Annotated in this window: 45 protein-coding genes and 1 pseudogene (1 of these 46 running past the window's edge); 18 read left to right on the top strand and 28 right to left on the bottom strand. The window is 56.7% G+C overall.

Translation table 11 applies throughout. The features are described 5' to 3' along the window. On the top strand, nt 1–606 hold the 3' portion of the coding sequence (gene acpT, locus B3B59_RS16215; RefSeq protein WP_006177964.1) for a 4'-phosphopantetheinyl transferase AcpT. Its footprint begins 15 nt before the window's first position; 606 of the gene's 621 nt are visible here — the last part of the coding sequence; the start codon falls outside the window, past its left edge; it ends in the stop codon at nt 604–606. Here acpT and arnF read toward each other — a convergent pair. The 8 genes from arnF to B3B59_RS16175 all read right to left on the bottom strand — a co-directional run bounded on the left by arnF (nt 563) and on the right by B3B59_RS16175 (nt 8760). After that, on the bottom strand, nt 563–943 hold the full coding sequence (gene arnF / locus B3B59_RS16210) for a 4-amino-4-deoxy-L-arabinose-phosphoundecaprenol flippase subunit ArnF (protein WP_046886802.1): 381 nt from the start codon (nt 941–943) through the stop codon (nt 563–565). The genes acpT and arnF overlap by 44 nt on opposite strands. After that, nucleotides 940–1278 (bottom strand): 4-amino-4-deoxy-L-arabinose-phosphoundecaprenol flippase subunit ArnE, encoded by a 339-nt coding sequence (gene arnE, locus B3B59_RS16205; protein ID WP_046886803.1) that lies wholly within the window; start codon nt 1276–1278, stop codon nt 940–942. The genes arnF and arnE overlap by 4 nt, the downstream gene beginning before the upstream one ends. Next, nucleotides 1275–2930: a lipid IV(A) 4-amino-4-deoxy-L-arabinosyltransferase gene (gene arnT, locus B3B59_RS16200; RefSeq protein WP_286809547.1), complete on the bottom strand. Its 1656-nt coding sequence runs from the start codon at nt 2928–2930 to the stop codon at nt 1275–1277. Before arnT ends, arnE begins: the two co-directional genes overlap by 4 nt. Further along, complete coding sequence (arnD, locus tag B3B59_RS16195) at nt 2927–3829, bottom strand: 4-deoxy-4-formamido-L-arabinose-phosphoundecaprenol deformylase (RefSeq protein ID WP_046886805.1); 903 nt, start codon at nt 3827–3829, stop codon at nt 2927–2929. Before arnD ends, arnT begins: the two co-directional genes overlap by 4 nt. Continuing rightward, the gene (gene arnA / locus B3B59_RS16190; protein ID WP_046886806.1) at nt 3826–5808 is read right to left on the bottom strand and encodes a bifunctional UDP-4-amino-4-deoxy-L-arabinose formyltransferase/UDP-glucuronic acid oxidase ArnA; all 1983 of its coding nucleotides are present in this window, start codon (nt 5806–5808) and stop codon (nt 3826–3828) included. The genes arnD and arnA overlap by 4 nt, the downstream gene beginning before the upstream one ends. Beyond that, on the bottom strand, nt 5805–6788 hold the full coding sequence (gene arnC / locus B3B59_RS16185; RefSeq protein ID WP_046886807.1) for an undecaprenyl-phosphate 4-deoxy-4-formamido-L-arabinose transferase: 984 nt from the start codon (nt 6786–6788) through the stop codon (nt 5805–5807). The genes arnA and arnC overlap by 4 nt, the downstream gene beginning before the upstream one ends. A 1-nt stretch (nt 6789) precedes the next feature. Beyond that, nucleotides 6790–7929 carry a UDP-4-amino-4-deoxy-L-arabinose aminotransferase gene (arnB, locus tag B3B59_RS16180; RefSeq protein WP_046886808.1) on the bottom strand — a complete coding sequence of 380 codons (1140 nt, stop codon included), beginning with the start codon at nt 7927–7929 and terminating at the stop codon, nt 6790–6792. A 324-nt stretch (nt 7930–8253) separates the two neighbouring features. After that, a complete protein-coding gene (locus B3B59_RS16175; RefSeq protein ID WP_286809546.1) occupies nt 8254–8760 on the bottom strand; it encodes a phenolic acid decarboxylase in 507 nt (168 codons plus the stop codon). A 99-nt stretch (nt 8761–8859) separates the two neighbouring features. On the opposite strand from B3B59_RS16175, the gene B3B59_RS16170 reads away from it, so the two are divergent. From B3B59_RS16170 to B3B59_RS16160, 3 genes are all read left to right on the top strand, one after another. Further along, nucleotides 8860–9720 (top strand): LysR family transcriptional regulator, encoded by an 861-nt coding sequence (locus B3B59_RS16170; protein WP_046886809.1) that lies wholly within the window; start codon nt 8860–8862, stop codon nt 9718–9720. A 54-nt stretch (nt 9721–9774) separates the two neighbouring features. After that, nucleotides 9775–10569 (top strand): SDR family NAD(P)-dependent oxidoreductase, encoded by a 795-nt coding sequence (locus B3B59_RS16165; protein ID WP_046886837.1) that lies wholly within the window; start codon nt 9775–9777, stop codon nt 10567–10569. A gap of 105 nt (nt 10570–10674) precedes the next feature. Next, nucleotides 10675–11337: an HAD family hydrolase gene (locus B3B59_RS16160; protein ID WP_080346650.1), complete on the top strand. Its 663-nt coding sequence runs from the start codon at nt 10675–10677 to the stop codon at nt 11335–11337. A 52-nt stretch (nt 11338–11389) separates the two neighbouring features. On the opposite strand, the gene B3B59_RS16155 is transcribed toward B3B59_RS16160, so the two are convergent. Both B3B59_RS16155 and B3B59_RS16150 read right to left on the bottom strand, forming a co-directional pair. After that, a complete protein-coding gene (locus B3B59_RS16155) occupies nt 11390–12418 on the bottom strand; it encodes a TerC/Alx family metal homeostasis membrane protein (protein WP_040078198.1) in 1029 nt (342 codons plus the stop codon). Between the two features lie 262 nt (nt 12419–12680). After that, complete coding sequence (locus B3B59_RS16150) at nt 12681–13874, bottom strand: NAD(P)/FAD-dependent oxidoreductase (protein WP_286809544.1); 1194 nt, start codon at nt 13872–13874, stop codon at nt 12681–12683. Nucleotides 13875–14104: 230 nt separating this feature from the next. On the opposite strand from B3B59_RS16150, the gene pitA reads away from it, so the two are divergent. Then, entirely contained in the window at nt 14105–15604 is a 1500-nt protein-coding gene (gene pitA / locus B3B59_RS16145; protein WP_040078196.1) for an inorganic phosphate transporter PitA, read from the top strand. A gap of 53 nt (nt 15605–15657) precedes the next feature. Here the strand turns inward: pitA and uspB are convergent, their stop codons facing one another. Continuing rightward, on the bottom strand, nt 15658–15993 hold the full coding sequence (gene uspB, locus B3B59_RS16140) for a universal stress protein UspB (protein WP_003861224.1): 336 nt from the start codon (nt 15991–15993) through the stop codon (nt 15658–15660). Nucleotides 15994–16278: 285 nt separating this feature from the next. Between uspB and uspA the strand changes: the two genes are divergently transcribed. After that, nucleotides 16279–16716, top strand: coding sequence for a universal stress protein UspA (gene uspA / locus B3B59_RS16135; protein WP_003861223.1), 438 nt, complete (start codon nt 16279–16281; stop codon nt 16714–16716). Between the two features lie 102 nt (nt 16717–16818). On the opposite strand, the gene rsmJ is transcribed toward uspA, so the two are convergent. Continuing rightward, nucleotides 16819–17574, bottom strand: a complete 756-nt coding sequence (gene rsmJ / locus B3B59_RS16130; RefSeq protein ID WP_046886811.1) for a 16S rRNA (guanine(1516)-N(2))-methyltransferase RsmJ — start codon at nt 17572–17574, stop codon at nt 16819–16821. An 8-nt stretch (nt 17575–17582) separates the two neighbouring features. Further along, entirely contained in the window at nt 17583–19625 is a 2043-nt protein-coding gene (gene prlC, locus B3B59_RS16125; protein ID WP_040078192.1) for an oligopeptidase A, read from the bottom strand. Nucleotides 19626–19803: 178 nt separating this feature from the next. Here prlC and B3B59_RS16120 point away from each other — a divergent pair, with 178 nt between their 5' ends. The 4 genes and pseudogenes from B3B59_RS16120 (at nt 19804) to B3B59_RS16105 (ending at nt 24556) form a co-directional block, all read left to right on the top strand. Continuing rightward, nucleotides 19804–20646, top strand: coding sequence for a 23S rRNA (adenine(2030)-N(6))-methyltransferase RlmJ (locus B3B59_RS16120; RefSeq protein ID WP_040078190.1), 843 nt, complete (start codon nt 19804–19806; stop codon nt 20644–20646). A gap of 71 nt (nt 20647–20717) precedes the next feature. Then, nucleotides 20718–22070: a glutathione-disulfide reductase gene (gene gorA, locus B3B59_RS16115; protein WP_046886813.1), complete on the top strand. Its 1353-nt coding sequence runs from the start codon at nt 20718–20720 to the stop codon at nt 22068–22070. A 350-nt stretch (nt 22071–22420) separates the two neighbouring features. Further along, a pseudogene (locus B3B59_RS16110) lies at nt 22421–22615 on the top strand (monooxygenase); the annotation flags it as partial. Nucleotides 22616–22906: 291 nt separating this feature from the next. Next, the gene (locus tag B3B59_RS16105; protein ID WP_040078186.1) at nt 22907–24556 is read left to right on the top strand and encodes an alpha,alpha-trehalase; all 1650 of its coding nucleotides are present in this window, start codon (nt 22907–22909) and stop codon (nt 24554–24556) included. 14 nt (nt 24557–24570) lie between these two features. Here the strand turns inward: B3B59_RS16105 and B3B59_RS16100 are convergent, their stop codons facing one another. Continuing rightward, nucleotides 24571–26160 (bottom strand): STY4199 family HEPN domain-containing protein, encoded by a 1590-nt coding sequence (locus B3B59_RS16100; protein WP_046886814.1) that lies wholly within the window; start codon nt 26158–26160, stop codon nt 24571–24573. 149 nt (nt 26161–26309) lie between these two features. Here B3B59_RS16100 and B3B59_RS16095 point away from each other — a divergent pair, with 149 nt between their 5' ends. Then, nucleotides 26310–26843 (top strand): GNAT family N-acetyltransferase, encoded by a 534-nt coding sequence (locus B3B59_RS16095; protein ID WP_046886815.1) that lies wholly within the window; start codon nt 26310–26312, stop codon nt 26841–26843. 5 nt (nt 26844–26848) lie between these two features. Here B3B59_RS16095 and B3B59_RS16090 read toward each other — a convergent pair whose 3' ends face one another. After that, a complete protein-coding gene (locus B3B59_RS16090) occupies nt 26849–27607 on the bottom strand; it encodes an SDR family NAD(P)-dependent oxidoreductase (RefSeq protein WP_286809543.1) in 759 nt (252 codons plus the stop codon). 119 nt (nt 27608–27726) lie between these two features. Between B3B59_RS16090 and B3B59_RS16085 the strand changes: the two genes are divergently transcribed. The 3 genes from B3B59_RS16085 (at nt 27727) to B3B59_RS16075 (ending at nt 31427) form a co-directional block, all read left to right on the top strand. Continuing rightward, a complete protein-coding gene (locus B3B59_RS16085; protein WP_040078179.1) occupies nt 27727–28626 on the top strand; it encodes a LysR family transcriptional regulator in 900 nt (299 codons plus the stop codon). A 156-nt stretch (nt 28627–28782) separates the two neighbouring features. Further along, nucleotides 28783–29832: an inner membrane protein YhjD gene (gene yhjD / locus B3B59_RS16080; RefSeq protein ID WP_046886817.1), complete on the top strand. Its 1050-nt coding sequence runs from the start codon at nt 28783–28785 to the stop codon at nt 29830–29832. 272 nt (nt 29833–30104) lie between these two features. Then, entirely contained in the window at nt 30105–31427 is a 1323-nt protein-coding gene (locus B3B59_RS16075) for an MFS transporter (RefSeq protein WP_286809542.1), read from the top strand. Nucleotides 31428–31475: 48 nt separating this feature from the next. Here the strand turns inward: B3B59_RS16075 and B3B59_RS16070 are convergent, their stop codons facing one another. Beyond that, entirely contained in the window at nt 31476–33533 is a 2058-nt protein-coding gene (locus B3B59_RS16070; RefSeq protein ID WP_046886819.1) for an AsmA family protein, read from the bottom strand. Between the two features lie 115 nt (nt 33534–33648). Next, nucleotides 33649–34419 carry a cyclic-guanylate-specific phosphodiesterase gene (gene pdeH / locus B3B59_RS16065; protein WP_046886820.1) on the bottom strand — a complete coding sequence of 257 codons (771 nt, stop codon included), beginning with the start codon at nt 34417–34419 and terminating at the stop codon, nt 33649–33651. A 231-nt stretch (nt 34420–34650) separates the two neighbouring features. Here pdeH and B3B59_RS16060 point away from each other — a divergent pair, with 231 nt between their 5' ends. Further along, entirely contained in the window at nt 34651–35580 is a 930-nt protein-coding gene (locus B3B59_RS16060) for a sugar kinase (protein WP_212478368.1), read from the top strand. 455 nt (nt 35581–36035) lie between these two features. On the opposite strand, the gene B3B59_RS16055 is transcribed toward B3B59_RS16060, so the two are convergent. The 9 genes from B3B59_RS16055 to bcsR form a co-directional block, all read right to left on the bottom strand. After that, on the bottom strand, nt 36036–37523 hold the full coding sequence (locus tag B3B59_RS16055; protein WP_286809541.1) for a M16 family metallopeptidase: 1488 nt from the start codon (nt 37521–37523) through the stop codon (nt 36036–36038). A gap of 225 nt (nt 37524–37748) precedes the next feature. Next, nucleotides 37749–39035, bottom strand: coding sequence for a C4-dicarboxylate transporter DctC (gene dctA / locus B3B59_RS16050; RefSeq protein ID WP_046886823.1), 1287 nt, complete (start codon nt 39033–39035; stop codon nt 37749–37751). A 158-nt stretch (nt 39036–39193) separates the two neighbouring features. After that, nucleotides 39194–41200 carry a biofilm formation regulator HmsP gene (hmsP, locus tag B3B59_RS16045; RefSeq protein ID WP_212478367.1) on the bottom strand — a complete coding sequence of 669 codons (2007 nt, stop codon included), beginning with the start codon at nt 41198–41200 and terminating at the stop codon, nt 39194–39196. Nucleotides 41201–41318: 118 nt separating this feature from the next. Then, a complete protein-coding gene (gene bcsC / locus B3B59_RS16040) occupies nt 41319–44801 on the bottom strand; it encodes a cellulose synthase complex outer membrane protein BcsC (RefSeq protein WP_286809540.1) in 3483 nt (1160 codons plus the stop codon). Then, nucleotides 44783–45889 carry a cellulose synthase complex periplasmic endoglucanase BcsZ gene (gene bcsZ / locus B3B59_RS16035; RefSeq protein ID WP_046886826.1) on the bottom strand — a complete coding sequence of 369 codons (1107 nt, stop codon included), beginning with the start codon at nt 45887–45889 and terminating at the stop codon, nt 44783–44785. The genes bcsC and bcsZ overlap by 19 nt, the downstream gene beginning before the upstream one ends. Nucleotides 45890–45895: 6 nt before the next feature. After that, a complete protein-coding gene (bcsB, locus tag B3B59_RS16030) occupies nt 45896–48310 on the bottom strand; it encodes a cellulose biosynthesis cyclic di-GMP-binding regulatory protein BcsB (protein ID WP_212478365.1) in 2415 nt (804 codons plus the stop codon). Nucleotides 48311–48320: 10 nt separating this feature from the next. Then, nucleotides 48321–50939: a UDP-forming cellulose synthase catalytic subunit gene (gene bcsA / locus B3B59_RS16025; protein ID WP_233802656.1), complete on the bottom strand. Its 2619-nt coding sequence runs from the start codon at nt 50937–50939 to the stop codon at nt 48321–48323. Continuing rightward, a complete protein-coding gene (gene bcsQ / locus B3B59_RS16020) occupies nt 50936–51688 on the bottom strand; it encodes a cellulose biosynthesis protein BcsQ (protein WP_046886828.1) in 753 nt (250 codons plus the stop codon). The genes bcsA and bcsQ overlap by 4 nt, the downstream gene beginning before the upstream one ends. An 11-nt stretch (nt 51689–51699) precedes the next feature. After that, nucleotides 51700–51891: a cellulose biosynthesis protein BcsR gene (bcsR, locus tag B3B59_RS16015; RefSeq protein WP_040078162.1), complete on the bottom strand. Its 192-nt coding sequence runs from the start codon at nt 51889–51891 to the stop codon at nt 51700–51702. Nucleotides 51892–52063: 172 nt separating this feature from the next. Between bcsR and bcsE the strand changes: the two genes are divergently transcribed. The 3 genes from bcsE to bcsG are packed head-to-tail and all read left to right on the top strand — an operon-like array spanning nt 52064 to nt 55487. Next, the gene (gene bcsE, locus B3B59_RS16010; protein ID WP_286809539.1) at nt 52064–53623 is read left to right on the top strand and encodes a cellulose biosynthesis c-di-GMP-binding protein BcsE; all 1560 of its coding nucleotides are present in this window, start codon (nt 52064–52066) and stop codon (nt 53621–53623) included. After that, nucleotides 53620–53811 carry a cellulose biosynthesis protein BcsF gene (bcsF, locus tag B3B59_RS16005; protein ID WP_040078159.1) on the top strand — a complete coding sequence of 64 codons (192 nt, stop codon included), beginning with the start codon at nt 53620–53622 and terminating at the stop codon, nt 53809–53811. The genes bcsE and bcsF overlap by 4 nt, the downstream gene beginning before the upstream one ends. Beyond that, nucleotides 53808–55487 (top strand): cellulose biosynthesis protein BcsG, encoded by a 1680-nt coding sequence (bcsG, locus tag B3B59_RS16000; protein WP_046886830.1) that lies wholly within the window; start codon nt 53808–53810, stop codon nt 55485–55487. The genes bcsF and bcsG overlap by 4 nt, the downstream gene beginning before the upstream one ends. A 44-nt stretch (nt 55488–55531) precedes the next feature. Here the strand turns inward: bcsG and birA are convergent, their stop codons facing one another. Beyond that, entirely contained in the window at nt 55532–56497 is a 966-nt protein-coding gene (gene birA / locus B3B59_RS15995) for a bifunctional biotin--[acetyl-CoA-carboxylase] ligase/biotin operon repressor BirA (RefSeq protein WP_286809538.1), read from the bottom strand. Then, a complete protein-coding gene (gene murB, locus B3B59_RS15990; RefSeq protein WP_286809537.1) occupies nt 56494–57522 on the bottom strand; it encodes a UDP-N-acetylmuramate dehydrogenase in 1029 nt (342 codons plus the stop codon). The genes birA and murB overlap by 4 nt, the downstream gene beginning before the upstream one ends. Between the last annotated feature and the right edge of the window lie 149 nt (nt 57523–57671).

Here is a 57671-nt window from a genome sequence, read left to right as displayed (position 1 = left end):
CTGGGAAAAATCTCCTCGCTCAGTACCGATAACTGGGCCGAAGCCCTTACCCGTTATGCCCCTGAGGGCGCACAGCGCGCCCGCTGGCTGGCGGGCCGCGGGCTGCTCTCGCGCCTGTTTGCGCCAGAGCCGTTGCCGGAGATTATTTACAGTGAACAGGGAAAACCGGGCTTTGCCGACCACTACCCGCTGTGGTTCAGCGTCAGCCACTGTGAGGATGATATTGCCCTGATCGTCAGCGATGAAGGTGACGTGGGCTGCTCGCTGGAACATATTCGTGCGCAGGATAACTGGCGGACGCTCGCCAACGCCGTGTTCAGCAGTGCCGAACATGCCGAACTGGAAAATGAAGCGCCGGATAACCAGCTTGCGGCGTTCTGGCGCATCTGGACGCGAAAAGGTGCCATCGTTAAACAGCGCGGCGCGCACTCGTGGCAAATTGTCAGCATCGACAGCGCGGCCCACGCGCTGCATTCGGTCAGTCAGTGTCAGATTGCGTCGCTGAGCCTTGCCGTCTGCACCGCCACCCCTTTTGCGCTTACCGCGGCGGCGGTCCATTCTGTTAACGACGCGTCGGGCGAAAAATTGTCAGCACACCCGCAATAATCAACCCGACGCCAGCCAGCCCGTGCCAGGAAAATGGTTCGTCCCAGCCGGGGAGCACAATGGCTGCGCCCCACACCAGCACATAGCTGAGGCTCAGCAGGGCATAAGCTTTGCTGAGCGCCAGACGGTGCAGCGCCAGATACCAGCAGCCCATTGATACCACATAGCCCATCAGGCCCAGCACCAGCGAACCGGTTCCCGGCGCACGGTACCAGAGCGCCAGCATAAATACCGCGAGATCGCTGACGGGGGGCAAGGCCACCATCGCCGCGCGCAGCAACAGCTGCGCCGCGCTGACCAGAATCACGCTGCATAATGCCCATAACACGCCCTTCACAGGCTTCCTCCCAGCACAATAATCCCGACGATAATCAAGCCCACGCCCAGCCAGTGGCGCGGCGAAATGTGCTCACGCCAGAGGGTTTTTGCCGCCAGCGTCACCCAGACAAAATTGAGGCTCAGCATTGGGTAGGCAATCCCGACCGGCAGATGCTGTAACACCACCAGCCAGACCAGCATCCCGCTGCCCAGCGCCAGCAGCGCAAGGCCAAGCCAGAGCGCACGGTGCGCGCCGCGCCGCCCGGTTGTTGCCGGACGGGTCGCCTGTTTCTGGCAAAGCTGGCCTGCGCAGCTCAGCAGGCTCGCCAATATCAGCCCGATCCAGGTCATCATTGCGGGAAATACTGCAAATAAGCCAGGCGGCCCTGAACGTACAGGCTGTCCGGTTCAGGCAGCTTCGCGCGAACAAGATCGTCATTTTTAGACAGCAGAAGCACCAGCGACACCGGACCCTGCTGGCGATGCTCCTCCAGCCACTGGGCGATCGCCTCTTTGCTCACGAAGCGCCCCTGTGCGTCGGGGTAGTTCAGACCGTAGCGGAGTTCCCCTGCCTGACCGTAAAGAATGATGTCGTTACGCTTAAGCTCCCAGGCCAGTCCGGACGCCACACCCACGTTGTTTGCAAGCACGAACCGGCTCTCCTGCAGCGGCACGCGCACGGTCTCGATTAGCAACTGAGGCTGCTTTGAATCCTCCACCTTGCTGGGGATGGCGAACCCAACCAGCAGCGCCAGCCCGGCCGGACAGAGCGCCGCCAGCCACCAGCGCCGCGGGCTGTCGCGCAGGGTGTACTTGCCCACCGCCGCCCAGACGAGGAACGCCATGACCGCACAGAAAATTTTATACAGCTCAACGGGAGCCCAGACGGGATGCGCTGTCGGCCCCCACGGTGACACTACCAGCGCGGCCACCACGCCAAGCGCGCCGAATGCCAGGTTAATGCCCGCGTTGACGCGCAGCACCCGGACGCTTTTTTCCGCCACGGTGCAGGCATAGCGTGCCATCAGGATCGCCAGAGGCGCAAAGCACGGCAGAATGTAGGTCGGCAGCTTGCCTTTGGCGATGCTGAAGAACAGCAGCGGCATCACTACCCAGCCCAGTAAATACCACCCCTGCCCCGCCTCTTGCCTGTCGCGCCAGCCCAGACGCAGCGCCCCGGGCATCAGCGCCAGCCACGGCAGGCTACCGGCAATCAGGAACGGCAGGTAATACCAGAACGGCGCTTTATGCTGGGCATCGCTCTGTGCAAAGCGCTGGATATGTTCCACCCAGAAGAAGTAGCGCCAGAAGTCAGGTTCACGGTGCGCAATCGCCAGTCCCCAGGGCAGGACAATCAGCACGCAGCTCAGGACAGCGAGCCAGCCAAACAGCAGCACCTCTTTCCAGCGTTTTTGCACAATCACCCACGGCAGCACGCCGATGACCGGTACCGCCAGGGCGAGAAAGCCCTTGGTCATCACGCCCATGCCGCAGGCCAGCCCCAGCAGCAGATAGCCCGCCGCTTTCCCGCCAGGGCTTTTTGCCTGCGCGGCCAGCCAGAAGCTACACATCGCGGCCACCAGCCAGAGGGTAATCATCGGGTCCAGCACGGCATAGGTCCCGATACCGTAGACCAGCAGCAGGGTTAAAAAAATCACGCCGGATAACAAGGCGACGCGCTTATCGCGCCAGAGATGCCAGGCCAGCCACATCACCAGCAGCGACGTCAGCCCGGTGGAGAAAATCGATCCGGCGCGAACGGCAAAGTTGCCGTCGCCAAACAGCCACTGCCCGATGCTGTTGATCCAGTATCCGGCAATCGGTTTTTCGAAGTAGCGAAGCCCCAGAAAATGCGGCACCACCCAGTCGCCCGAGGCCAGCATTTCGCGGCTGATTTCCGCGTAGCGCGTTTCGTCTGGTTGCCACAGCAGGCGCAGATCGACCGGAATGAGGTAGTAAACGATAAACAGAGCGAGAAGCGCTGCGCCATAACGGGCTGTTTTCATAGTCCCGAACTCACGGTTTGTTGATAGCCAAGCCAGCCTTCCCGGCCAGCCATTTCACGACGAACGATTTTGCCGGGCGGCAGGCTCTGGAGGTCGTCCGGTAACAGCGCGCTCAGCGGGCAAAACTGAATGCCCTCCCGCGCCGCCATCGTCAGGAGCGCATCGAAATCCTGCTGATACGCAATGCCTTCGACCTCGGCGTGGATGGTGTAGACCGGCGTCCCGGCATCGCGATGCATGGCGTCCAGAATGAAGCGATTAAAGCCGTCGGCACTGACCTCGCACCCGACCACCTCGTCCCAGGTGGGAAGCGTGACCGGGATTTGCACGGTGCCGAAGCGGTTCTCGCCTAACAGCGGCAAAAACGGACCGGTACCCCGGCAGTCGCTGTTGTAGTGAAAGGCGAACGGCTCTTTGGCTTTCACCACCCGCTGATCGGCCCGCCACCCGGCCACCGCCGAGCAGCGAACAGGCTGGCCGGTAATCGCTTCCAGCTCCAGCATGCCGCGATCCACCTCGCGCGTCAGACGCGGTATGTCCCAGACCCCGGCCCATGCCTGCCAGGCGTGGTGATCCCAGGCGTGAAGCCCCACCTCATGATCGCGCGCGGCGTCGCGGATAACCGCTTCATTGCCTGCCCCGATACGTCTGCCGGGCCAGGCGGTGCCAGCCAGTAAAATATCCCAGCCGTAGAGAGAGGCCGCGCGCGAACGCAGCATTTTGAACAGAAAGGCCGGTTTAACCAGGCGCCACAGGTGACGCCCCATGTTGTCTGGCCCGACGCTGAAGAAAAAGCTGGCCTGCACGCCGTGCTTGCTCAACAGCGCCAGCAGCCGTGGCACGCCGTCACGCGTGCCGCGAAAGGTGTCGACATCAATGCGTAAACCGACTTTTTTCATGAGGCCTGTTCCGATAGCTCCACGGTGCGCAGGAAGAAATCGAGCGTTTCATCAATGGTTTGTTCCATCTGAATGGTCGGCGTCCAGTTCAGACAACGCTTCGCATTGCGGATGCTGGGCTTGCGGTGCTCAACGTCCTGATAGCCTTTGCCGTAATAGCTGCTGCTTTCCACTTCGCGGAAGCCCGCAAACGGCGGGAAGCGATCGCGCAGCGGGTGGCGCTCAAAGCTCGCCAGCAGCATCTCGGCCAGCTCACGAACGCTCGCTTCGTTATCCGGATTACCGATGTTGATGATCTCGCCGTTGCAACGGTTATCTTTGTTTTCAATGATGCGGAACAGCGCCTCGATGCCGTCGCTGATATCGGTGAAGCAGCGCTTCTGCCTACCGCCTTCAATCAGCTTGATAGGCGACCCTTCCACCAGGTTAAGGATCAGCTGGGTGATGGCGCGCGAGCTGCCGATGCGCGCCGCGTTGAGGTTGTCCAGCCGCGGCCCCATCCAGTTAAACGGACGGAACAGGGTAAAGCGCAGCCCCGCTTTTTCGCCGTAGGCCCAGATCACGCGGTCCAGCAGCTGTTTGGACACGGAGTAGATCCAGCGCTGCTTGTTGATCGGCCCGACCACGAGGTTCGAGGTGTCTTCGTCGAAGTTGTTGTCGGTGCACATGCCGTACACTTCCGAGGTCGACGGGAAGATGATGCGTTTATCGTATTTCACGCAGTCGCGGATAATCTTCAGGTTTTCTTCGAAGTCCAACTCGAACACGCGCAGCGGGTTACGGGTGTACTCGATCGGGGTCGCAATCGCCACCAGCGGCAGCACTACGTCGCATTTCTTAATGTGATATTCGATCCACTCGGAGTGGATACTGATATCCCCCTCGACGAAGTGAAAACGCGGGTTGTCGAGGAAGCGGCCGATCGCATCGGATCCAATGTCCAGACCGTAGATCTCGTAGTTGTCGTCCCTGAGCAGGCGCTCGGTCAGGTGGTTGCCGATAAAACCGTTCACCCCAAGGATTAACACGCGCGTGCGGCGCTTAATAGCGACAACCGGCGCGCTGGTGATCAGTGCCCCGGCAACCAGACCGAGAGACTGCGCCAGCTGCGCGCCCTGCACGTACAGGCCGCTGTCAGTTTGCCCGGTGACGATCTCCAGGGACTGCTCACCGCAGCTGATGATCAGCGGTGAGGCGGAGACAACGGTGCCCGGCCTGGCGGCAGGTATGTCGTCACGCACCCGGGATTTCCAGACGATAAATTTGCTGACCCCGGCGAAGCTGTACGCCCCCGGCCACGGGTCGGTCACGGCGCGCACCAGGTTGTGCAGCTGTCGCGCCGGTTTATGCCAGTCCAGACGCCCGTCTTCCGGGGTGCGGCGGCCAAAGCAGCTGGCCTTGCTCTCGTCCTGGGCGATTTCGCTGAAGGAGCCGTTCAGAAGCGTCGGCAACGTATCACGCAACAGCGTTTGCGCCGCAGCACAGAGCTTATGATGGAGTTCCAGGGCGGTATCGTCAGGGCCGATGGCCACACGCTGCTGCGCGACGATCGCCCCGGCATCGGCGCGGTTGACCATGCGGTGCAGGGTTACGCCGGTTTCCGTTTCGCCGTTGACCAGCACCCAGTTCAGCGGTGCGCGGCCGCGATAGGCGGGCAGCAGGGAGCCGTGAAGATTAAACGCCCCGTTTGTCGCCACGCTCAGGATCTCGTCGCACAGCAGGCTGCGGTAGTAGAACGAGAAGATCATCTCCGGGGCGATCTTGCGGATGCGGTCAACCCACAGCGGATGGTTTACGTCATCCGGGGCGTAAACCGGGATGCCGCGCTCGGCCGCAATACGCGCCACCGACCCGAAGAAGGTGTTTTCACCGACGGTATCCGGATGCGTAAAAATGGCAGCAATGTCATAGCCTGCTTCCAGCAGGGCCAGTGTGCCCGTGCACCCCATATCGTGATAGGCAAAGACGACAGCTTTCATGGGTGTTTTTCCTCTTGAGACGCTTCGTGTTCCTGACGGACAACACGTTGAATAAAGTAGCGCGGACGCGCGCGAACATCGTTGTAGATTCGGCCGATATACTCCCCCAGCAGCCCCATACCGATAAACTGGGCGCCGATGAACGTAAACAGCACGGCAAATAGCATAAAGACCCCTTCCGCCGCCCACTGCGGGCCAAAGACCAGACGCAGAACGACCAGCAACACGGAAAGCGCAAACCCGGCGAGCGCGATCACGCTGCCGAAGACGCTCAGCAGACGCAGCGGCGTGGTGGTCAGGCAGGTGATCAGGTCGTACATCAGGTTGATCAGACGCATGAAGCTGTACTTCGACTCGCCGTGCTCGCGCTCGGCGTGCAGCACCGGGATCTCCGTGGCCTTACGGGCAAAGGTGTTCGCCAGAATGGGAATGAACGTACTGCGCTCGTGGCAGTGCAGCATGGCGTCGACAATATGGCGGCGATAGGCGCGCAGCATACAGCCGTAATCGCCCATCGCCTTGCCGGTGGTGCGCTGGATCAGGCGGTTGATGGTGCGTGATGCCAGCTTGCGTAAAAGACTGTCCTGGCGGTTCTGCCGCACGGTGCCAACCACGTCATAACCTTCATCGGCTTTGGCAACCAGGCGCGGGATCTCCTCCGGCGGGTTTTGCAGGTCGGCATCCAGAGTGATGACCAGATCGCCCGTCACGTGGCTGAAACCGGCCATGATCGCCGAGTGCTGGCCGTAGTTACGGTTCAGCAGCACGGCGACAATGTGGCTCCCCGGCTCGTTCGCGGCGTCGGTGAGCATGTGGGCGGAGTCGTCGCTGCTGCCGTCATCCACCAGCAAAATTTCGTATGCCTTGCCCAGCGTCTCGCAGGCAGCCGTGGTGCGGCGCAGAAGCTCAGGCAGGCTCTCCTGTTCGTTATAGACCGGGATCACCACGGAAACTTTCTGTATGGTCGGGGCGCTGAACATATCAATGTCCTGCAAGCTGATGGAGCGCGGTAATGACGCGGGTTGTGTCGTCATGGGTCATGTCCGGGAAAAGAGGGAGGGAACAAATGCGCGCGCTATTCCATTCGGCGTTCGGCAGTGAGACATCCGGGAAACGCTCGCGGTAGTATTTTTGCGTGTGTGCCGCGCGAAAGTGCAGGCCGGTGCCAATGCTCTTCTCTTTCAGCCCGGCCATCAGGCCATCGCGGGATATCCCACAGCGCGCTTCATCCACGCGAATGATAAACAGGTGCCAGGCATGCAAGTGCGGCCATTCCGGAATACGCAGCGGCTGAAATGGCGTATCAGAGAGTTCATGCAGGTAGCGGTCGGCAATGTCGCGGCGACGCCGGTTGGCCTCCCCGAGCTTGCCCAGCTGCACCAGCGCCAGCGCGGCGTTGATATCCGCCAGGTTGTATTTGAAGCCGGGGGTAATGACCTCCGCCTGCGGCGCGCGGCCATGGGTCTGCCGGTCATAGGCATCCACGCCCAGGCCGTGAAACTTCAGGCTGCGAATGCTCTGCGCCAGCTGTTCATCGTCCGTGACCACCAGCCCGCCCTCGGCGCAGGTCATGTTTTTGATGGCGTGGAAGGAGAAGATCGCCGTGCCCTGATGGCCGACGTGCTGGCTTTTGTAGTAGGTTCCTGCGGCGTGTGCGGCGTCTTCCACCACCGGAATACCGTGGCGTTCAGCGATGGCACGGATCCCGTCGATATCACACGGCGCGCCGGCATAATGGACCGGCACAATCGCTTTGGTACGGGGCGTTATCGCCGCCTCGATCGCCTGGGGCGTGACCATCAGCGTATCCCGGTCGACATCGATCATCACTGGCGTCGCGCCCAGCAGAACGATCATGTTCAGCGTCGACACCCAGGTCAGGGAAGGGGTGATCACCTCGTCGCCGGGGCCAATGCCCAGCGCCATCAGCGTGACGTGCATCCCGGCGGTGGCGGAGCTGACGGCAATAGCGTGGCGGTTGCCCGTCAGCGTGCAAAATGCCTCTTCAAGCGCCTGGTTTTTGGGGCCTGTGGTGATCCAGCCAGAGGTTAATACCTCCTGCAGCGCCGCTAATTCCTCCGGCCCCATCGACGGGCGGGAAAAAGGCAAGAAATCACTCATCTTTAATTTCCTTGAGATGTGAAAAGCTTTTTTTGGATATTAACCAAAAGCCGGTCCGTTTATTTCAACGAACCATAAACTCATCTCAAGGTAATGCTGATTTGTTAGGAAAAAATTAAGAAGGGAATTATTTAAAGACAGTAATTCAATTTAAACCCTTATCAAACAATAAGTTATTATTAATATGAATTATTTAATTTGTGCGCTGCGTTAACATTAGAAAATATTTTCCTAAACCGAAGGTCAACCAATAAAAGAAAATCCCGGCCATTTGAATAAATAACAAATGCGCCGGGAACTTTTCATTTACGTTAATTGTCGCGCTTAGTTTAAATTAGCGGGAAAGTTTTCTGGCAGCTCGCTGGCCGCGCAGGCAATAACGCTGTCATCATTTGGACCACAGTCTCGCACAAAGGTGATGGTCGCAAATTCATCGATAACCTCTGTCGGATAGGCCGGGCCGGCATCGCGATAGGCATTCATCTCTGGTATGTGATCGTTCTGGAAGCAGACGGTTTTTTCCGGATTGTTCATCACCCAACGCGGGAAGAAGATGGTGCCGTGGAACAGTTTGTCGCCCAGGTTCGCAATCAGGCTGACGTCGGTACCGGTAGGTTCGGTCCAGGAGATTTTGTAGATGCTTTCCCCAACATGGACGATATACGCCTGCTGATCTTTAACCCAGCGGTTGCCCACCAGACCGCTGTGGATACGGTAGTCGAGGGTATTTTCGTTTTTGACGTAAATTTCGTAGTTCCAGCCGTTATCGTAGGTATAGACCAGGTGTTTACCCACAAAGCCGCTTAAGTCGTGTTTGTCGAAGTTGCTCATAATGTGTCTCCTTTGTTTTGATGAACGTATCGTACCCCTTCAAAAATTAAATGAATAACGCTATGTTTGAATCAAATTAATTCAAAATTTAGATGAGTTATGCACAAGACAACGCTTGAACAGTGGTCATTACTGGAAAAAGTGGTGGAAGCTGGCAGCTTTGCCAAAGCGGCAGAGCTGACAAACCGCAGCCAGTCATCCGTCAGCTACAACCTCTCTTTACTGCAAGAGCGCATCGGCGTGGCGCTGCTGGTGGCGGAAGGGAGACGGGCCGTACTGACGCCCGCCGGGGAGCAACTGCTGAGCCAGGTGAAACCCCTGCTTAAAGGCTTTACCTACCTTGAGACGCGCGCGGCCACCCTGCGTAGCGGAATGCGCACCCGCATCGACTTAATGGTAGACAGTATTTTCCCCCGCCGTCGCCTGTTTGCCATTTTGCGTCAGTTCCAGCAGCGCTATCCGCACACGCAGGTCCGGCTGACCGAGGTGCTGGAAAACGCCAGCATTGACGTGGCCGCCAGTGAAGCCGACATCATGGTGTTAACACGTCGTCAGGACATCACCGGGCTGGGCGAATGGCTGATGAACATCGATTTTGTCGCCGTCGCCCATCGTGACCATCCGCTGTTTACCCTCGACGCACCGCTTAACGATGACATGCTGCGCCCGTGGCCGCTGATCCAGATTGCCGATAGCCACACAGCGGCGCGGGACACGGGCGGCTCCTGGACCTTCTCCACTATCGATGCCGCCATCGAAGCGGTGATTTCACAGGTGGGCTACGGCTGGCTGCCGGATGAGCGCATCCAGACCCAGCTTGAACAGGGGGTGCTTAAAACGCTGCCGCTTAGCCACGGCGTGCGTCGCGCCACGCCGCTGCATCTGATAGTGAAACGCACCCTCACCCCGCTCGATGAACAGGTCGATACCTTACTGCGCCTCTTCAGCCAGCCGTCATAACGCTGAACTGCTACGCTTATGGGTCTGAACTTCAATCATGACAAGGAGCAGACCGTGAAAATTGATCTTACGGGGAAAGTGGCGCTGGTAACGGCTTCTACCGGTGGAATTGGCTTCGCCATTGCCAGAGGACTGGCCGAAAGCGGTGCCGAAGTGATCATCAATGGCCGCAGTACCGAATCAGTCAACAAGGGGATTCAGCAGTTACAGCAGGTGATACCCGGCGTAACGGTACGTGCGGCGGTTGCCGATCTGAGCACCCAGGAAGGGGTAGAGGCGGTTCTGCGGACGGCATCGAACGTTGATATTCTGGTCAATAACGCCGGCATTTACGGCCCGCAGGATTTCTATGCAACCGACGATGAAACCTGGGATCGCTACTGGCAGACCAACGTGATGTCTGGCGTGCGTCTTTCACGCGCCCTGCTACCCGGCATGGTGCGCAAGGGCTGGGGCCGGGTGGTGTTTATCTCTTCCGAGTCCGCCTGCAATATTCCGGCAGATATGATCCATTACGGGGTGAGCAAAACGGCGCAGCTGTCGCTGGCGCGCGGGCTGGCGAAATTTGTGGCCGGTAGCGGCGTAACGGTCAACAGCGTGCTGCCAGGGCCGACGCTCTCTGACGGCTTTGCCGACATGATGAAAGATGAGATCGAGAAGACCGGCAAATCGCTCGAAACGCTGGCGAAAGAGTTTGTGATGGCCAACCGTCCCAGCTCCGTGATTCAGCGTGCCGCCACGGTAGAGGAAGTGGCGAACATGGTGGTGTATGTCTGCTCGCAGCAGGCTTCGGCCACCTCCGGCGCGGCGCTGCGCGTGGACGGCGGCGTAGTGGATGACATTATCTGATCCTGAGCGCAATCGGGCTGTAAAAAACGCCCGTCGGTTTAAGAAATAGTCGGTTAAAACAGGTAAACTGACGGGCAGAAACTTTTCTATCGCTAAGACGTAGTTATGACCAATATGATTGCCGACGAGACCACGGCAAAGTCCACCGTGCTCTCTGTCTTCGACTTTGATGGAACATTAACCCATCACGACAGCTTTATTCCCTTCCTGCGCTTTGCTTTTGGCAAACGCTATTTTGCGGGTCGCCTGGTGCGCATGGCGCTGCCCACGCTCCACTGTGTGCGCCGCAAACTGACCCGCGATGAACTGAAAGAGGTGTTAATCAAAACCTTCCTCACCGGGGTAGATGAACACTGGTTACGTCAGCAGGCGGAAGCATTTTGTGAAAAGTACTGGAAAAAGCTGATGCGTCCGCAGGGCGTGCTGGCGGTTGCCGCGGAAGTGAACGCTGGCGCTGAGGTGACGATCTGCTCTGCCTCTCCGGCGCTGGTATTGCAGCCGTGGGCCGACAAGCTCGGTATTAAACTGATTGGCACCCAGCTGGAAGTGAAAGAGGGCAAGCTGACCGGAAAGATTACCGGCCACAATTGCCGCTGTGCACAGAAGGTCGCCAGACTGGAGAAGGTATATGGCGATCTCACCCAGTACCATCTTCGCGCCTGGGGCGATACCCGTGGCGACCATGAGTTGCTGGCTGCGGCGCAAGATCCGCACTGGCGGCACTTCCATCCGGCGCGCGCGCGCAGGAATTCGCCCATCAAAAATTAAGCTCCTTTCGGGCAGAGACGAAAACGGCAACCCAGAGGTTGCCGTTTTGCTTTTAACTTGCGTTCCGTTTCCCGGGGAACAACAGACTCGCCACAATACCGAGCGCCAGTACCCCCAATACCACAAACAGGCTGGCGGTTGCCCCAATGCCATAGCCGTGATGCCAGAAATGGTCGGTGGCGTTAAGCCCCAGCTTAAAGGCCACAAAGAACAGCAGCAGCACTACCGCTTTTTCCAGGTGCACCAGATACTGCTTCAACGCTTCCAGCACAAAGTAGAGCGTACGCAGGCCGAGGATGGCAAACATCATGGCGCTGTAGATAATCAGCGGTTCGCGGCTTACGGCGATAATGGCCGGCACCGAATCGAACGCAAACATCACATCGGAAAGCTCAACAACCGCCACACAAAGCAGCAGCGGCGTGGCATAGCGCTTCGCCTTCTTCACGCGTCCGACCATCACCTCCTGGTTTTCCGGTTTTTCCAGTTCAGCATCTACCTCTTTCTGCGTCAGAAGAAACTTGTGGCTGCTGATCTTTGGCCAGACGGGATAGAAGCGTTTCACCAGACGGTAGGCCAGATGGTTGGAATAATCTTCCACTTCATCCTGCTCTTCGCCACGTTTAAGCATCATCACCGCCGTCCAGGCAACGATGAGCGCAAAAACCACCTCCACGTAGGGCCCCAGGCTCAACAGGCTGGTGCCGATTGCCACGAAGATCCCACGGAACACGATCGCCCCTAACACGCCCCAGTAGAGCACGCGGTGGCGATACTTATCCGGCACGCCGAACCAGGCGAAGATCGCCATCATCACAAACAGGTTATCGACCGAGAGGACCTCCTCGAGCGCATAACCAGTGAGGAACAGACTGGCCATCTCCGCGCCGTGGTGAACATAGAGAAAACCGGCGAAGGCCATCGCCATCATGACCCAGAAGATGGACCACATCGCGGCGCTTTTTAACGAGATCGGTTTATCGTGACGGTGCATGAAGAGGTCGATAAACATCGCCCCGACAGCCATCACAACAAAGACAACAACGGTTTCCGTAGGGAAACCGAGATGAGCAGATGCCATATACAACCCTTTTTGAGAACCAGACACACCATGCAGCAAAGAAAAGGGCGGACCGTTAAATGGTCTCTTTACCCTTAATAAAATAAAAATCCCGCTCGGGGGCGGGAATTCACTACCCTGCATCATTCAAGCTGCGGACTAAAACGCTTGTGCTGGCCTTAAAAGACAAGCTCCGGGGAGGAGCCGGGTAACAAAGCCAACGCAGCGGCAGCTTGAAGGATAACGGGTATATTTTATCTCACAACGGGGCGTCTGGCAGGTTTTACTTTTCCGCCAGCGCCTGCGCGCAGGCCCAGGCGCTGGCCCATGCCCACTGGAAATTGTAACCGCCCAGCCAGCCGGTAACGTCCATCACTTCGCCAATAAAGTAGAGGCCTGGCACATTACGGGCTTCCATCGTTCTGGAAGAGAGTTCATGGGTATCTACGCCGCCGAGGGTAACTTCTGCGGTGCGATAGCCTTCGGTGCCGTTAGGCTGTACTCGCCACTGCGTAAGGGTATCGACAAGCGTCTGTTGATCGCGGCTGTTGAGCTGTTTTAACGTGATATCAGGAATCTGGCCCAACAAGATCAGGCACTCCACCAGCCGTTTCGGCAAGTGAATGGCAAGGGTATTTTTGAGGCTCTGATTCGGATGCGCCGCACGCTGCTCATCGAGAAACGCCGCCAGGTCGCACTCCGGCAGCAGGTTCACCGTTACGAACTCACCGGGCAGCCAGTAGCTGGAAATTTGTAATACCGCCGGACCGGAAAGACCACGGTGGGTGAAGAGCAGATTTTCACGAAAAACGGTGCCGTCTTCGGCGGTGATCACCGACGGCACCGAAACGCCAGAGAGGGTTTGCAACTGCTCGAGCAGCGGCTTATGGAGAGTAAACGGCACCAGCCCGGCGCGGGTCGGTAAAACTTTCAGGCCAAACTGCTCGGCGATTTTGTAACCAAATGGCGACGCCCCCAGCCCCGGCATCGACAGGCCGCCGCTGGCAATGACCAGACTCGCCGCCTGAACGGTTTCACCGTCCAGTTGCAGGGTGTAGCCCTGCTCATCGCGGGTTACTTCTAACACTTCGGTGCGTAAACGGAGAGTAACACCGCCTTTATTACACTCAGCGACGAGCATATCGACAATCTGCTGCGCAGAATCGTCGCAAAACAGCTGACCGAGCGTCTTTTCATGCCAGGCGATATTATGTTTACCCACAAGGTCGATAAAGTCCCATTGGGTGTAGCGCGCCAGGGCAGATTTGCAAAAATGACGGTTCTGGCTGAGATAGGCAGCAGGCTCAACATAAAGGTTAGTAAAATTGCAGCGGCCACCGCCTGACATCAGGATTTTACGCCCAGGTTTTTTGCCATTGTCCAGCAGCAAAATGCGACGCCCTGCCTGTCCGGCCATTGCCGCACAGAACATTCCCGCCGCACCGGCACCAATAATGATGGCATCAAACCTTTCCACGTCTTAATCCTCCAGATTCACAGGGCGCGAATTGTAAAGTTTCGTCGGTGGCCCTACCAGCGTTAATAACCTGATTTTTATTCATTTCGTTGAAATGTAATAAAATATTGTTTTAGTGCTACGCTTAATTCAGTCAGTAAATCAAAAAAAAGCTATATTTCACTTTGCCCGTTGCGCATTTGTCCTGGATAATGCGCCGCGTTCATGTCCCCAAGATGGCGTAACGTCCTATGCTACATTTGTTTGCTGGCCTGGATCTGCATACCGGGCTTTTATTATTGCTTGCTCTGGCATTTGTTTTGTTCTACGAAGCGATTAACGGCTTCCATGACACGGCGAACGCAGTGGCAACGGTTATCTATACACGTGCTATGCGCTCGCAGGTTGCGGTTGTCATGGCGGCGGTGGCTAACTTCTTTGGCGTTCTGCTTGGAGGTCTGAGTGTAGCTTACGCAATCGTGCATATGCTGCCAACGGATCTCCTGTTGAACGTCAGCTCCGGCCATGGCCTTGCCATGGTATTCTCCCTGCTGTTTGCCGCAATTATCTGGAACCTCGGTACCTGGTATTTTGGCCTGCCAGCCTCCAGTTCACATACCCTTATTGGCGCGATTATCGGTATTGGTTTAACCAATGCACTGATGACGGGCACCTCGGTGGTGGACGCGCTGAACATCCCCAAAGTTGTGGGTATTTTCGGCTCCCTGATTATCTCTCCTATCGTTGGTCTGGTGGTCGCAGGTGGCTTGATTTTCCTGCTGCGTCGTTACTGGAGCGGCACCAAAAAACGGGCCCGTATCCACCTGACGCCGGCCGAGCGTGAAAAGAAAGATGGCAAGAAAAAGCCACCATTCTGGACACGTATCGCCCTGATCATTTCTGCCATCGGCGTTGCGTTCTCTCACGGCGCTAACGACGGTCAGAAAGGCATTGGTCTGGTGATGCTGGTCCTGATTGGCGTGGCACCGGCGGGCTTTGTGGTGAATATGAACGCCACGGGCTACGAAATCACCCGTACGCGCGATGCGGTCAACAACGTGGAAACCTTCTTCCAGCAGCGTCCTGAGCTGCTGAAACAAGCGACCGGCGTGGATCAGTTAATCCCGTCTCCGGACGCGGGAGCAACTACGGCACCGGGTGAGTTCCACTGCCACCCGGCTAACGCGGTAAGCGCGCTGGAACGGGCGAAAGGCATGCTGACGGATGTCGAAAGCTACGACAAACTCTCTGTCGAGCAACGTAGCCAGCTGCGCCGCATTATGCTGTGCATCTCCGACGTGACCGACAAAGTGGGCAAGCTGCCTGACGTGAACGCTGACGACAAACGTCTGCTGAAGAAACTGAAAGGCGACATGCTGAACACTATCGAATACGCGCCAATCTGGATCATCATGGCGGTCGCGTTAGCGTTGGGCGTGGGTACGATGATTGGCTGGCGCCGCGTGGCGACCACCATCGGCGAGAAGATCGGTAAGAAAGGCATGACCTATGCGCAAGGGATGTCCGCGCAGATGACCGCCGCCGTTTCTATCGGTCTGGCGAGTTATACCGGTATGCCGGTCTCTACAACCCACGTACTCTCTTCGTCCGTGGCAGGTACCATGATCGTTGATGGCGGCGGTTTGCAGCGCAAAACCGTGACCAACATCCTGATGGCCTGGGTGTTTACCCTTCCGGCGTCTATCCTGCTCTCTGGCGGTCTGTACTGGATCTCCCTGCAGTTCCTCTAATCGCAGGCAGAGACAAAAAAAGCGGGTCAGGAAACTGACCCGCTTTTTTTTGTTCAGTGCCAGATCATCAACGCAATCATACTCACCACCACCAGGCCACACAGCGCACTGGTTAAAATGAACTGACGACGCAGGCGCTCGCAGCGCCGGATGAACTCTTCATCATGATGATCGCGGTAACGCTGGTAGTAGATATACCCCACCAGACGCATCTGTTTGCTGGGCTGTCCATGCGAGGTGAAGAACCCTCCACCGTCCACATACTGATAAAGCAATGGATCGCAACCACGAAGAACAACCAATAGCGCGCGTAGCGATGAGAAGTAGCGCGCCATATTTACGATGCAAACTACACATAACGCCCAAAATAATGCGACGGTGCTAATCATACCTCCTCCCCGGCGACACGCCCGCGAAGCAACGCTTCGGGACTACCGCTCCCCGATACCCTGACAGACCGCTCAGTGAAAGAGTCACACGAAACCGGACGGGTTAACGTTTTAATATCCGACCGGCTTAATCAATAGTGTAGGAGATCCGTTAATTTTTTTGCCACAAGGTTAATCGTTATCAACACCAATGCTTGAAAAATTTGTTCAACTGGGCCGTAATGAGAGCAGGTAGACAGCGGCTGAATGCGCTGGTCATCGATCACTTAAGGAAGGAGTAACACTATGGCTTACAAACATATTCTTATCGCAGTCGATCTCTCCCCGGAGAGCAAAGTGCTGGTCGATAAAGCCGTATCCATGGCACGTCCGTATAATGCGAAAGTTTCCCTGATTCACGTCGACGTTAACTACTCCGATCTCTATACCGGCCTTATCGATGTCAATCTTGGGGATATGCAGAAGCGTATTTCTGAAGAGACTCACCACGCCCTGAGCGAGCTTTCAACGAATGCGGGTTACCCGATTACCGAGACCCTGAGCGGTAGCGGCGACCTCGGTCAGGTGCTGGTTGATGCGATTAAGAAATACGATATGGACCTGGTGGTTTGCGGTCATCATCAGGACTTCTGGAGCAAGCTGATGTCTTCCGCGCGCCAGCTGATCAATACCGTGCACGTGGATATGCTGATTGTTCCGCTGCGTGACGAAGAAGACGAGTAAATAAAACGTTTGCCGCTCACCCAGCCCCTCTCCCACAGAAGAGGGAATGATCGAGCCCCTCTCCCCGTGGGAGAGGGGTTGGGGTGAGGGCATCAGACCGCACTATACGTCCGGCGTACCAGAATAAATATCAAACCGATGCCCTTTCGTGGTCACCGCGTTGGTGGTCGCCACATCCGCCAGCGGCGGTGCGTAGTCCGGGCGTTTCACCACCACACGCTTTGTCGCCAGCAGCCGGGCAGGTGCCAACAGCCCATCTGCATCCAGATCCGGTCCCACCAGCGACTGAAACACCCGCATCTCTTTCTTCACCAGCGCACTTTTCTGCTTATGCGGGAACATGGGGTCGAGATAGACCACCTGCGGGCGTGGTGTGATGTCAGTCAGCGCCGTCAGGCTGGAGGCGTGGATCAATTGCAGGCGCTCTTGCAGCCACGGGCCAATCTCCGGGTCCGCATAGCCGCGCGCTAATCCGTCGTCCAGCAATGCTGCCACTACCGGGTTACGCTCCAGCATTCGCACTCGACAGCCCACCGAGGCCAGCACAAACGCATCGCGCCCTAACCCTGCCGTGGCATCCACCACGTCCGGCAGATAACTGCCTTTGATGCCGACCGCTTTGGCAACCGCTTCGCCGCGACCGCCGCCAAACTTGCGCCGGTGCGCCATCGCCCCGCCGACAAAATCGACAAATATGCCGCCGAGCTTCGGTTCGTCGCGCTTGCGCAGTTCCAGATGCGTTGTCGTCATCACCAGCGCCATCGGGTTTTCATCATCGTGCTCCAGCCCCCAGCGGGCGGCCAGAACAGATAAGGCGCCGTCTCCGGCGCCTGTTTCATCGAGCAAACAAATTTTCACTGCGGCAATTAACCCTTAATACCGTAATGCTCCAGCATCGCATCCAGCTGCGGCTCACGGCCACGGAAGCGTTTGAACAGTTCCATCGGCTCTTCGGAACCGCCACGGGTCAGGATGTTGTCGAGGAACGACTGCCCGGTTTCGCGGTTGAAAATCCCCTCTTCTTCAAAGCGGGAGTAAGCATCCGCCGCCAGCACGTCGGCCCACAGGTAGCTGTAGTAACCCGCTGCGTAGCCGCCCGCAAAGATGTGGCTGAACGCGTGCGGGAAGCGACCCCAGGTTGGCCCCGGAATAACGGCGACCTGCTTTTTAATCTCGGCCAGCGTTTCAAGGATTTTCGCCCCCTGCTCCGGGCTGAACTCGGCGTGCAGACGGAAATCGAACAGGCCGAACTCCAGCTGGCGCAGAATAAACATCGCCGCCTGGTAGTTTTTCGCCGCCAGCATTTTATCCAGCAGTTCTTTCGGCAGCGGTTCGCCGGTCTCATAATGGCCGGAGATAAATGCCAGCGCGTCCGGCTCCCAGCACCAGTTTTCCATAAACTGGCTCGGCAGCTCGACCGCATCCCACGGCACACCGCTGATACCGGCGACACCCGCGGTTTCGATGCGGGTCAGCATGTGGTGCAGACCGTGACCGAACTCGTGGAACAGGGTGATCACTTCATCGTGGGTAAAGAGCGCCGGTTTGCCGCTCACCGGACGGTTGAAGTTACAGGTCAGGTAGGCAACCGGCTTCTGCAGAGTACCGTCCGCTTTACGCATCTGGCCCACGCAGTCATCCATCCACGCCCCGCCGCGCTTGTTTTCACGCGCATAGAGATCGAGGTAGAAGCTGCCGCGCAATTCATTTTTCTCGTCATACAGCTCGAAGAAACGCACATCCGGATGCCAGACGTCGATATCTTTGCGCTCTTTGGCGGTGATGCCGTAGATACGCTGCACCACTTCGAACAGGCCATTCACGGCTTTGTTTTCCGGGAAGTACGGGCGCAGCTGCTCATCGCTGATGCTGTAGAGGTGCTGTTTCTGTTTTTCGCTGTAGTAAGCAATGTCCCACGGCTGCAGTTCGTCCACGCCGAACTCCGCTTTCGCGAAGGCGCGCAGCTGGGCCAGCTCTTTCTCACCCTGCGGACGGGCGCGTTTGGCGAGATCGGTCAGGAAGTCCAGCACCTGCTGCGGGTTCTCCGCCATTTTGGTGGCGAGAGATTTGTCGGCATAGTTTTCAAAGCCCAGCAGCTGCGCCAGCTCGTGACGCAGGGCAAGGATTTCGGCCATCACCGGGCTGTTATCCCATTTACCGGCATTCGGCCCCTGATCGGACGCACGCGTGCTGTAGGCGCGGTACATCTCTTCACGCAGAGCCTGGTTGTCGCAGTAGGTCATCACTGGCAGGTAGCTCGGGATATCCAGCGTCAGCAGGAACCCTTCCTGCTCTTTCGCTTCGGCCTGGGCTTTTGCCGCGGCCAGCGCGCTTTCCGGCATCCCGGCCAGCTCCGCTTCGTCGGTAATCAGCTTCGTCCAGCCCATGGTGGCGTCGAGTACGTTGTTGCTGTACTGGTTACCCAGCTCGGACAGACGGGCGGCGATTTCGCCATAGCGTTGTTGTTTCTCTTTTGGCAGCCCGATACCGGACAGTTCAAAATCACGCAGGGCATTATCGACCGATTTTTTCTGGGCGGTATTCATGGCGGCGTAATGGTCGCCGTCGCGCAGGTCGCGGTAGGCTTTATACAGCCCCTCGTGCTGGCCGACCCAGGTGCTGTACTCGGAGAGCAGCGGCAGGGTTTGTTCATAGGCTTCGCGCAGTTCCGGGCTGTTTTTCACCGAGTTCAGGTGGCTCACCGGCGAGAAAATGCGCCCCAGCACGTCGTCCACCTCGGCCAGCGGCTGACACAGATTTTCCCAGGTGTACGGCCCGCCCTGCGCCACCACGCTCTCTACCGCTGCGCGGCAGTTGCCCAGCGCTTCGGTAACGGCAGGCACCACATGCTCAGGGAGAATTTTAGAAAATGGCGGCAGGGAAAAAGGCGTCAGTAATGGATTGGTCATAAACGCTGTCCTGTTAAATAGGGTAAGTGAAGCGCGCATCCGGCGCTGTGCATATGGGTCAGTAATGGGGGTAAGTGTAGAGGATTTCAATACCGGGCGTTGCGCTTTCGCGGCGGTGGCGACTTTTCTGTATACTGTGGCGATACGCTTTTTTTTACCTGATGGAACACCTTTACCCATGCTCAGTTATCGCCATAGCTTCCACGCGGGCAACCACGCCGACGTCCTTAAACATACTGTTCAGAGCTTGATCATTGAAGCGCTGAAAGAGAAAGATAAACCCTTTCTCTATCTGGACACCCATGCCGGCGCGGGCCGCTATCAACTGAGCGGCGAACATGCCGAGCGCACCGGTGAATATCTGGAAGGTATTGCCCGCATCTGGCAGCAGGACGACCTGCCTGCCGAGCTGGAGCCCTATATCGGCGTGGTTAATCATTTCAACCGCAACGGCCAGCTGCGCTACTACCCCGGTTCCCCGCTGATTGCCCGCCAGTTGCTGCGCGAGCAGGACAGCCTGCAGTTGACTGAGCTGCACCCGAGCGACTTCCCGCTGCTGCGCTCTGAATTCCAGAAAGACAACCGCGCCCGGGTAGATAAGGCTGATGGCTATCAGCAACTGAAGGCTAAACTGCCGCCGGTCTCCCGTCGCGGTCTGGTACTGATCGACCCGCCGTACGAAATTAAAACCGATTATCAGGCGGTGGTAACCGGCATCAACGAAGGTTACAAACGCTTTGCCACTGGCACCTACGCCCTGTGGTATCCGGTGGTATTGCGCGCGCAAATTAAACGCATGATCAAAGACCTCGAAGCGACCGGCATCCGCAAAATCCTGCAAATTGAGCTGGCCGTCCGTCCGGACAGCGATCAACGCGGTATGACCGCCTCCGGCATGATTGTCATTAACCCGCCGTGGAAGCTCGAAGCGCAGATGAACAATGTGCTGCCGTGGCTGCACAAAACCCTGGTGCCAGCGGGAACCGGCCACGCCACCGTCAGTTGGATCGTGCCGGAGTAATTGCAGGCATCGGTGGAAACTATTGATTTCAGGTATACAATCGCGCCAACCAGATATTAAGGATAAGACTCATGAGCAAGCATTATGACTACATCGCCATTGGCGGCGGCAGCGGCGGCATCGCCTCTATTAACCGTGCGGCCATGTATGGCCAGAAGTGTGCGCTGATTGAAGCCAAAGAGTTAGGCGGCACCTGCGTAAACGTGGGTTGTGTACCGAAGAAAGTGATGTGGCACGCGGCGCAGATCCGCGAAGCTATCCATATGTATGGCCCGGATTATGGCTTTGACACGACCCTTAACCACTTCGACTGGGATAAGTTGATCGCCAGCCGTACCGCCTACATCGACCGTATTCACACCTCGTACGATAACGTGCTGGGCAAGAACAACGTTGACGTGATCCGCGGTTTCGCCCGCTTCGTGGATGCAAAAACGATCGAAGTGAACGGCGAGACGATCACCGCCGATCATATCCTGATCGCCACCGGCGGCCGTCCGAGCCACCCGAACATTCCGGGCGTGGAGTACGGTATCGACTCCGACGGCTTCTTCGAACTGCCTGCTCTGCCTAAGCGCGTTGCCGTTGTCGGTGCGGGCTACATCGCCGTTGAGCTGGCTGGCGTGATTAACGGCCTGGGCGCAGAAGCGCACCTGTTCGTGCGTAAACATGCGCCGCTGCGCAGCTTCGACCCGCTGATCGTTGAGACCCTGGTCGAAGTGATGAACGCGGAAGGGCCAACCCTGCACACCAATGCCGTACCGAAAGCGGTAGTGAAAAATGCCGACGGTAGCCTGACGCTGGAGCTTGAAGATGGCCGTAGCCAGACCGTAGATTGCCTGATCTGGGCAATTGGTCGCGAACCCGCCAATGACAACTTCAACCTGGCGGTAACCGGCGTTAAAACCGATGAAAAAGGTTACATCGTTGTCGACAAATTCCAGAACACCAGCGTATCGGGCATCTACGCCGTTGGCGATAACACCGGCGCGGTTGAGCTGACGCCGGTTGCCGTTGCGGCGGGCCGTCGCCTCTCCGAGCGTCTGTTTAACAACAAGCCGGACGAGCATCTGGATTACAGCAATATCCCGACCGTGGTCTTCAGCCATCCGCCTATCGGCACCGTTGGCTTAACCGAGCCGCAGGCGCGCGAGCAGTATGGTGACGAGCAGGTCAAAGTCTACAAATCGTCGTTTACTGCCATGTACACGGCGGTCACCTCTCATCGCCAGCCTTGCCGTATGAAGCTGGTTTGTGTTGGTCCGGAAGAGAAAATCGTCGGCATTCACGGTATTGGCTTCGGCATGGACGAGATCCTGCAGGGCTTCGCGGTGGCGCTGAAGATGGGCGCAACCAAGAAAGACTTTGATAACACCGTTGCGATTCACCCAACGGCGGCGGAAGAGTTCGTTACCATGCGCTGATTGTTTGCGCAGGAGAGTGCTTTACCCAAACTGGCCGCGCAACGGCCAGTTTTTTTTTGGCGTGATGAAATAAAAGACAACGCATCATCCTTGTGGGCTGCCACAGGGGATGGGGAGATCACGCCCCCTCCTTCGCCCCGTCTTCTCCACCTGCTGCCAGGTTGCTAACAGCGTTAATCCACTTTCCCTGCGGGTAAAGCGGGTGACGTTAGCGGCAAAGGCACGCCTCATGGACTTATGTACAAACGGTAACAAAATAGCCCGTTGCCGGCCAGGGAGTTGGCTAATCTTAAAAGGCGCTAAGCCGTACCCTTCAGAAAATAATTTAAGACTGAGTAGAGAACATGCATCTGAAAATTACCGCGACGTTTATGTCGAAGATCCACCTCGTCCTGGCCCTCGCCTGGACCATACTGACGATACCTACCCTGCTGTGGTGGAAAAACAGCATCCTGTGGGTGTCACTAATGAGTATCTACGCGATTGTGATTTCGCATCTCGCCGCGTACAGTGCCGCACATGCAGAAAAAGCAGCCAGTAAGGCGCTGGGCGAGAGCGCTAACGCGAACCAGAAAGCCAGTCACACCGCAGCCACGGTTCATGAGAATGCGCGACAACGAATGCTCTGATTTTTCATTCCCCGCTTAACGTCCTTAAAATATCTTTTAACGTTGTAAATTCATTGGGTTAATGTGTTTTTTGCGCGTCGTTAGCGGGGAAAAAAGCGTGATCAACCGCACACTTCGCACCGCATTCACCGAAGCGAATGTCTACGCTTAAAAGACGACCGGGAAAAACCCGTATTTGTTACGACAAAACCGGAGGTCCACACCACCATGTTCAACCAGAAATTACAGGCAGCAGAGGTTATCGAGTTCGAGATTGCGGAAGAGATTCGCTACGAAACCGATCCCTGCGAGTTAAAACTGGATGAGATGATTGAGGCGGAGCCGGAACCGGAAATGATCGAGGGGTTGCCCGCATCTGATGCGCTGACCCCGGCCGATCGTTACCTTGAATTGTTTGAGCACGTTCAGTCGACGCGACTCTTTGCAGACAGCAAAACGTTCCCCGACTGCGCGCCAAAGATGGATCCGCTGGATATCCTTATCCGCTACCGTAAAGTCAGACGCCACCGGGACTTTAACTTGCGCCAGTTTGTGGAGAACCACTTCTGGCTGCCGGAAGACTACAGCAAAGAGTACATCTCTGACCCTGGTCTATCCCTGAAAGAGCACATTGATAACCTGTGGCCGGTGCTGACGCGCGAGCCGCAGGATCATATCCCGTGGTCATCACTGCTGGTATTGCCGCAGGCCTATATCGTGCCGGGCGGCCGTTTCAGCGAAACCTACTACTGGGACTCCTATTTCTCCATGCTGGGGCTGGCCGAGAGCGGCCGCAACGATCTGCTGAAATGTATGGCGGATAACTTTGCGTGGTTGATTGAGCGCTACGGTCACATTCCGAACGGCAACCGTACCTACTACTTGAGCCGCTCCCAGCCGCCCGTCTTCGCCCTGATGGTCGAGCTGTTCGAAGAGGACGGCGTGCGCGGCGCGAAGCGCTATCTGGACCACCTGAAGATGGAATACGCGTTCTGGATGGACGGCGCCGAGTCGCTGCTGCTCAACCAGGCTTATCGTAGCGCAGTGCGTATGCCGGACGGCTCTCTGCTCAACCGCTACTGGGATGACCGTGACACTCCGCGCGATGAATCCTGGATTGAAGACGTGGAAACGGCCCGCCACTCTGGCCGTCCGCCAAACGAAGTTTATCGCGACTTGCGCGCCGGGGCGGCCTCGGGCTGGGACTACTCCTCCCGCTGGCTGCGCGATCCGTCACGGCTGGCGAGCATCCGCACGACGCAGTTTATCCCTATCGATCTGAACGCGTTCCTCTTCAAGCTGGAGAGCGCCATCGCTAATATTTCGGCGTCGAAAGGGGATAAAGAGACCGCAGAGATTTTCCATCAGAAGGCGAGCGATCGTCGCGCGGCGGTGAACCGTTATCTGTGGGATGAAGAGACGGGCTGCTATCGTGACTACGACTGGCGACGCGAGGAGATGGCCCTGTTCTCTGCAGCCAGCATCGTGCCGCTGTACGTAGGAATGTCGACGCATGAGCAGGCCGAACGTTTGTCCGATGCCGTAAAAGCGCGTCTGTTGACGCCAGGCGGCATCATGGCCACGGAGTATGAGACCGGCGAACAGTGGGATAAACCCAACGGCTGGGCCCCGCTGCAATGGATGGCGATCCAGGGGTTCAAACAGTATGGCAACGACTCGCTCGGCGATGAAATTGCCTGGAGCTGGCTGCAAACGGTGAACCACTATTACAAGGAGCACCACAAGCTGATCGAGAAGTACCACATCGCCAGCAGTACGCCTCGTGAAGGTGGCGGGGGGGAGTACCCGCTGCAGGATGGCTTTGGCTGGACAAACGGCGTGATTCGTCGCCTGATTGGGCTATATGGGGAGCCGTAGCTCCCCTCAGCGCGCTAGCGAATCACTTCATAAATTTCCGTCTGGATACCCTGCCACTTTTTGCTGCTGGCATCCGGCTGCGCCTGCGCCCGGCGGGTGGCCTGCTCAACCTCGTAACGTTGACGCGCCACTACCGCCGGCACGGTGCAAAAGGCCTGTAGCCAGGTTTTGCGCGTGCTCGTGAGCTTCTCGCCGGATGACATGGCATGGCTCAGGGTAGTGATAAATCGCCGACAGGGCTTCTGCTCCGTCATTTGCAGGCGATAGCGCATCAACATCTCCAGTACGGCAACGTTACCCGCCGAGTGCGCCTGCTCAGTCCAGGAGACTTTCCAGTCCATCCCCCCTTTCAGAAAGAGCTGCACCACGCGGGCATCATTACGATCGATGGCCGAACGGAAGTTGTTCTCATCCCAGGTGATGCCCATCCGCGTCAGCGTGTCCCGCGATGAAGGGGTGTCACGCATATCTTCGGGCTGCTGGGTCTGAACGACCACTTCCGCGGCCCGGGGCTGCGAATCGCCAACGAAGAGCCAGACGCCCCCTGCCAGCATCGCCAGCACCATGACCCCGACCGCCCCCCAGAGCAGCCCGGAGATAAGCTGATCGCGCTGCTCCGGCGTGCGCTCTGCCCGTCGTTGCGGTTTATCGATATTCTCACCAATTTCATCGCTATCGCCGCCGGCCGCCTTGTTTTTCTGCTGCGCATGCTCCCAGAAGCGGTGCAGGTCGTTGGTCTCCACCGCCAGCAACGCTGCCGGATTAACCCGGGTACGCCCCTGCTCAAAGGCACGCTGCACCGGGCTGGCAATCTGGTCGTAGTAGCTGTCCATTAAGACAATCTGTGCCGGGGTCAAGGCCTCTCCGGCCAGCAGCGTATTACGGATCTGGCGTATATCGTCGAGGAAGGTTTGCAGCGTTTTTCGCGGCTCCACCAGCAGGGTGAGATGGTGCTGATCGCTGAAAAGTGCAGCGTAATAGCGGGAAAACTCCTTTTTATCCACGACCATCAGCGCCAGCTCGCTGAATTTCATGCCGCTCAGCACATCGTTGCGTTCGCCCTGTCGTAGCCAGCGTCGAACCTGATCGGCACTGAACAGGGTTTTTAGGTGATTGTTCAGACGCGTAGGATCGGGCCAGGCTTTCAGCACCAGCGCTTTCAGCATCATCTCGACTGCGCGCACCTGCTTTTGCGCCTGCAGCTGTTGCGCCTCATCCGCCGGGGCAAGCTCGGTGCTGTAGGTCAGCAGGGGCTGTTGCTGGCGCACATGCTCAAGGGCCGTGACAAAACGCGTCGCCGCAATCAGCTGGTTGTCGCTGACATCCTGTCCACTCTCATACTGTGGTACACGCTGTTGCAGCAGACGCAGCTGGAGCGTGAAGTTCGACATTTCAGCGTCGTTCAGGTGTAGCCGCTTCGCCACCGCCGCCCAACCGCCCAGGCCGAGGCGCGCGTTATCCAGCTGTTCCAGAAACCAGCGGGGATCCTTGCCTTCCGATACATGCACTTTCAGGAGCAGCAGGATCTCCACCGACGCCTGACGAATGATACCCAGACAGTGTTCAAACTGTTCCCGGACGTGATGCGTTTTGCTGAGGGTCATCATTTTCCTTTCCGTAAAATGAAAACAGATATGAAGTCGTCTCTGTGCGACTTTTTTCTTTTATTTATACAGGCTTAACCATACCTGAGAATCTATGGTATTACAGTGACAGCCGTATAATCATTAACACAATTTATGGGATAAGCCTGATGCCGGTACTGCATACCCCGCGTTTAACCTGCTCGCCGCTGGGCGAAGCGGATTGGTCCTTTTTCCTGGCGCTTCAGCAAGACCCGGACGTGATGCGCTACGTTGCAGATAACCGCCCGGAAACGGCGATCCGGGAGGCCTTTGAATCCCGCCTGCCCGAGTGGACGCCCGGCAGCGCGCACTGGTTATGCTTGCTGGTTCGGGACACCCTCAGCCAGACGCCACTGGGCGTAACGGGATATCTGCATCATGAAGAGGATATTGCCGAGGTGGGATTCTTATTCGCCCCGCAGGCGCAGGGTCTGGGATATGGCTTTGAATCGTTAAAAGCGGTGTGTGATTTTGCCTTTAACGAGGGGGGAATTCGCCGGTTAACTGCCACCGTGACGGCCGGAAACCTGCCCTCCAGGCGGCTGCTGGAGAAGCAGGGTTTTGTGCTGGAAGGCGAGCTGCGAGAAAATTATCAGTTGGCTGGCCGGTGGCATAATGACTGGCTGTTTGGCCTGCTGAAAAAAGAGTATCAGCAGGCGTAACCGGCTTACAGGAACATACCGCCCGAGACTTCAATGCGCTGGGCGTTCATCCAGCCCAGCTCATCGCTGAGCAGCGCGGCGATAGCATCACCAATATCATCCGGCAAACCTACGCGCCCCAACGCGGTTTGCGCGGCGATCTGCTGATTCAGCTCGGCATTATCACGTACCATGCCGCCACCGAAATCAGTTTCAATCGCCCCTGGCGCGATGATATTGGCGCTAATGCCGCGTTCCCCCAGCTCTTTCGCCTGATAGCGGGTTAACACCTCCATCGCCCCTTTCATCGCTGCATAGGTGCTGGACCCGGGGAGCGCAAAGCGTGCCAGCCCGGAAGAGACGTTCAAAATTCGCCCCCCGTCTCTCATCAGTGGCAGGAGACGCTGCGTCAGGAAAAACGGACCTTTTAAATGGATGTTCATGACGTTATCAAATTGCGCTTCGCTGGTTTCAACGTAGGGGGCATATAAACCCACCCCAGCATTGTTCAATAAATAGTCGAAGCTGTCGCGCTGCCAGTGCTGCCTGAGGGTCTCCCCGACCTGCTGAGCAAAATGTTCGAAGCCGACAACTTCGCCGACGTTCAGCTGTAACGCTGCGGCTTTCACCCCTTTTTGCTCAATTTCGCGAACAACATCGAGCGCTTCCTGTTGACTGCTATTCCAGGTGAGGATAATTCCGACACCTTTCGCAGCCAGCTTCAGCGCCGCGTTTTTTCCCAATCCCCGGCTGCCGCCAGTCACAATGGCTATACGTTCACTCATAAGAAACCTCGTTTCGGCTGTTGTGGTCGTTGAGAAAGAGCTTATTAGGTGATAGAAAATCAATAAAGGTAGCCAGTAACGCTTTACTGTTTCATTTTTAACAACAATGAGCGCAACCTATGGATAAAATTCACGCAATGCAGCTCTTCATCCGCGTCGCGGAACTGGAGAGTTTTTCTCGCGCAGCGGACTCTTTAGGCCTGCCTAAAGGGAGCGTATCCCGGCAAATCCAGGCGCTGGAGAACGGGCTTGGCACGCAATTGCTGCACCGAACCACGCGCCGCGTCAGCCTTACGCAGGACGGAATGGTCTATTACGAGCGGGCAAAAGATCTGCTGGCAAACCTCGACGAACTGGATGGTCTTTTTTTGCTCGACCCTGCCAGCATCAGCGGACGACTGCGGGTGGATATGCCGGTGGCCATTGCACGAAATTTAGTCATCCCGCGACTGCCCCAGTTTTTACAGCAGTATCCCGGTATCGAACTGGAGTTGAGCAGTAGTGACCGTCTGGTGGATGTGATTCGGGAAGGATTCGACTGCGTGGTGCGCGTCGGCACTCTGAAAGATTCTGGTCTTATTGCACGCCCGCTGGGCAAACTGTCGGTCATCAACTGCGCCAGCCCCGATTATCTGACGCGTTTTGGCTATCCGGAGACGCTGGACGATTTAGCCTCTCACGCGGTGGTGCATTATGCGCTCAATCTGGGGAGTCGCCCGCAGGGCTTTGAATATTATGACGGTGAAAGCACCCGCTGGGTTAAAACCGGCGGCATCCTGACGGTGAACAGTACCGAAACCTATCACGCCTCCGCTCTGGCGGGTCTGGGGATTATTCAGGTGCCACGCGTCGGGGCTCGCGACGCGCTGCGCGCCAAAAAGCTGCTGGAGATCCTGCCACAATATCGTCCGGGCCCGATGCCGGTTTCGCTAATTTATCCCCACCGCCGCAACCTCTCCCGCCGGGTTCGCCTGTTTATGGAGTGGCTAACAGAATTAATGAAGGCGTACGTAGACTAGACTGAATTTGTACCCGTGATACTTCACGCTGCCCAGGCGTTGGCCTGTGATTCGCTCCCCCGAACCTTAGCCGCCGGGGCCGTAGCAAGCAGCATGAATTATTTAGGGTATATAATTTCAGGAACATCCTGCGTACCGAAAAGGAAAACGTCACCGATGCCGGACAACAACCAGCAACGCCCTGTACAGGAACTGGATTACGAACCAGTCAAAAAAATGGACACCACCCCACCTTCCGCGGCATCAGAAAACGCGGAAGTGACAAGCCACGATGTAAGCAGTGCGGGAAGCCTGGTCGAAAAAGCGAAGCTGCTGGTTCAGCTCGTACAGCAGCGCCCAATGATTGCCCACATCCTGCGAGCCACCGAGCGATTTAACGATCGGCTGGGTAATCAGTTTGGCGCCGCCATTACCTACTTCTCGTTTTTATCGATGATTCCCATCCTGATGGTCTCCTTTGCGGCAGCAGGCTTTGTGCTCGCGTCGCATCCGACCCTGCTGCAGGATATCTTCGGTAAAATCTTGATGAACGTTAGCGATCCGACGCTTGCCTCCACCCTGAAAAGCACCATTAATACTGCGATCCAGCAGCGCACCACGGTAGGGATTGTCGGGCTATTGATTGCACTCTACTCGGGTATTAACTGGATGGGGAACCTGCGCGAGGCGATCCGCGCCCAGTCGCGTGACGTCTGGGAGCGCACGCCGCAGGACCAGGAGAAGATCTGGCTGAAATACTTCCGTGATTTTATCTCGCTGATTGGCCTGCTGGTGGCGCTGATTGTCACTCTCTCTATCACCTCGGTGGCCGGTTCGGCACAGCAGATGATTATCTCAGCGCTCTATCTTGATAATATTGAGTGGCTAAAACCCGCGTGGCGACTGATTGGATTAGCTATTTCAATCCTGGCGAACTATCTGCTCTTCTTCTGGATCTTCTGGCGCCTGCCACGCCATCGGCCCCGTCGTAAGGCGTTGATGCGGGGTACGCTGATTGCCGCTATCGGTTTTGAGATCATCAAAATCGTGATGACCTATACGCTGCCTTCGCTGGTGAAATCCCCCTCTGGCGCCGCCTTTGGTTCGGTGCTGGGGCTGATGGCATTCTTCTACTTCTTTGCGCGTCTGACCCTGTTCTGCGCAGCGTGGATCGCCACCGCCGAGTACAAAGATGACCGGCGAATGCCGGGTAAAACCCACCGCTAGTGACATCATCGGGCTGAATAAAAACGCAAAATTTCAGCCCGATCCATCATTTCAGCATATAAATCCAGCCTGTAACTTTTATTTAACCAAAAACCAGTTTTTTCCACCAAGTTTAAATTTATGTGAAGCATTTCATAGAAGCTATTTTAGCAGGCTGAACATTATCCCCTTTTTGCTGCTTTTTTGCCCTTCCGCCGGGTTTGTTACAGATTGAAATGTCGCTTTTGCTGTGCGTAATATGGCCGTTCGTTCGCCAAAAATAAGAAAAGTTTATGCAGGCCACAACCACAACTCTCGATTCACAACAGGAAAACGCCCCGGTTAACTCACGTAACAAAGTCGTTGTCGCCTCTCTGATTGGCACCGCCATCGAGTTTTTCGACTTCTACATTTACGCGACCGCTGCGGTTATCGTCTTTCCACATATCTTCTTCCCGCAGGGCGACCCGACCGCCGCGACGCTGCAGTCCCTGGCGACCTTTGCCATCGCCTTTGTGGCGCGGCCGATTGGTTCCGCGCTCTTTGGTCACTTTGGTGACCGTATTGGCCGCAAAGTCACGCTGGTTGCTTCGCTGCTGACCATGGGGATCTCTACCGTCGCCATCGGCCTGCTGCCCACTTACGAGACCATCGGCATTCTGGCGCCGGTGTTGCTGGCGCTGGCACGTTTTGGCCAGGGTCTGGGTCTGGGCGGTGAATGGGGCGGCGCGGCGCTGCTGGCCACCGAGAACGCCCCCGCACGTAGACGTGCACTGTACGGCTCCTTCCCGCAGCTGGGTGCCCCGATTGGCTTCTTCTTTGCTAACGGGACCTTCCTGCTGCTCTCCTGGCTGCTGAATGATGAGCAGTTTATGAGCTGGGGCTGGCGTATTCCGTTTATTTTCTCTGCCGTGCTGGTGCTGATTGGCCTGTATGTGCGCGTCTCACTGCACGAGACGCCAGTATTCGCCAAAGTCGCAGCGGCCAAAAAGCAGGTAAAAGTGCCGATGGGTACCCTGCTGACCAAACACGTCCGCGTGACCGTGCTCGGCACCTTTATCATGCTGGCAACTTATACCCTGTTCTATATCATGACCGTCTACTCCATGACCTATAGCACCGCGCCTGCGCCGGTCGGCCTGGGGCTGCCGCGTAATGAAGTGCTGTGGATGTTGATGATGGCGGTGATTGGCTTTGGCGTGATGGTACCTATCGCTGGCCTGCTGGCGGATAAATTTGGCCGCCGCGCGAGCATGATCACCATCACCTCGCTGATTATCCTGTTTGCGCTGTTCGTCTTCCCGCCGCTGCTGGGTTCCGGCAGCCCGGCGCTGGTGATGGCCTACCTGCTGATTGGCCTAAGCCTGATGGGGTTGACCTTTGGCCCGATGGGTGCGCTTCTGCCTGAGTTGTTCCCGACTGAAGTGCGTTATACCGGTGCCTCGTTCTCCTATAACGTCTCGTCGATTCTGGGGGCTTCCGTGGCGCCCTACATCGCCACCTGGTTACAGGCAAACTACGGACTGTTCTACGTGGGTGTCTACCTGGCCGCGATGGCAGCTCTGACGCTGATTGCCTTGCTGCTGACGCACGAAACGCGGCATCAGTCGCTGTAAACGTAAAACGGCAACCTGTGGGTTGCCGTTTTTTTTACGTCCTGCGCCTTACTTTTTCATCTGTGCCAGTATATTCCGACACTGATTCGCATCCCCTTCAGACGGTGAAATCAACGCCAGCAGCGCCGCCGCCGGCGTTACCAGCGTTGCCAGCGCCGCGGCCACCGCACCACGGGCAATCAACGGCCCGGCTTTCACCCCCGCATCCGGATTTTTAAAGGTTCCGCGTACGTACAGCGGCGAGCGCAGCGTAACGATACGGATGCCCTTACTTTCCGGATTGATGGTGAGGTCGAGCTGCTCAGAGGCCATGCTGGCGGTGCCCGTCACGTTGATGACCGCATTCTCCGTATCGAAGGCGAAGATCTGCGGTCGGGCAACGCCGTTGACCAGATCGATATTGGCCGCCGCGCAGTTCACCCGCACTTCATCATCGCCAAAAATCTGACCAATGATAAAGTTGCCCACATTCAGGCCGAGGATCTCCATCAGGTTACGGCTGATCAGTCCATCGTTCATCAGCAGCTTCAGGTTACCGTTGCCGTTACCCAGCAGAGCAGCCACGGAATTACCGGTACCGCGGATCTCAGCATCACCGTTCATTTCACCGAGGGTTTTCTGCATTAATTCGACGTCAGGCATCAGCTCTTTTAACTTCAGCCGCCGCGCCTGAATATCTGCCCGCCCACGCATAGGGCTCTTATCCCCTTCCAGATGAATATTTGAAGAGATGGTTCCGCCCGCCATGCCGAACTTCAGCGGCTGCAGGCGCAGGTCGGCATTTTTCAGCAGGATATGGGTCGAGAGATCGCTAATGGGCAGGCTGCTGCCATGTTCAATACGGCGGCCTTTGAAACGCACATCGGCATCCATCACATCCCATTTATCTGTTTCAAAACGATCGTTTGGTAGCACCTTGCCGGCAGGCTGAGCGCTTTTCTCACCCTTTTTCTGCTCGGCGCGTTTCGCGCGCTCGGCACCCTTGCCCGAATCCACCCCGATCAGCGGGCCCAGGTCGGCAAGGCGCAGCTGCCGGGACTCCAGATCCCCTTCAAGCTTCGGCCGCGGCTTGCCTGTGGTGTAGGTCAGCGAGCCGTGGATATCACTGTCGCCGATGCGGCCATTAAAGTCGCGATAGTCATAGACCGACGACTTTTCGGTATCAATTTTCGCGACCAGATGACCGTCGGTTTCAAACGGTGGAGTATCGGGCAGCAGCACGCCAGTCAGCTCATAGAGCTCGCCCAACGAATCACCGGCAAATTTCAGCTGGAGATCAACGCCACCCATTTTCATCGGGTCGTTTACCGTGCCAACGAAGGCCACCCGCGTATTGCCAGAGCGGAAATCAGCCTGCACCGGGAACGGCGTGCCTTCGCTTCGCAGGGCCAGCATACCGCCAATTTTACCCTTGCCGCTTAAAGGCTGGTCGTTGTAGCGCCCTTCCGCCTTCAGGCCAAAGACGTAATCACCGACCTTATCTTTTTTGCCTTTGTTTCCCGTCACTTCGCTAAAGGGCAACGGTTTACCCAGCGGATCGACAAAGATCTCAATATCTGCCTTCGTCACCGCATCGTTGATATCGATCCGTCCGCGATCGAAGAGGATATTATCCAAGCGGAAAGACCAGGAGGACGGTTTGGCGTTGGGATCTTTTTCTTCGTCACTCCCCGCCAGATCAAAGGTCCAGTTGTTCTTTTTTTCCGACAGACGGATCAGCCGGGCATCCGGCTGTTGCAACTTGATCCACGGTAGATAGACCGTTTTAGTGAACAGCGCCAGCGGCGCCAGCGTGGCCTCTACGCGCGGCAGATGCACCATGGTAATTTCGGGGATATCCGGCGGGTTGCCGAGGATGATGTCGTTAGCATGGATGTGTGGCCATGGAACCCAGCTGCGCCAGCCGGTTTCCTCTTTCTGGCGCTCCCACACTACGCCCAAATCACCACGAATGGCGAAGGGCCGGTTTAACTCAGTCGAGACTTTCTGGTTGATGGTCGGTTTGAGGCGATTCCAGTCAAACGTCGCAATAATGACGATTATCACCACAATCAACAACAAGAAGATCCCTAGCGACCAGGTGATTATCTTTGTTGTCTTGGTCATTCCGCACTCCCTTTTTCGCTTGCCTTTCTAGAATATAGCGCAGGCAACGGGAAAGCGGCGGCTGCGTCCGGTAATAGCGCGTCATTCACGCACTATTATGGGAAGCAGCCAAAACCTACAGAGTAAGGATGACGTTTTCGAGCGTGTCCATCGGGACGGGGCGTGAGAGGAAGTAACCCTGCGCAGCAGCGGCCGGAGAGCTTTGCACGTCTCGCCACTCTTCCAGCGTCTCGATGCCCTCGACAATGACCCCCTGGCAGTAGCGGTTCATCAACTGAAGCAACAGGGTGAACAGATTCCGCCCTTCCGGTGTTTGGCGCAGCATGATGAAGAGATCGCGCGCCACTTTGATGTAGTCATAGCGCACTTCGCTCAGAGCCGAGAAGTTGGCCATGCCGGTACCGAAGTCGTCCAGCCACAGCGGAGCAAACTCGCACATTGCAGCGAAGGTCGAATCTTGCGGTAAGCGTATATGCTCAACCAGCTCAAAGCGGATCCACGGCAGCGTAGCGATGAGCTGCTTTAACGTCTCATCCTGACGCACCGCCATCAGCGTAGGGCCATCGACGTTTACCGAAGCGAGGATCTTATGCTGCATGAAAAAGGGCTGCTTTTCCGCCAGCATGGTGAGCTGTTCTTCCAGCACATCCAGACGTTTGCGCACCGGAATTTCCGCAAAGTAGCGATCCGGCGCGATACGCTGATCGGGCGTTGACGGATGCGTCACGATGGTCAGGATCTCAACGGCCATCAGCGTGCCATCAATGCGATAGATGGGCTGCCAGGTGTAAGCGCGCTCACATTGCAGCCAGTAGCGATGCTCCTGCAAGTTCTCAATACTTGCCTGAGGAACAACTAGCCGCTGGATATCCTGCTGTAACTTCATTTCAGATGTCCTGTTGAATGGGAGATGAGCTGACGGGACTCGTCAAAGGTTATCGGCGCAGGAGATAAGAACTTTAAGGCTGGTTGCAGGCGAAAATGAAATTCTGATGACAGAAACTGAAGCGGAACCTGTTCCAGTTCAAAAAAATAATGGAACGTCGTTTTAATATGGTTGACCACTAAACGGTGCCAGAGCACACTACCTCTAATTTCACTCTTCAGGTTCAAGATTATGTCCAAAAAGATTGCCGTCATTGGCGAATGCATGATTGAACTCTCCCAAAAAGGCGCGGAAGTGAGCCGCGGCTTTGGTGGCGATACATTGAACACGTCGGTCTACATTGCCCGTCAGGTCTCCCCTGATGCGCTGTCAGTGAACTATGTCACGGCACTGGGTACCGATAATTTCAGCCAGCAGATGCTGGAGAGCTGGCAGGCGGAGAACGTCGATACCTCCCTGACTCAGCGCATGGAAAATCGCCTGCCTGGCCTCTACTACATCGAAACCGACAGCACTGGCGAGCGTACCTTCTACTACTGGCGCAATGAAGCGGCGGCGAAGTTCTGGCTGGAGAGCGAGGACGCGGCGCGCATTTGCGAAGAGCTGGCTACGTTCGACTATCTCTATCTGAGCGGCATCAGCCTCGCCATCCTGAGCCAGGGCAGCCGTGATAAGCTGCTCTCTCTGCTGCGTGAATGCCGGGCTAATGGTGGCAAAGTAATCTTCGATAACAACTACCGTCCACGTCTGTGGGCCAGCCGCGAAGAGACGCAGCAGGTCTACTCCCAGATGCTGCAATGTACCGATATCGCTTTCTTAACCCTCGACGACGAAGATGCGTTGTGGGGCGAAAAGCCGGTGGATGAGGTGATTGCCCGGACGCAGGCGGCAGGCGTCTCTGAGGTGGTGATCAAGCGCGGTGCCGATTCCTGTCTGGTCGCGGTTGCCGGTCAGCCGGTTATCGACGTTCCGGCAGTGAAGCTGGCGAAGGAAAAAGTGATTGATACTACGGCCGCGGGCGATTCATTTAGCGCCGGTTATCTGGCCGTACGCCTGACAGGCGGCACGCCGGAAGCGGCAGCCCAGCGCGGCCACCTCACCGCCAGTACGGTGATTCAGTATCGCGGGGCGATTATTCCCCGTGAGGCGATGCCGCACTAAAAAACGGCTACCCTGGGTTATAATGCCGATCGGTTAAGCAATCCGGTATTTCTATGTCACTGAAGTAGAAAGGTTCCGTTCACTAAGGCATCTCTGCTTTTTGTCGGCCACTCTGCGGCCTGACCGGGGCACGGGTGTTGACTCCCCGCTGAAATCGGCGAACCGGAGACCGGATGACAAGGGCTGGACGCCAGGGATGGCGGCCAGAGGCGAAGCGAGACAGGGATGTCGAGTTGAGCCGACCGCAGGCAGGAGGTCGGGAGGTGAGCGCAGTGCGAAGCACCGATTTCGTTGCGGGGCCGCGGGGATTGACAAGGGGGACCCGGCGGTCCCCCTTGTCACGTTCACGGGTGGTGTAATGCCATATTCTGCTGAACATGAGGTGAACGGAACAATTCCACCGCGCTTAACCGATCGGCATTACCACCGTTTATCTTTGCGCGAACGCGCCCACCTTACTGCGCCTGCGGAATATCCGTCACGTCCTGATGATCGCCAGAAACAACGGGAGCCGCACTTTGCGCGGGCACCATAATATTACTCCAGGTTTCTTGCAGCTCTTTCATGTTGTACTCAGGCTCGCCCTTCGGCTGCAGCAGAATCAGTGCCATATCCTGTGAAAGCTGCGAACGCAGATCCTGGTTCAGCATCTCCACCGTCAGGCCGCTCAGGAAGTCCTGGCGCAGCTTTTGATACTGCTCCGGCGCGATATCCACCACCTGATTTTGCAGGGAGCGAATACGCTGACTGATCAGGATATCGGTATCTGTGCGCGCATAGGTGGCAAACAGCTTTTGCAGCTCAAGGCCCTTTTGCGCCACCAGCGCGTTAAACTCTTCTACCGGCAGCCCGTTGTCACGTACCTTCGCCAGCTCTTTCGCCACCACCGCCATATTCGCGTTCAGCTTATCGTTCGGCGACTCGACGTTAATGGCGCACTGTGCACGCTGGAACAGCACCCGGCAATCAAAGCCCAGACCGATATCTTTAGTGTTGTTCTTGCTAAGCGTCTGCTGAACATGCCAGAACAGCGCTTCACGAGCTAAATCTGCACGCCAGTAACGCAGCAGGGCTGCGGAATCCCGAATAGGCTGCCACGGGCCATCCCACATGATTGAGAGACGATCCTGACGCACTGTGTCGGTCATGATACTGACGGGCTCGGCACGCAGCGGCGACAAGGTCGGCACTGGCGCCGGCGTATGGCGTTTACCTTTCAGTTCGCCGAAGGTTTTATTGATCTGCTCTACTACCGCACGGGCGTCGACGTTACCCACCACAATCAGGGTCATCGCATCCGGGGTGTACCAGTTCTGGTAGAAAGATTTAACCTGTTCAATATCAACCGGCTGCTTCAGCGGCTCCGCCGGATCGTGGCCGAGCAGCGTTGACCCCTTGAGGCGATAGCGCCACCAGCCCTCTTTGGTATCCGCCGGCCAGGTGGCAACCATGTCACTGTTGCTCAGCGCATAGTTAACGGTTTCAGGGGTAATGGAGACGTTGCCTGCGGTATCCGAGAGCCAGGTCAGCGCCTCTTTGAGCAAATCATTACGGTTGTTCGGCAAGCTGAGGTTAAACATGGTGTAGTCATAAGAGACCACGGCAGGCGGGAGTGGGCGTTTCGGGTCGATGCCCTGTTGCCACAGTGAACGCACCTGCACAGCCTGCAGGCTGCCGCTTTGGGTCAGCGCCAGCCGGGGGATAAAGTGGCTAAAGCCGGTCTGCTGCGTGCTTTCCGTCAGGGAGCCCGTATTTACCGAGAGGCGGATTTCAATCCGATCGCTGGGACGCTGAGGCGTCGAGAGGACCTGCCACTGGAAGCCGTTCGCCAGCGTCCCCTGTTGCCATGCAGGATCGGGCTGGAGCGCATCAGCGTGCACGTAACTGGCTGCTGCCATCATCAGCAAACCGCCGGTTAAGAGTCGAATTTTTGTGCCCTGCATGTGAACCCCTGATCAACATTCCTGGTTAAAAAGAGTGCTACACGCCCTGGAGCACTCTAAAGACGATATTCAAAACACTCCGATTAGACCGCGCGTTAAGCGAAACGTCACGGCATGAAGTGAAATATACCCGAAAAAAATCTTGTCGAATTATGACAGGTATGAGGGGCCATTATGCGCAGGAGCCCGCACTCCGACAAGGGAATGCGGGCCTGAGAGCAGATTTTAGGAGGATAAACCGTGCGTTTTGCCGTCTGGCGCACGATTATTGAGGGTATCGTCGAGCTTTTTATGATCCAGCTCTTTCACCCACTTCGCGACCACGATGGTCGCTACCCCGTTACCGACCAGGTTGGTCAGCGCACGAGCTTCAGACATAAAGCGGTCAATACCGAGGATCAGCGCCAGCCCCGCCACCGGCAGATGACCCACCGCTGAAATGGTCGCCGCCAGGACGATAAAGCCGCTTCCCGTCACCCCGGCCGCCCCTTTCGAAGAGAGCAGCAACACGACCAGCAGCGTGATTTGATGGAAAATATCCATGTGGCTGTTGGTCGCCTGAGCGATAAATACCGCGGCCATGGTCAGGTAAATCGAGGTGCCATCCAGGTTAAAAGAGTAGCCCGTCGGAATGACCAGCCCCACCACCGATTTGCGGCAGCCCAGCTTCTCCATTTTATCGAGCATACGTGGCAGCGCCGACTCGGACGAGGAGGTACCCAGCACGATGAGCAGCTCTTCGCGGATATAGCGGATGAACTTAAAGATATTGAAGCCGGTGGCCTTTGCAATACTCCCCAGCACCACCACTACAAACAGAATACAGGTGATATAGAAGCAGATGATCAGCTGGCCCAACTGTACCAGGGTGCCCACGCCATATTTACCGATGGTAAACGCCATCGCCCCGAAGGCCCCGATAGGTGCCAGACGCATAATCATATTGATAATGCCGAAGATGACCTGAGAGAAGCTTTCAATCACATTAAAAATCAGCTGCCCTTTGCTTCCCAGGCGATGCAACGCAAAGCCAAACATCACGGCAAACAGCAGTACCTGCAAAATGTTACCGCTGGCAAAAGCGCCAATGACGCTGCCGGGAATTACATCCAGAAGGAAGGCCACCACACCCTGATCTTTTGCCTGATCGGCGTAGACGGCGACCGCTTTGGCATCGAGCGTAGAGGGGTCTACGTTCATGCCGGCGCCGGGCTGCACCACGTTCACGATAATCAGGCCGATAATCAGCGCCAGGGTGCTGACCACCTCAAAATAGAGCAGCGCGACCGCGCCAGTGCGACCGACCGCCTTCATGCTTTCCATGCCCGCGATACCGGTCACCACGGTACAGAAGATAACCGGGGCAATAACCATCTTGATGAGCTTAACAAACGCATCGCCTAGCGGTTTCATCTGCGCGCCCAGTTCAGGGTAGTAATGGCCCAGCAGAATGCCGATAGCAATCGCAGTCAGCACCTGAAAGTAGAGACTTTTGAAGAGTGAGGTTTTCATATGATGTCCTTGGGAAGAAAAGCCACAGGCACTATAGGGGTAATAATTACCTGCGGATTTAAAATACCACCCGGCTCTCAGGACAGATACAGACTCAGATCAGAAATGAAACACAAATGTTAAAAAGTTTGAGCTGGCTCGCACAAGCCAGCAACATTTTAATTCAACGCGGGGGTGTCATGGGGAGAAAGGTAATGCGCTTCAAAGAGATCGCGTGGAACGGCACGGGCGAAGAGATAACCCTGCCCATACTTCACGCCAGCCTCTGCCAGCCAGTCGCGCTGAGCCTCGGTTTCGACCCCTTCGGCAATCACATCCAGCGTCAGGCTTTGCGCCATCTGAATAATGGCCTGCACCATGCTGCTGTCGTCCGGTAAACCTTCCACAAAGGTCTTGTCGATCTTCAGCACGTCCACCGGCAGCGTTTTCATATGCTGCAGCTGACGCAGCCCCGCATACCCCATACCAAAATCATCCAGCGCGATACGTACCCCGGCATTGCGCAGCGGACGCAGAATCGCCACCGCTTCGTTCGGGTCGTCGATACGGCGACTTTCCGTTACCTCAAGAATCAGGGTGTCAGGCTGGATTTGATAGCGATGAATCAACTCCAGCAGCTCTGAAACCATCGTCGGGTGCATCAATTGCAGCGCAGAGAGATTGACCGACAGCGGCAGGGTAATACCACGAGCCTGCCAGGCTGAGAGCAGCCGGCAAGACTCCTCCAGCACCCAGTGGCCCACCGTCACCATCAGCCCACAGTTTTCAATACGTTCGATTAACCCTTCCGGCAGCTCCCAGGAGCCGTCCGGTTGCTGCATACGCAGTAGCGCTTCGGCGCTTTTTACCCGGCCCGTACTCAGTTCAACCTGCGGCTGCAGCCAGATGGCAAACTGATGGTTATCCAGCGCGTTAAGGATATCGCTCTCTTCCGTCAGGCGCTGCTGCGCCTTTGCCATCTCTTCGGGTTCGAAGAACTGGATTTGGTTTTTACCCTTGCGACGCGCAGCAAAGGCGGCGGAGAAGGCCCGGCTGTAAAGTTGCTCGGCGCTCTGATCGCCGTAATACATGGCAATGCCAATGCTGGCGCTGGGGCGCAGCTGGATGCTCTGAACCGGCAACCGCTCGTTAATGACAGTGAGCACTTGCTGACCTAATGTGATGGCATGCCATGGCTCCTTCACCCCATGGGCGATAATCACGAAGTCGTACCCCGTGACCTGAGAGAGCACCATCCGCGGGGAGAGGACGGATTTCATCTTTTCCACCAGCGTGAGCAGCAACATCTCGCGCTGACTCTCTTTCAATACCCCGGCGGTGTCCTGCAAGGTTTCACAGGCCACGACCATCAACGCCGTTGTCTGCTGGCGGGCGACCGTCTGCTCCAGCAGACCCATCAGGAACGCTTTGTTCGGTAAATCCGAGACCGGGAAGCGGGTCGCATTGCAGTTCATCTCGTCATACTGACGCAAAATCCGCTGTTGATTGATGTTGTAGCTGCGGACCAGCATGCCGATCTCGTCGTCATGATGCAGGCGCGGCAACGGCAGCTGGTGACCCACCTGATACTCTCCCGGTAGATCATTGAGTTCCCGGGCCAGACGGCGTAGCGGATGCACAATCAGTCGGTTAATACACCAGGTCAATGCCACCGTCAGCATCAGCGTCAACAGTAAGTAAGCAGTCACTAACGTTGATAGCCAGCTCATCACAAATTTAAACATGCGATAAGAGTCTGACTGGAGCACCAGATAAGCCAGCGGCTGCGGATTAGCCGGGCGTTCCAGCGAATAAATGGGGAGCGAGATTTGCACCGGCAGTTCGACCATTCGCATCACCATCATCGGCACCGGACGCTCAGGGATAAAGCGCATACGCAGCGCCTGGAACTGATTAGGCAACACCACATCCGCCCGGCTGACGACGCCGGCCGGCTGGATCCCTTTAAGGATGGTTTCTGCTTCCGGGATATCCCCTTTCAGGATGGCCGCAGAGAGCGGTTCACGAACCGAACGGGCAATGCTTTCAAGTTGCGTAGCCGTGTTGTAGCGATTCTGCTGAATGGAATGAACCAACAGAATGACGCAGAAGATGAAAACAAACACCATAGTGACGGCGGAAACCATCGCCATTTGTTTGATAGTTAATGAACGGCTGACACGCAAAATGACTCTCCAGAGAACACGACACGCGGGGTAATCAGATGTGACCCCGCTGCCGCCTGAGTATACCCCATCGCAATCGATTTAAGAGAGGCTAACAAAACGATTAAGGTTATTCTGGTTACCATTCCGCATAAGGCATAAGCGGCTGCGGTGGTATGTCCATGTCACCCTGCCAGCCTGCGGCGGAGTAGCGTACATACATCAGCGCATGGCTTGGGGTGTAATCCTTCGCCTCCTGAATATCGACCCCCAGCCCAACAAACCAGTTGGAGGTGACACGACGTTCAATAATAGCCCGGGCGGTATAACCGGTACCGCTGCTGCTGCTTCCCTCTTCCGGCTCACTGCGATCGCCGTATCTGCCCGGTTCAACCGGGATCAGGCTCTGAATCGGGTAGCGCTTACCGTCATTGCTTTTCGAGTGTGACCAGGAGACCGAGCCACCCAGCTCCCAGGACCAGTTCTCGGTACGCTTACGCCAGTTGATGGGCAGCGCGAAGGAGACATACTGTTGTGGGCTGTAGTAGCCGCCCTGTCCCAGCGTGTACTCGCTCAGGTCTTTATCGTAATGCCAGAGCATATTGCTGAGGCCGACGGTCAGGCGCTCGTTATTGGCATTGATGAGTTTGTAGTAGTAGCCGGTCATCCAGCGCACGCGCCAGTTGTCCGCCACGTTCTCGCCGGTCAGGGAATCGGCATTCAGACTAGACCAGATCCCATTCGCCTCACCCTTGTCATAGCTAACGCTGACCCCGCCCCCGGTGGAACGTACACCGCCCCAGGTTTTATGGGTATTGGGATCAACCTGTCCGGCAAAGGCCAGCATGGAGCTGGAGACCGGGCGACGGTGCGCGTTAACCGTATAGCCCAGCGGACCGATATCGCTGCTATAGCTGATACCGCCGACAACATCGACGACCTCGAAGCCCATCGGCGTGGTACCGATGTCCATCGCCCATGTGCTGTTTTCCCAGCCCACCGCAACGCTGGCGCCATCCGCCGTCTGGCTGGTGTGACCATAGCATGGCGTACTGGCACAGGTGCCCCACTTCGGATTAAAAGATCCATTGCTTGCGGTAGAGAACGAGCCTGCGTCCATATTGACCATGTCCGTACGGAAGAACATCCGGCCGTCGGAAAGCGGTGCGTCGACGTGCAGCATGGTGGTATGGGCTTTAAGGTCAGAGTAGCCCCCCGTACCGCTGGAGCCCCAGTACTCGTGCTGCAGGGTGACGTTAACATCCTGCTGACGATAGAGATCGCCCGCGTCGCTACGTACGCCGCGCTTCAGCCAGTCATCGCGCTCATCATTGCGCGTCAGGCGGGTGAAAGTGTCGTTATCCACCGGACGGGTCGGGGTGATCCCCGAGGCCACCATCGTATCTTTGTAAGTCTCAAGCGCCGCCTTTGGCTGACCGTTCGCCGCCTGGAAACGGGCCGCGTCACGCAGTACCAGCGCACTCTCCATCGACGGCGGCTGCGATTTCGCCTGCGGAATGAGGCGGCTAAAGGTCTGTTGCGCCGTGTCGGTATTACCTAGCCCTGCCTGGGCCAGCGCGATACGACGCTGCATATTGATAGAAGGGGGCTCGCCCTGCGGCGTGGCAGGCAGCGTCGCCAGCGTGGCCTGGGCTGCAGACTTGTCGCCCGCGGCGATGTGCGCTTCCGTCAGGCCAAGTATCGCATCGGCATTTTGCGGCTCGCGTTTTAGCACCGTTTCATAGGCTGCTTTTGCCGCCGCCGTATCGCCGCGCTGCTGTGCCCAGTCGGCCAGGATAAGATCAATACGCGTCGAAGGTGGCTGCTGACGTAGCAACTCCTCCGCCTCCCGCTCCTTACCACTGTCACGCAGGCGGTTCGCGGTCTCCAGCACCTGGTTGCCCTGCAGACGATCGCCCAGTTCGCGGATGTTATCGTTCCACTGACTCTGGGGCAGCGTATTCAGGTGTGCCAGCGCGGCACGATCCTGATCGTTGCCCGAGAGATAAAGTCCGTAGGCGTAAACCTGCTCCGGATCGCCCGGCTTCTGCGAGGCCAGGTTGCGCATCAGCGTATCGGCCTGGCTTCGCTGACCGCTGCTGTAAAGATCGCGTGACAGCCGATAGGTGATCCAGACATTGCCCAGATCCATCGCCAGTCGGCGGCGCTGGATCTCCGCCGCCTGAGCATAATTACCCTGATTTTCGAGCTGCTCGGCCTGCTGGGCCAGCTTCTCGTTGCTCAGGCTGCGTTCAATATCATCGATACTGCGGCGCTGGCTGGCAGAGAGCGATTGTATAAACTGGGTCGCTTTTTCCGGTGATTCGGCGCGATAGAGGTTGGCCAGTCCACGCACCGCGTTGCTGTTGCCGCTGTCCATACGCAGCGCCTGACGGTAGTAGCGCTCGGCGCTGGCACTGTCTTTACGCGCCATGGCCGCATCCCCCAGTCCTAATACGGCATAGCTGTCGGTATTATCCGTGTTGCGCGCTTGCTGGTAATAGCGTTCGGCCTGGCCTGGGTTATTGGCTTTCAGCGCCGCGTCGCCCTGCTGGATAAGCAGCCAGTAGCGGTTAACCTTGAGCAAACTGTCCCACTTGTCGCGGTTTTCACTTTGCGGATCGAGCGCGATCGCTTTCTCGAACTGTGCCACTGCCCTGGCACGATCGCCTTTCTGGGAGTAAGCCTGCCCGAGAGCGCCTACCGCTTCACTGTCCGCATGATTCGCGCTGACCGCCTGCTGCAACTCTGACACAGCCCGCTCGCCCTGACCCGCCTCAACGGCGGCCAGCCCCTGCGCCTTCGCACGGAACGCCGGGTCGGAAAGCTGTTGCTGCTGCTGCGCCAGTTGGGTACGCGCTAACTCCACGCTATCCCCTTCACTGAACACCTGCAGATAATCCTGTAAGGCTTTTACGCTGGCATCACTGACCGGCGTGTCTTTAATTTGTTGATACCAGATAGATGACGCGGCGTTACGCCCGCTGTTGGAGTTCGCCATCTGACGCAACACGGCGAAGCCCTCATCACGACGCCCACTCTGAAAAAGAAGCTGGGCCAGTGCGTTCTGTAGCTGGCTATCGCCGGGGCGGCTGGCATTGATGCTCTTAAGCTGGTTGATTGCCTCATTGCGACGGGCAGGCACCTTCGCCACCAGCGTCCAGTACTCGGTGGCGATATCGCCATCCGGCGGGCTGCCAGCAAACAGCTTGTCGTAGGCGGCAATCCCTTCGGCGGTATGGCCGGTAGTGGCCAGCAGACGGGCCTGCTGCAGCGCCTGACGTCCGTCAGGGCTGGAGAGAGACATGCTGCTGCGCGACGATTTATAAGCTTCTGAGGTTGGCGCCATCGTCTTCAGGCGGTCCAGCTCTTTTTGCGCGCCGGCGGTGTCGCCCTGGCGCAGCAAATAGCGGAAGCGTGCGGCCATCACGTCCGGGTTGTTCGGGTCAATCAGTTCGAGGCGATCCAGCGACTGGCGAACCAGGTCTTCGCGCTGCGTGGACTCGCCCAGCCGTACCTGCTCAAGCAGCTGTTTTTGCTGTGGGGAGTTCACCGCCTGCGCGGCCGGCAGTAAGGCCAGACCGAGCGATAAACTGAGTAAACTTATTGTGAACTTGCGCATTCCTGGCCCCAGTCAGGTAGTAATTCACCTTTCACGGTGAAACGAAAACGATGCTGATCCCAGCCTTGTCCAAAGAGGGTCAGTACGTAGCTGTAATAAGCGTCATCGCCAGGAAAGTTGTCTGCTACACGTTGACGCTGCGCGGCTTGTGCATCGCGATTTTGCAAGAAAGGCAGCAGCGCAGCGGAGAAGCCCACCGGGCCCTGTCCGGTCGGTTTACCCGTGGCGACATCCACTTTTTCCGGCGGTATCCCTTTTTTAGCGGTAAGGGTTGCCATCGGTTTCAGCCGTGCCAACAACCGCGCTTTTTGCGGATCGCTGTCGTGCATCATGCCCACCCACAGCCAGACGCGAATAGCGTCATAGCTGCTGACGAGCGTTTTCTCTGGCTTGAGCTGCCAGCCGCCGTTTTTTTGATAACGTACCCAGTCGGGTGAAAATCCTTTCGGCGCAGTTTCCAGGAGCAGGCGCAGGTTGGTCTCCCGCAGCGTGCTCCAGGGCGCGCCAAAGCGAGTAAAATATTGTGCCAGCTGAGGCGGCAGATAACTTGGGTTGAAGCGCCACAGATTCTGTTCCGCAAAACCCACTTTGCCCGGCAGCAGCATGTAGCCCAGACCCGGCACCTTCACCACCTCTTCACGAACGATGAGCTTTAATAGCGCCCGCCCGGTATCGGTGTAAGTTTGCTCCTTCCACAGACGACCGGCCTCCAGCAGCGACCAGGCAATCCAGATATCAGCGTCCGAGGCGGAGTTGGGGTCAAGCACCTGCCAGCTGTCGGGGGCTTTTTTACCCCATAGCCAGGCAGGAAGCTGCGTATTTAGCGCGCCCTTCGCCAGGTTATCCTGCGTCCAGCGCAGGATTTGGTCGAAGGTTTTACGGTCATTGGCGGCGAGGGCAAAGAACAGCGCGTAGCTTTGCCCCTCCGACGTGGTAATGCTACGGGCATCGCTGGGATCGATAACCCGTCCATCTTCGCTGATATAAGCCTGTTTGAACCGATCCCAGGCCGGCCAGCTGCAGGCGGCCTGAAGATTCCACGCGGTCAGCATAAACAGCGCCAACAAACCGTAGCGAAATCCCTTCATCACGGTTTACTCATGATCCGGATCGAGACGACGACGGCTGAAGATGCGCAGCAGACGCCACAACACCCAGGCCAGCAGCACGACGCTTATCGCGGCGAAGATCGCCAGCAACACCGGATGGTTTGACAGGGCATACCAGACGCGCTCAAACCACGGCAGATGACCGACGTAGTAGATATCCCCCACGCGCAGGCTATTGACGCCAGACTCACGGATGATCGATACCGAGCCAAACATCGCCGCACGTTTGCCGCTGTCGTTCATGGCCTGGTTCAGCAGTTCATAGCCGCGCGGGCTGTCTGCCAGCAGGGCAATCACGCTGCGTTGGTCGTTATACGGCGACTGGAACCCCACAACGGCGGCCATTGGGCCGGTGGAAGAGACTTCCGCGCGGGCGTTAGCCTGACGGTCGCTCTCATCCGGCATAATGCTCGGTAAAGAACTTTCGCGCAGCGGGGTGTTCACCCAGGCTTCTGTCGCCTGCACCAGCAGATCAACGCGCTTGTCATCTTTTAACGCATCCGGAATCGCCCCTACCAGCAGGATATCGGCATCTTTACCCTGTAGCTGGCTGGCATCGCTGGTTAGCGTGAAGTTCAGCGCCGGGAACCCGGTTTGCGCACCGACGGAGCCCATGGCATCCAGCAGCGTCGTCAGTTGGCCTTCGTTCGGATCTTTCGGCGTTACCACAATCGATTCCGAGAGGTCAGCCATACGGCTGAACGGGAAGCTGGCGTTGGCGAATGCGCGCAGATCCGGCATGGCAAGGAAGTGGTAATACTTCGAGAAGTCGATGGTGGAGTCATCGCCAATGACCACATGGTTCTGTACTGGCTGGAAGGTAATACAGTTTTCAACCGTACCACCCGGCATCGGGTTCATGTACTGGAAATCAAAGCGCAGCTGGTTTACCGCACCCAGCTTCAGCGCCGGAATCGAAACATCCGTTTTACCGTCCAGCAGCCCTTGCAGAACCGGCAGACGCAGCAGAAGACGATTCGCATCCTGCGTACTGGTCAGCGCGAAGGATTGCAGGAACTGGTTGTTCAGGCTGATATCCATCCGCGAACTGTCTTTCACCGGCGGCGCGGTGTAGCGGTAGTTCAGATTCATGTCGATGCCGTTGCTGCGCAGCAGATAGAGATCCGGCGGCAGATTTAACGACAGGCTAATGGATGAGGGCTGCAAACCAGTGGCCTGCAGCTGCTCTTCATAGGTTTTCAGTTCGCCAAAGGTAACCGCGCGATCGGTACGCACCCAGTTTGGCGCATCGTACGGTTTACGCGGCAGCAGCGGTTTCACGTCGTTAATCACCACGCTATTACCACGGAACAGCACGTTGCCTTGCGCCAGCCCTTTCGCCGCCTGCAGCAGGTCTTTGTCATCACGACCCATTACCACCAGCAGCTTCACGTACGGGTTGTTGGGATGGCTCATCATCTCGATGGTCGGCGCTTTCACCTCAGGATGATCGCGCAGGAACGCCGGACGGCTGGCGTTCGTGGCGAAGACGATCGCGTTGGTGTCTGGCAGTTTGTCATAGATGACCGGGAAACTTTGGCCGCGCCAGCCGCTGCGAGAACCGAACCAGGAGGCGACAATCGATGCCGCTTTTTGCTGTTCGATTTCCGGCGCACCGGCAAAGACCATCGGTAAGTTCAGCGGGCGATTGTCGCGCGGGTCAAAGAACGGCACCGGGAAGCGCGAAAGATCGTTAGCCACCGCCAGCGACTGATAGGTCAGATCCAGCGAGCTACTACGCCCCACGTCCATCCACAGCGTACTGCTGGCCGGGTTTTCACAGACGTCACGATAGTGGCCAACAAATTCCAGCCGCACGCGGTTGAAGTCACTGATAAACAGCGGGTTGATCGGCAACTGCGCCAGGGTTTTCTTGCCTAGCTGCTCTTTGGTCACCGGCAGGACGCCCATCAGTTCATCGTTCAGATAAACCTTCAGCTGTGACTGTACCGGCAACAGCGAGGGAGAGGGGGTGTATTCAAGGTTCAACAACGCTTTAGAAACGACTTCGTCGCTGCGCATGCCGAACTCGATACCGCCGTTCGGGTTAATACCGCGCAACACCATGCTACCCGGCGGTGGCGCGATCTGAGCAAAGGAGAGCTTCACATCGCGTGACGGGGCGCTGTCGGCGACAATCGGCGCATCGGCACCCTGCACGCCAGGCATGACCCGGCCTACTGGCGCGTCCGACGGCGGTAGCGTCTGGCCCGTTGTAGGTTGATTCGGGATCACCGCTTCCGTTTGCCCCGGCGCGGCGGTGGCTGCCGGCTCAGCGGGGGCTGCGACAACAGGTACCGTTGGCGCAGGAGTCGTCTCCGGTGCCGCCGAGACCATAAAGGAGGGGAGCGCACTCATCCCGACCGCCACTGCACTAATCCATGATAGTTTTCTTTTCATCGCATTATCATCATTGTTGAGCCATAACCGGGTCTGCTTGCTGTACCGCCTCGCCACGCTCAGGACGGCGAGGAACAAACGACACAACCCAGGAAACCAGCGAAGTAATTGACCGGAAAATCACTTTCACGGACGATGGAGCAAATTCGGCAAGGTGGCGATAGCCACGGAAACCCAGTTTCAGAATGTCCAGCAGGCTCTCCAGCGGTTTATCTTCCGGGAAGCTGTCCTGCCAGAGCGCCCAGGTATCGGCACGGGCGAAGGTACACTGCACAAAATCGATATGCTGCTTTTTCGTCAGCGGCATCAACTGCAGACCCACTTCGTTGCCCAGTACGCGCACCACCTGGGTTGGGAAAACATACTCTTGCTGGCCACGCTTAAGCAGAAGATTAGCCTTCTGCCCTTCCAGCACCTGCGCCTGGCCGTGGATCTTGATGCCCAGGCCGCCGTCAGAGAAGTCGTGTACGGTACAGGAGAAGAGGTGACCGTCTTCACGGGCGATAGCAGCCGGCATGGCGATTTCGACGCGATGGGCGCGACGCACCTGCTTACTTTCCACCGAAACCGCCACCGCGCCGCCGAGAATGATCAGGTTGTAGAAGACCCACGCCATACTCACAAACACGGTCAGCACTTCGTTCTCAGGCCCGGTGTAATAGCGCCAGACACCGGCGATGATACCGACAATATTAAGCAGCACCAGGAAGATGTAAGGCCGGGAGATCACCCAGTCCACATACTCCTCTTCCACCAGCCCGCCTTTCGCCGTAACGTTGAATTTCCCTTTATGCGGGTTGATCAGTGCCACCATGGTTGGCGGGGCGATATACCAGGCGAGTACGGTTTCGTAGATTTCACTCCAGAACGAGTGGCGATACTTGCCCTGAATGCGCGAGTTGGTCAGGCTGGCGTGAATCATGTGCGGCAGTACAAACAGCGCGATCATGATCGCCGGGGCGTAAATGATGTAGGCATGCAGCAGCAGGAAGGCCAGCGGCGCCGTCAGGAAGATAAGGCGCGGGATCCCGGATAAGAAGTGGAACATGGCGTTTAAATAGCAAAGACGCTGCCCCCACTTAAGCCCTTTGCCAAACAACGGGTTATCAAGACGGAAGATCTGTACCATGCCGCGCGCCCAGCGAATACGCTGACCGATATGCGCAGAGAGCGACTCTGTCGCCAGCCCGGCAGCCTGCGGAATACGCATATAGGCGGAGGTGTAACCCCGACGGTGCAAGCGCAGGGAGGTGTGCGCATCTTCGGTTACCGTTTCTACCGCAATGCCGCCAATTTCATCCAGCGGTTTACGGCGAATCACCGCACACGAGCCGCAGAAGAAGGTGGCATCCCACATGTCGTTACCGTCTTGCACCAGCCCGTAAAACAGCGTGCCCTCATTCGGCGTCTTGCGGAACCGGCCAAGGTTGCGCTCGAACGGATCGGGTGAGAAGAAGTGGTGCGGCGTCTGCATCATCGCCAGTTTGGTATCCTTCAGGAACCAGCCCATGGTCATCTGCAGGAATGAGCGTGTGGGGACATGGTCGCAGTCGAAAATCGAAACAAATTCGCCTTTGGCATACTTAAGCGCGTTATTGATGTTGCCCGCTTTCGCATGTTCGTGGGTGGTACGGGCGATATAATTCACCCCTACGCTGTCGGCAAACTGTTTGAACTCTTCGCGCCCGCCATCATCCAGGATCCAGATCTGGAGCTTGTCTTTCGGCCAGTCGATACCCAGCGATGCGTAAATGGTGTTTTTCACCACGCTCAAATCTTCGTTATAGGTCGGCACAAAGATATCGACGCTCGGCCAGACGCGGGTATCTTTTGGCAGCGGTACCGGCTGACGGTTTAGTGGCCAGATAACCTGGAAATAGCCCAGCACCAGTACTACCCAGGCATAGGTTTCAGCAAACAGCAGGATCAGGCCGCACACCAGACTGACCGGGTCGTTCCAGTTGAGGGTGGAGGTGTAACGCCACCAGATGTAACGGCAGGAGACGGTCAGCGACAGCACAATCAGCATTAACGCAGAGAAGCGCCCAGGAATGCGGCGCACCAGCAGCGCTACGCCCCATAGCAGTATCAGGAAGATAAACTGCGCCATCGGGTTAAAGGGCTGGGTAATGCAAACCAGGGCCAAAATCAGCGAGAAGAAGACCACCACACCGAGAATAAAGCGACGCAGCCGCGGGTGCAGATGTCCTAGCTCCTTTTGGGAATCAAGATGGCTGGTGTTGTTATGCAGGCGAGTGGGTAGATGGTCCAGCCACTGGTGATAACGCCCGCGCAGGGTTTTAAAGCGCGACATGCTGCCCCAGCGCGACGACGCTTTCTCTTTGCGTCCCGAGGTCGCCAGCAACCAGATGGCCTGAAGGGCATAACGCGCCGGGTCCAGCGGACGCGGACGGTCAGGGTCGATATGCGGATACAGTTCATTATGCCGGGCACGAATACGCTGCCAGCGCGGGTGTTCAAGGGGAATAAAGAGCCAGGCCAAAATCATCCACAAACAGCCCAGAGCAGCACTGAAGGGAGAGGCGCCGTGCAGACGGTAATTACGGTAACGCTCGCTCAGACGCGCTCGTACCGGCGGAATAAGCAGTAAGGCGCCCAGGCGATTCATGGGGTGCTCCCGGTGGCGATTTTGTCACCGTTAAAGTTCAGCAGACACCAGTTCGCCAGGATCATCATCTCTTCGGCGGCCAGCGAGTCGCTACGGTATTCCCCGAGCGGCTGCTTCGACGCCATGCACTCAACCATCGCTTCATCGCGATGCAGCACCATCGGCAGCAGACGACGCTGGCTCTGCAGCCACACCTGGTAGAGATCGTCCTGCAGCTGGCTGCCGATGCGCAGGTCGTTGATCAGAATACGTGCGCCGACTGGCAAAGATTGCTGGTGCAGGCGGATATGGCAGTTAGTGTCTGGCTTGACGATAGCCAGCGTGTGATCGCAAAGCTCCACCAGCGCGCGCGTCAGCGGCGAGTGGCCATGAGGCAAGTCGATCAAAATCCATTGATAATGGCTACGCGCTTTTAAAGTCTGTAACGCAGTGGTGAACTGCCCCAGCGTCTCATACAGGCTATATTCATTTTCCCGTTCGCTGTCGGTCAGTTGACCGAAAGGCAGCACGTCCAGCTGCGACGTGTAGCGTTGCCCGGCATCACGCCAGTCCGTACCATCCAGCAGTGCTCTACCCCAACCGCCGGTATGGCTGAAATCGACATTAAACGACATGCGCAACAAATTATCGGCGCAGGCGTCTACCACCAGCACCGATTCACCTAATAACTGTAATGACCAGCCAAGCGCCGCCGTAATTGATGTGGTACCCACACCACCGCGCACGCCTTGCAATCCAACTATGGCCATTCACGGCTCCCTTATTTTTGTTGAGCAAATTCGGCCAATAACGGCCAGCGTCGAATCGCTGCAGCCAATTGTTCACGTTGCGAAATATCGGTGTAGTCAATTTCTGGCAATGAAAAAGCCTGGCTGAGTGCCAGAAAGTCATTTTGAAAGGTGTATCCGAGGCCGGAGTCCAGCGTCGTATTTACGGGTTCATTGTTAGACATTCACGTCTCATCCCATTGAGAAAATTCTAATGCTCAGATGTAGCCAGGCGTCCTGCCAGAGAAATTTCATTTACATGCTAAATCTGATGTTCTTTAATTTCAATGTTAGGTTTATTTCTTCGCTTTCGCTAGTAAACTGAATACAGACAAATTAGTGGCAAAGAGGGACATCGTGAACCCCATTTTTTCTATTGGCATCCAGTCATTATGGGATGAATTGCGGCATATGCCAGCAGGCGGTGTCTGGTGGATCAACACCGATCGCGACGAAGACGCAATACATCTCCTTAATCAAACAGTTTCTGCTCAGGATGCGCGCGCCAAAGTCGCGGTTATTACGATGGGCGACGATCCTAAATCGATTGTCAGGCTGGAGGAAAATGGCGGCCCGGATACGGTTCGTCTATTTTCCATGCCGGAAACAGAGAAGGGTCTCTACTTTTTGCCGCGTGACATCCAGTGCAACCTCGATCCCGATCACTATTTAATTGTCCTTAAATGTACAAATAACGCCTGGTTAAATATTCCGGTTGATAAATTGCGCGGCTGGCTGGAAAAAATGAATAAATGGGCGCGCTTTTACAATTGTACCCTTTTGGTTCTGAGTCCGGGTACCAATAATGACAAGCAATTCTCATTATTAATGGGGGAATACCGTTCGCTGTTCGGCCTTGCCAGTCTGCGCTATCAAACCGACATTCATCTTTACGATGTTGCGTTCTGGTGCAATGAAAAAGGGGTCAGTGCTCGTCAGCAATTAACGCTTTCCCGTCAGGGTAATGCCTGGCACCTTACGCAGCAGGAAGAGGCGGTGGTGCAGCCTCGCAGCGATGAGAAACGGATCCTTAGTAACGTCTCGGTACTGGAAGGCGCACCGCCGCTGTCAGAACACTGGTCGTTATTTGAGAATAACGAAGCGTTATTCAACGAAGCCCGCTCCACCCAGGCGGCAACCATCATCTTTTCGCTGACTCAGAACAACCAAATTGATGCCATTGCGCGGCAGATCCACACGCTACGCCGCCAACGTGGTAGCGCTCTGAAAATCGTAGTGCGTGAAAATCTCACCAGCCTGCGCGCCACCGATGAGCGTCTTCTGCTGGGCTGCGGTGCGAATATGGTTATTCCGTGGAATGCCCCGCTCTCCCGTTGCCTGACGCTTATCGAAAGTATTCAGGGCCAGCAGTTCAGCCGCCACGTGCCGGAAGATATTTCAACACTGCTCTTCATGACCCAGCCTATGAAGCTACGCGGCTTCCAGAAATGGGATACCTTCTGCGACGCGGTAGGCAATATGATGAGCAACACGCTGCTGCCTGCTGATAATAAAGGGGTGATGGTGGCGCTGCGCCCGGTTCCAGGCATTCGCGTCGAACAGGCGCTGACGCTGTGCCGTCCAAATCGTACCGGGGATATTATGACCATCGGTGATAACCGGCTGGTCCTGTTCTTATCATTCTGCCGGATAAACGATCTTGATACCGCCCTGAACCATATCTTCCCGCTGCCTACCGGCGATATCTTCTCTAACCGGGTGGTCTGGTTTGAAGATAACCAGATCGCCGCGGAGATTATGCAGATGCGCGCCGTTAAACCTGAACAGTGGAACAAACCGCTGCCGCTGGAGACCGATATCAAACCGATCCTTAACGCCACGCACGATGGTCATGCCTGGCGGCGTATTCCGCATCCGCTACGCTTACTGGATGATGCCGTGGAGAACCCATCATGATGAACGTCAGCGATATCATCCAGCTCGTGGTGCTCTGTGCGCTCATCTTCTTCCCGCTAGGGTATTACACGCGCCATTATTCACGACGGATCCGTGATGCGGCGCGAATTGTTTTTAGTAAGCCTCGCTATGTTAAACCCGCCGGTACGCTGAACAGAGCGTCGCAACAGGGCAAACCGAAAAAATGACAAATTCTTCTTATACGACTTCGGCGCCTTCGCCGCTCTGGCAGTACTGGCGCGGCCTTTCTGGCTGGAACTTTTACTTTTTGGTGAAGTTCGCTCTGCTATGGGCGGGATACCTGAATTTCCATCCCCTGCCGAACCTGGTCTTTATGGCCTTCCTGCTGATGCCGATCCCGAAGTATCGTCTGCATCGCCTGCGCCACTGGGTGGCGATCCCCATCGGCTTCGCCCTCTTCTGGCATGACACCTGGCTGCCGGGTCCACAGAGTATTATGAGCCAGGGTTCGCAGGTTGCGGGCTTTAGCGCTGACTATATGCTCGACCTGGTGACCCGTTTTATTAACCTGCAGATGATTGGCGCGCTGTTTGTGCTGTTTATCGCATGGCTGTTCTTGTCACAGTGGATCCGCGTTACGGTGTTTGTGGTCGCCATCATGATCTGGCTGAACGTGCTGACCATTGCCGGCCCGGCCCTTACCCTGTGGCCAGGCGGCCAACCTACCACCACCGTCACCACCGACGGCGCTTCGGTAGCCCCAACGGTAGCGGCAGCAGGTAACACCGCCGTGGTGGGTGATATACCGGCTCAGACGGCACCGCCGACGACGGCCAATCTCAATGCCTGGCTGTCTACGTTCTATAATGCCGAAGAAAAACGCCAGACCAAATTCCCGGACGCACTGCCAGCCGATGCCCAGCCGTTTGAACTGCTGGTTATCAATATCTGCTCCCTGTCGTGGGCAGATGTGGAAGCCGCAGGGCTAATGTCGCATCCGTTGTGGTCGCACTTTGATATCCAGTTCAAGGATTTCAACTCCGCCACCTCTTACAGCGGCCCGGCGGCCATTCGTCTGCTGCGTGCCAGCTGCGGTCAGCCGTCGCATAAAAATCTCTACCAGCCAGCCGGTAACCAGTGCTACCTGTTCGATAATCTGGAGAAACTGGGCTTCACGCAGCACCTGATGCTGGGCCACAACGGCGTGTTCGGTGGATTCCTGAAAGAAGTGCAGGAAAACGGCGGCATGCACGCGCCGCTGATGGATCAGAAAGGGCTGCCGGTGACCTTGCTGGGCTTCGACGGTTCGCCAGTGTATGACGACACCGCGGTGCTTGAGCGCTGGATGCAGACCATTGAGAAAGACCAGAACCCGCGCAGTGCGACTTTCTATAACACCCTGCCGCTGCATGATGGGAACCACTTCCCTGGCGTGAGCAAAGTGGCGGATTACAAGCTGCGTGCCCAGAAATTGTTTGATGAACTGGATGCCTTCTTCACTCAACTGGAGAAGTCCGGGCGCAAAGTGATGGTGGTAGTGGTACCCGAGCACGGCGGTGCGCTGAAGGGCGATAAGATGCAGGTTTCTGGCCTGCGCGATATCCCGAGCCCCTCAATTACTAACGTGCCGGCCGGGGTGAAATTCTTCGGTATGAAAGCCCCACATCAGGGTGGAGCGATTGAGATCACCCAGCCTACAAGCTACCTGGCCATCTCTGAACTGGTAGCCCGCGCGGTGGACGGCAAAATCTTCGTTGAAGATAACGTTAACTGGGATCAGTACATCAAGGATCTGCCGCAAACGGCAAAAGTGTCTGAAAACGCCAATGCGGTGGTCATTCAGTATCAGAACAAGCCGTATGTCCGTCTGAATGCCGGTGACTGGGTGCCTTACCCGCAGTAATCTACGGCTTCCCCTCTCTTACGAGAGAGGGGAAGTGCATTGCCTTACGACTCCGCGCTACGAAGCGAGATTTCGCCGCCCATCCAGGGTTTGATCACCCCATCCTGTTCAAGCAGCAGTGCCCCCTGTGCATCGATACCGCGGGAGGTGCCAAACACCTCTTTATCGCCAATAATCAATTTCACCGGTCGATTAATAAAGTTATCCAGCTTTTCCCAGCGCGCCAGGAACGGTGTCAAACCATCCTGTTCAAAGCTGAGCAGCGATGTCCGCAACTCTTTGATCATCTGCACCGCCAGGGTATTGCGATCAATATTTACCCCCGCCTCATGCAGGTTGATCCAGCCCTGATTTACCACATCGCTCTGTACCGTACGCATAATCATGTTAATACCAGCGCCAATCACGATGTGGGCCGCATCGCCGGTTTTGGCGGTCATTTCCACCAAAATACCTGCCAGTTTGCGATCGTTCAGGTAGAGATCGTTTGGCCATTTAACACGCACTTTATCTGCGCCCAGCGACTGCAGAACCTCGGCCATCACAATACCGATGACCAGACTTAGTCCCATGGCGGCAGCCGGTCCTTGCTCCAGACGCCAGTACATAGAGAGATAGAGATTAGCGCCAAAGGGTGAAAACCATTTACGCCCGCGACGACCGCGGCCCGCCTGCTGGTATTCAGCCACACAGCTATCGCCAGAGTTCAGCTCGCCAATTCTGTCCAGCAGATATTGGTTAGTGGAGTCGATGACCGGCAGTACGGCAACCTTCCCCTCCTCTAACTGACCCTGGATGAGATTCTGATCCAGTAACTGGATGGGCTCCGGCAGGCTATAGCCTTTCCCCGGGACAGTGAAGACATCCACGCCCCAGTCGCGTAAGGTCTGAACATGCTTGTTAATCGCCGCCCGGCTCATACCCAGGCGCTCGCCAAGTTGCTCGCCAGAGTGAAAATCGCCATCGGCCAGAATAGAGATTAACGTCAAGGGAATCGTATTGTCTTTCACGCGATCGTCTCCACCGCATTTACTTCGCCGTGGGCGCCAATGAAGCGAACTTCAGGCTCCAGCCAGACGTTAAATTTTTCGCCAACGCGCAGACGAACCTGATGTGCCAGTTGCACAACATCGTCGCTGGTCGCTCTGTTTTCGTTGATCAATACCAGTGCCTGCTGGCGATGGACTGCGGCTCCGCCGTAAGTGGTACCCTTAAGCTGACATTGATCGATCAGCCAGCCCGCGGCCAGCTTCACGCTACCATCCGCCTGGGGATAGTGCGGTGCAGCGGGCCACTGTGCGAGCAGTGCGTTTGCCACCTCAGCGGTGACAACCGGATTTTTGAAGAAGCTACCGGCATTGCCCTGCTGTTTAGGATCGGGAAGTTTGCTCATCCGCATATGACAAACCGCATCAAAAATTTGCCGCGGGGTGACGGTCGTAGGATCGAGACGGGTTAAGTCGCCGTAAGAGAGTACCGGCTGCCAGTGTTTCGTCAGCTGAAGTCCCACCGCCACGATCACAAACTTGTCCTGATACTCATGTTTGAAAATACTGTCACGGTAACCAAAGCGACACTGCTCTGCGGTTAAACGCAGCGCTTTCCCGGTCGCCAGTTCAATGCAGTCCACGTATTCGCAGACATGCTTAAGCTCGATGCCATAAGCACCGATATTCTGAATAGGAGATGAACCCGCACAGCCAGGGATCAGGGCCAGATTTTCCAGACCAGCCATGCCATTATCAAGGGTAAATTGCACCAGATTGTGCCAGTTTTCGCCGGCGCCCACGTGCAGACGCCAACGCTCTGGCGTCTCTTCAACGTCAATCCCGGAAATGCGATTAATAATTACCGTACCGGAATAATCTTCCAGGAACAGTACGTTACTGCCTTCGCCCAGAATGAGAACAGGTTGGTTTTGTTGCGTTGCGTGATTCCATGCCGCCAGCAGTTGTTGAGAGTCAGTGGCCTGCACGATCTGTAAGGCATTTCGGTCAATACCGAAGGTATTCCAGGGCTTAAGGGAGTGATTCATAGAGGCTATCCAGATGCAAAAACCGGGATAGTTTACCGTATCTGCGATGGGTTAGGGGGATATCTTTGTGTGCAGGTTCGTAGATGCAAAAACGCAAAAAGCCCATCCTTCCGGATGGGCTCTTCACTTATTTGATGCCTGGCAGTTCC

The organism is Leclercia sp. UBA2479, from assembly GCF_002341985.1.
Classification (GTDB): domain Bacteria; phylum Pseudomonadota; class Gammaproteobacteria; order Enterobacterales; family Enterobacteriaceae; genus Enterobacter; species Enterobacter pneumoniae.
The sequence above is the reverse complement of the archived record's forward strand: the minus strand, read 5'-3'. Positions and strand labels throughout refer to the sequence as shown.

What these genes read in the sequence shown, in the direction of transcription:
- arnE (WP_046886803.1), bottom strand. Translation starts at nt 1,278, where the DNA reads ATGATGACCTGGATCGGGCTGATATTGGCGAGCCTGCTGAGCTGCGCA.
- arnT (WP_286809547.1), bottom strand. Translation starts at nt 2,930, where the DNA reads ATGAAAACAGCCCGTTATGGCGCAGCGCTTCTCGCTCTGTTTATCGTT.
- arnD (WP_046886805.1), bottom strand. Translation starts at nt 3,829, where the DNA reads ATGAAAAAAGTCGGTTTACGCATTGATGTCGACACCTTTCGCGGCACG.
- arnA (WP_046886806.1), bottom strand. Translation starts at nt 5,808, where the DNA reads ATGAAAGCTGTCGTCTTTGCCTATCACGATATGGGGTGCACGGGCACA.
- arnC (WP_046886807.1), bottom strand. Translation starts at nt 6,788, where the DNA reads ATGTTCAGCGCCCCGACCATACAGAAAGTTTCCGTGGTGATCCCGGTC.
- arnB (WP_046886808.1), bottom strand. Translation starts at nt 7,929, where the DNA reads ATGAGTGATTTCTTGCCTTTTTCCCGCCCGTCGATGGGGCCGGAGGAA.
- B3B59_RS16175 (WP_286809546.1), bottom strand. Translation starts at nt 8,760, where the DNA reads ATGAGCAACTTCGACAAACACGACTTAAGCGGCTTTGTGGGTAAACAC.
- B3B59_RS16170 (WP_046886809.1), top strand. Translation starts at nt 8,860, where the DNA reads ATGCACAAGACAACGCTTGAACAGTGGTCATTACTGGAAAAAGTGGTG.
- B3B59_RS16160 (WP_080346650.1), top strand. Translation starts at nt 10,675, where the DNA reads ATGACCAATATGATTGCCGACGAGACCACGGCAAAGTCCACCGTGCTC.
- B3B59_RS16155 (WP_040078198.1), bottom strand. Translation starts at nt 12,418, where the DNA reads ATGGCATCTGCTCATCTCGGTTTCCCTACGGAAACCGTTGTTGTCTTT.
- pitA (WP_040078196.1), top strand. Translation starts at nt 14,105, where the DNA reads ATGCTACATTTGTTTGCTGGCCTGGATCTGCATACCGGGCTTTTATTA.
- uspB (WP_003861224.1), bottom strand. Translation starts at nt 15,993, where the DNA reads ATGATTAGCACCGTCGCATTATTTTGGGCGTTATGTGTAGTTTGCATC.
- uspA (WP_003861223.1), top strand. Translation starts at nt 16,279, where the DNA reads ATGGCTTACAAACATATTCTTATCGCAGTCGATCTCTCCCCGGAGAGC.
- prlC (WP_040078192.1), bottom strand. Translation starts at nt 19,625, where the DNA reads ATGACCAATCCATTACTGACGCCTTTTTCCCTGCCGCCATTTTCTAAA.
- B3B59_RS16120 (WP_040078190.1), top strand. Translation starts at nt 19,804, where the DNA reads ATGCTCAGTTATCGCCATAGCTTCCACGCGGGCAACCACGCCGACGTC.
- gorA (WP_046886813.1), top strand. Translation starts at nt 20,718, where the DNA reads ATGAGCAAGCATTATGACTACATCGCCATTGGCGGCGGCAGCGGCGGC.
- B3B59_RS16105 (WP_040078186.1), top strand. Translation starts at nt 22,907, where the DNA reads ATGTTCAACCAGAAATTACAGGCAGCAGAGGTTATCGAGTTCGAGATT.
- B3B59_RS16100 (WP_046886814.1), bottom strand. Translation starts at nt 26,160, where the DNA reads ATGACCCTCAGCAAAACGCATCACGTCCGGGAACAGTTTGAACACTGT.
- B3B59_RS16095 (WP_046886815.1), top strand. Translation starts at nt 26,310, where the DNA reads ATGCCGGTACTGCATACCCCGCGTTTAACCTGCTCGCCGCTGGGCGAA.
- B3B59_RS16090 (WP_286809543.1), bottom strand. Translation starts at nt 27,607, where the DNA reads ATGAGTGAACGTATAGCCATTGTGACTGGCGGCAGCCGGGGATTGGGA.
- B3B59_RS16085 (WP_040078179.1), top strand. Translation starts at nt 27,727, where the DNA reads ATGGATAAAATTCACGCAATGCAGCTCTTCATCCGCGTCGCGGAACTG.
- yhjD (WP_046886817.1), top strand. Translation starts at nt 28,783, where the DNA reads ATGCCGGACAACAACCAGCAACGCCCTGTACAGGAACTGGATTACGAA.
- B3B59_RS16075 (WP_286809542.1), top strand. Translation starts at nt 30,105, where the DNA reads ATGCAGGCCACAACCACAACTCTCGATTCACAACAGGAAAACGCCCCG.
- B3B59_RS16070 (WP_046886819.1), bottom strand. Translation starts at nt 33,533, where the DNA reads ATGACCAAGACAACAAAGATAATCACCTGGTCGCTAGGGATCTTCTTG.
- pdeH (WP_046886820.1), bottom strand. Translation starts at nt 34,419, where the DNA reads ATGAAGTTACAGCAGGATATCCAGCGGCTAGTTGTTCCTCAGGCAAGT.
- B3B59_RS16060 (WP_212478368.1), top strand. Translation starts at nt 34,651, where the DNA reads ATGTCCAAAAAGATTGCCGTCATTGGCGAATGCATGATTGAACTCTCC.
- B3B59_RS16055 (WP_286809541.1), bottom strand. Translation starts at nt 37,523, where the DNA reads ATGCAGGGCACAAAAATTCGACTCTTAACCGGCGGTTTGCTGATGATG.
- dctA (WP_046886823.1), bottom strand. Translation starts at nt 39,035, where the DNA reads ATGAAAACCTCACTCTTCAAAAGTCTCTACTTTCAGGTGCTGACTGCG.
- bcsC (WP_286809540.1), bottom strand. Translation starts at nt 44,801, where the DNA reads ATGCGCAAGTTCACAATAAGTTTACTCAGTTTATCGCTCGGTCTGGCC.
- bcsZ (WP_046886826.1), bottom strand. Translation starts at nt 45,889, where the DNA reads ATGAAGGGATTTCGCTACGGTTTGTTGGCGCTGTTTATGCTGACCGCG.
- bcsB (WP_212478365.1), bottom strand. Translation starts at nt 48,310, where the DNA reads ATGAAAAGAAAACTATCATGGATTAGTGCAGTGGCGGTCGGGATGAGT.
- bcsA (WP_233802656.1), bottom strand. Translation starts at nt 50,939, where the DNA reads ATGAATCGCCTGGGCGCCTTACTGCTTATTCCGCCGGTACGAGCGCGT.
- bcsQ (WP_046886828.1), bottom strand. Translation starts at nt 51,688, where the DNA reads ATGGCCATAGTTGGATTGCAAGGCGTGCGCGGTGGTGTGGGTACCACA.
- bcsR (WP_040078162.1), bottom strand. Translation starts at nt 51,891, where the DNA reads ATGTCTAACAATGAACCCGTAAATACGACGCTGGACTCCGGCCTCGGA.
- bcsF (WP_040078159.1), top strand. Translation starts at nt 53,620, where the DNA reads ATGATGAACGTCAGCGATATCATCCAGCTCGTGGTGCTCTGTGCGCTC.
- bcsG (WP_046886830.1), top strand. Translation starts at nt 53,808, where the DNA reads ATGACAAATTCTTCTTATACGACTTCGGCGCCTTCGCCGCTCTGGCAG.
- murB (WP_286809537.1), bottom strand. Translation starts at nt 57,522, where the DNA reads ATGAATCACTCCCTTAAGCCCTGGAATACCTTCGGTATTGACCGAAAT.